This is a genomic window from Photobacterium sp. 1_MG-2023, assembly GCF_030547945.1.
Classification (GTDB): Bacteria; Pseudomonadota; Gammaproteobacteria; order Enterobacterales; family Vibrionaceae; genus Photobacterium.
In genome coordinates this window covers 1-57671 of record NZ_JAUORR010000014.1, presented here as the reverse complement: position 1 = coordinate 57671, position 57671 = coordinate 1, and the positions used below count along the sequence as shown (strand labels likewise).

53 protein-coding genes (1 of these 53 running past the window's edge) are annotated in these 57671 nt (G+C 49.0%); 18 read left to right on the top strand and 35 right to left on the bottom strand.

Annotated features, from left to right (window positions below; all coding sequences use genetic code 11):
• On the top strand, positions 1–487 hold the 3' portion of the coding sequence (locus Q4579_RS13505; RefSeq protein WP_303564962.1) for a lactate utilization protein. 167 nt of this gene lie to the left of the window's left edge; the window shows 487 of its 654 coding nt (coding positions 168–654); its start codon lies off the left edge, out of view; the stop codon is at positions 485–487.
• Between the two features lie 603 nt (positions 488–1090).
• The gene (locus tag Q4579_RS13500) at positions 1091–2050 is read left to right on the top strand and encodes a TDT family transporter (RefSeq protein ID WP_303564960.1); all 960 of its coding nucleotides are present in this window, start codon (positions 1091–1093) and stop codon (positions 2048–2050) included.
• 216 nt (positions 2051–2266) lie between these two features.
• Here Q4579_RS13500 and Q4579_RS13495 read toward each other — a convergent pair whose 3' ends face one another.
• The 9 genes from Q4579_RS13495 to Q4579_RS13455 form a co-directional block, all read right to left on the bottom strand.
• Positions 2267–2518, bottom strand: a complete 252-nt coding sequence (locus tag Q4579_RS13495; protein ID WP_303564959.1) for a hypothetical protein — start codon at positions 2516–2518, stop codon at positions 2267–2269.
• Positions 2519–2997: 479 nt separating this feature from the next.
• Positions 2998–3690 carry a carbonic anhydrase gene (locus Q4579_RS13490; RefSeq protein WP_303565046.1) on the bottom strand — a complete coding sequence of 231 codons (693 nt, stop codon included), beginning with the start codon at positions 3688–3690 and terminating at the stop codon, positions 2998–3000.
• Positions 3691–4360: 670 nt separating this feature from the next.
• Positions 4361–4960: a pentapeptide repeat-containing protein gene (locus Q4579_RS13485; protein ID WP_303564958.1), complete on the bottom strand. Its 600-nt coding sequence runs from the start codon at positions 4958–4960 to the stop codon at positions 4361–4363.
• 161 nt (positions 4961–5121) lie between these two features.
• On the bottom strand, positions 5122–5463 hold the full coding sequence (locus Q4579_RS13480) for a hypothetical protein (RefSeq protein ID WP_303564957.1): 342 nt from the start codon (positions 5461–5463) through the stop codon (positions 5122–5124).
• 166 nt (positions 5464–5629) lie between these two features.
• Positions 5630–6736 (bottom strand): ABC transporter ATP-binding protein, encoded by a 1107-nt coding sequence (locus tag Q4579_RS13475; protein ID WP_303564955.1) that lies wholly within the window; start codon positions 6734–6736, stop codon positions 5630–5632.
• 5 nt (positions 6737–6741) lie between these two features.
• Entirely contained in the window at positions 6742–7599 is an 858-nt protein-coding gene (locus tag Q4579_RS13470) for a carbohydrate ABC transporter permease (RefSeq protein ID WP_303564953.1), read from the bottom strand.
• On the bottom strand, positions 7596–8516 hold the full coding sequence (locus tag Q4579_RS13465; protein ID WP_303564952.1) for a carbohydrate ABC transporter permease: 921 nt from the start codon (positions 8514–8516) through the stop codon (positions 7596–7598). The genes Q4579_RS13470 and Q4579_RS13465 overlap by 4 nt, the downstream gene beginning before the upstream one ends.
• Positions 8517–8665: 149 nt before the next feature.
• Positions 8666–9946 carry an ABC transporter substrate-binding protein gene (locus tag Q4579_RS13460; RefSeq protein ID WP_303564951.1) on the bottom strand — a complete coding sequence of 427 codons (1281 nt, stop codon included), beginning with the start codon at positions 9944–9946 and terminating at the stop codon, positions 8666–8668.
• Positions 9947–10253: 307 nt separating this feature from the next.
• Positions 10254–10988, bottom strand: coding sequence for a response regulator (locus tag Q4579_RS13455; RefSeq protein WP_303564950.1), 735 nt, complete (start codon positions 10986–10988; stop codon positions 10254–10256).
• A gap of 296 nt (positions 10989–11284) precedes the next feature.
• On the opposite strand from Q4579_RS13455, the gene Q4579_RS13450 reads away from it, so the two are divergent.
• On the top strand, positions 11285–11809 hold the full coding sequence (locus Q4579_RS13450) for a GNAT family N-acetyltransferase (RefSeq protein ID WP_303564949.1): 525 nt from the start codon (positions 11285–11287) through the stop codon (positions 11807–11809).
• 230 nt (positions 11810–12039) lie between these two features.
• Here the strand turns inward: Q4579_RS13450 and Q4579_RS13445 are convergent, their stop codons facing one another.
• A complete protein-coding gene (locus Q4579_RS13445) occupies positions 12040–13029 on the bottom strand; it encodes an NADP-dependent oxidoreductase (protein ID WP_303564948.1) in 990 nt (329 codons plus the stop codon).
• Between the two features lie 104 nt (positions 13030–13133).
• Here Q4579_RS13445 and Q4579_RS13440 point away from each other — a divergent pair, with 104 nt between their 5' ends.
• Positions 13134–14051, top strand: coding sequence for a LysR family transcriptional regulator (locus Q4579_RS13440; RefSeq protein ID WP_303564946.1), 918 nt, complete (start codon positions 13134–13136; stop codon positions 14049–14051).
• Here Q4579_RS13440 and soxR read toward each other — a convergent pair.
• The gene (soxR, locus tag Q4579_RS13435) at positions 14031–14465 is read right to left on the bottom strand and encodes a redox-sensitive transcriptional activator SoxR (protein ID WP_211651191.1); all 435 of its coding nucleotides are present in this window, start codon (positions 14463–14465) and stop codon (positions 14031–14033) included. The genes Q4579_RS13440 and soxR overlap by 21 nt on opposite strands.
• A gap of 105 nt (positions 14466–14570) precedes the next feature.
• On the opposite strand from soxR, the gene Q4579_RS13430 reads away from it, so the two are divergent.
• Positions 14571–15761: an MFS transporter gene (locus Q4579_RS13430; RefSeq protein WP_303564940.1), complete on the top strand. Its 1191-nt coding sequence runs from the start codon at positions 14571–14573 to the stop codon at positions 15759–15761.
• Positions 15762–15807: 46 nt separating this feature from the next.
• Here the strand turns inward: Q4579_RS13430 and Q4579_RS13425 are convergent, their stop codons facing one another.
• Positions 15808–16719 (bottom strand): LysR family transcriptional regulator, encoded by a 912-nt coding sequence (locus Q4579_RS13425; protein ID WP_303564939.1) that lies wholly within the window; start codon positions 16717–16719, stop codon positions 15808–15810.
• Positions 16720–16841: 122 nt separating this feature from the next.
• Here Q4579_RS13425 and Q4579_RS13420 point away from each other — a divergent pair, with 122 nt between their 5' ends.
• The 4 genes from Q4579_RS13420 to Q4579_RS13405 all read left to right on the top strand — a co-directional run bounded on the left by Q4579_RS13420 (position 16842) and on the right by Q4579_RS13405 (position 20753).
• Positions 16842–17948, top strand: a complete 1107-nt coding sequence (locus Q4579_RS13420; protein ID WP_303564937.1) for an alkene reductase — start codon at positions 16842–16844, stop codon at positions 17946–17948.
• Between the two features lie 10 nt (positions 17949–17958).
• Positions 17959–18975, top strand: coding sequence for a zinc-binding alcohol dehydrogenase family protein (locus tag Q4579_RS13415; protein ID WP_303564936.1), 1017 nt, complete (start codon positions 17959–17961; stop codon positions 18973–18975).
• A 224-nt stretch (positions 18976–19199) separates the two neighbouring features.
• Entirely contained in the window at positions 19200–19949 is a 750-nt protein-coding gene (locus Q4579_RS13410) for a hypothetical protein (protein WP_303564935.1), read from the top strand.
• A 69-nt stretch (positions 19950–20018) separates the two neighbouring features.
• The gene (locus Q4579_RS13405; protein ID WP_303564934.1) at positions 20019–20753 is read left to right on the top strand and encodes a hypothetical protein; all 735 of its coding nucleotides are present in this window, start codon (positions 20019–20021) and stop codon (positions 20751–20753) included.
• A gap of 317 nt (positions 20754–21070) precedes the next feature.
• Here Q4579_RS13405 and Q4579_RS13400 read toward each other — a convergent pair whose 3' ends face one another.
• The 3 genes from Q4579_RS13400 to Q4579_RS13390 all read right to left on the bottom strand — a co-directional run bounded on the left by Q4579_RS13400 (position 21071) and on the right by Q4579_RS13390 (position 23412).
• Positions 21071–21271 carry a hypothetical protein gene (locus tag Q4579_RS13400; RefSeq protein ID WP_303564933.1) on the bottom strand — a complete coding sequence of 67 codons (201 nt, stop codon included), beginning with the start codon at positions 21269–21271 and terminating at the stop codon, positions 21071–21073.
• An 11-nt stretch (positions 21272–21282) separates the two neighbouring features.
• Positions 21283–22842: an ABC-F family ATP-binding cassette domain-containing protein gene (locus Q4579_RS13395; RefSeq protein ID WP_303564931.1), complete on the bottom strand. Its 1560-nt coding sequence runs from the start codon at positions 22840–22842 to the stop codon at positions 21283–21285.
• A 372-nt stretch (positions 22843–23214) separates the two neighbouring features.
• Positions 23215–23412 carry a hypothetical protein gene (locus Q4579_RS13390; protein WP_303565056.1) on the bottom strand — a complete coding sequence of 66 codons (198 nt, stop codon included), beginning with the start codon at positions 23410–23412 and terminating at the stop codon, positions 23215–23217.
• A gap of 91 nt (positions 23413–23503) precedes the next feature.
• Here Q4579_RS13390 and Q4579_RS13385 point away from each other — a divergent pair, with 91 nt between their 5' ends.
• From Q4579_RS13385 to Q4579_RS13345, 9 genes are all read left to right on the top strand, one after another.
• On the top strand, positions 23504–24490 hold the full coding sequence (locus Q4579_RS13385) for a hypothetical protein (protein ID WP_303564929.1): 987 nt from the start codon (positions 23504–23506) through the stop codon (positions 24488–24490).
• A complete protein-coding gene (locus Q4579_RS13380; protein WP_303564927.1) occupies positions 24487–24816 on the top strand; it encodes a hypothetical protein in 330 nt (109 codons plus the stop codon). The genes Q4579_RS13385 and Q4579_RS13380 overlap by 4 nt, the downstream gene beginning before the upstream one ends.
• A gap of 264 nt (positions 24817–25080) precedes the next feature.
• Complete coding sequence (locus Q4579_RS13375) at positions 25081–26280, top strand: type III PLP-dependent enzyme (RefSeq protein ID WP_368501989.1); 1200 nt, start codon at positions 25081–25083, stop codon at positions 26278–26280.
• A gap of 385 nt (positions 26281–26665) precedes the next feature.
• On the top strand, positions 26666–31786 hold the full coding sequence (locus Q4579_RS13370; protein ID WP_303564923.1) for a LysM peptidoglycan-binding domain-containing protein: 5121 nt from the start codon (positions 26666–26668) through the stop codon (positions 31784–31786).
• 31 nt (positions 31787–31817) lie between these two features.
• Positions 31818–32603, top strand: a complete 786-nt coding sequence (locus tag Q4579_RS13365) for a hypothetical protein (protein ID WP_303564921.1) — start codon at positions 31818–31820, stop codon at positions 32601–32603.
• 49 nt (positions 32604–32652) lie between these two features.
• Positions 32653–33474, top strand: a complete 822-nt coding sequence (locus Q4579_RS13360) for a hypothetical protein (protein ID WP_303564919.1) — start codon at positions 32653–32655, stop codon at positions 33472–33474.
• A 725-nt stretch (positions 33475–34199) separates the two neighbouring features.
• Entirely contained in the window at positions 34200–34985 is a 786-nt protein-coding gene (locus tag Q4579_RS13355) for a hypothetical protein (protein ID WP_303564918.1), read from the top strand.
• Positions 34986–35040: 55 nt separating this feature from the next.
• Positions 35041–35856, top strand: coding sequence for a hypothetical protein (locus tag Q4579_RS13350; RefSeq protein ID WP_303564916.1), 816 nt, complete (start codon positions 35041–35043; stop codon positions 35854–35856).
• A gap of 612 nt (positions 35857–36468) precedes the next feature.
• A complete protein-coding gene (locus Q4579_RS13345; RefSeq protein WP_303564914.1) occupies positions 36469–36759 on the top strand; it encodes a hypothetical protein in 291 nt (96 codons plus the stop codon).
• A 73-nt stretch (positions 36760–36832) separates the two neighbouring features.
• Here the strand turns inward: Q4579_RS13345 and Q4579_RS13340 are convergent, their stop codons facing one another.
• The 20 genes from Q4579_RS13340 to prpC form a co-directional block, all read right to left on the bottom strand.
• Positions 36833–39427, bottom strand: a complete 2595-nt coding sequence (locus Q4579_RS13340) for an alpha-amylase family glycosyl hydrolase (protein ID WP_303564911.1) — start codon at positions 39425–39427, stop codon at positions 36833–36835.
• Positions 39428–39780: 353 nt separating this feature from the next.
• Positions 39781–40170, bottom strand: coding sequence for a hypothetical protein (locus Q4579_RS13335; RefSeq protein ID WP_303564909.1), 390 nt, complete (start codon positions 40168–40170; stop codon positions 39781–39783).
• Complete coding sequence (gene yidD, locus Q4579_RS13330) at positions 40170–40394, bottom strand: membrane protein insertion efficiency factor YidD (protein ID WP_303564908.1); 225 nt, start codon at positions 40392–40394, stop codon at positions 40170–40172. Before yidD ends, Q4579_RS13335 begins: the two co-directional genes overlap by 1 nt.
• A 2-nt stretch (positions 40395–40396) precedes the next feature.
• On the bottom strand, positions 40397–40612 hold the full coding sequence (locus tag Q4579_RS13325; protein ID WP_303564906.1) for a DUF4177 domain-containing protein: 216 nt from the start codon (positions 40610–40612) through the stop codon (positions 40397–40399).
• A gap of 257 nt (positions 40613–40869) precedes the next feature.
• Positions 40870–41559, bottom strand: coding sequence for a hypothetical protein (locus Q4579_RS13320; protein WP_303564904.1), 690 nt, complete (start codon positions 41557–41559; stop codon positions 40870–40872).
• 332 nt (positions 41560–41891) lie between these two features.
• Complete coding sequence (locus Q4579_RS13315) at positions 41892–42500, bottom strand: YdeI/OmpD-associated family protein (protein ID WP_303564902.1); 609 nt, start codon at positions 42498–42500, stop codon at positions 41892–41894.
• A gap of 627 nt (positions 42501–43127) precedes the next feature.
• Positions 43128–43805: a hypothetical protein gene (locus Q4579_RS13310; protein WP_303564900.1), complete on the bottom strand. Its 678-nt coding sequence runs from the start codon at positions 43803–43805 to the stop codon at positions 43128–43130.
• 534 nt (positions 43806–44339) lie between these two features.
• Positions 44340–44627 (bottom strand): type II toxin-antitoxin system RelE/ParE family toxin, encoded by a 288-nt coding sequence (locus tag Q4579_RS13305; protein ID WP_303564898.1) that lies wholly within the window; start codon positions 44625–44627, stop codon positions 44340–44342.
• The gene (locus tag Q4579_RS13300) at positions 44624–44905 is read right to left on the bottom strand and encodes a type II toxin-antitoxin system Phd/YefM family antitoxin (RefSeq protein ID WP_303564897.1); all 282 of its coding nucleotides are present in this window, start codon (positions 44903–44905) and stop codon (positions 44624–44626) included. Before Q4579_RS13300 ends, Q4579_RS13305 begins: the two co-directional genes overlap by 4 nt.
• 53 nt (positions 44906–44958) lie before the next feature.
• Positions 44959–46410 (bottom strand): o-succinylbenzoate--CoA ligase, encoded by a 1452-nt coding sequence (gene menE / locus Q4579_RS13295; protein ID WP_303564896.1) that lies wholly within the window; start codon positions 46408–46410, stop codon positions 44959–44961.
• Positions 46407–47393, bottom strand: coding sequence for an o-succinylbenzoate synthase (gene menC / locus Q4579_RS13290; protein ID WP_303564894.1), 987 nt, complete (start codon positions 47391–47393; stop codon positions 46407–46409). The genes menE and menC overlap by 4 nt, the downstream gene beginning before the upstream one ends.
• Before the next feature lie 17 nt (positions 47394–47410).
• A complete protein-coding gene (gene menB / locus Q4579_RS13285) occupies positions 47411–48277 on the bottom strand; it encodes a 1,4-dihydroxy-2-naphthoyl-CoA synthase (RefSeq protein ID WP_303564892.1) in 867 nt (288 codons plus the stop codon).
• Complete coding sequence (menH, locus tag Q4579_RS13280; protein ID WP_303564891.1) at positions 48274–49086, bottom strand: 2-succinyl-6-hydroxy-2,4-cyclohexadiene-1-carboxylate synthase; 813 nt, start codon at positions 49084–49086, stop codon at positions 48274–48276. The genes menB and menH overlap by 4 nt, the downstream gene beginning before the upstream one ends.
• The gene (gene menD / locus Q4579_RS13275; RefSeq protein WP_303564890.1) at positions 49076–50797 is read right to left on the bottom strand and encodes a 2-succinyl-5-enolpyruvyl-6-hydroxy-3-cyclohexene-1-carboxylic-acid synthase; all 1722 of its coding nucleotides are present in this window, start codon (positions 50795–50797) and stop codon (positions 49076–49078) included. The genes menH and menD overlap by 11 nt, the downstream gene beginning before the upstream one ends.
• On the bottom strand, positions 50797–52101 hold the full coding sequence (locus tag Q4579_RS13270) for an isochorismate synthase MenF (protein ID WP_303564889.1): 1305 nt from the start codon (positions 52099–52101) through the stop codon (positions 50797–50799). Before Q4579_RS13270 ends, menD begins: the two co-directional genes overlap by 1 nt.
• Positions 52102–52301: 200 nt before the next feature.
• Positions 52302–52940, bottom strand: coding sequence for a LysE family translocator (locus Q4579_RS13265; protein ID WP_303564888.1), 639 nt, complete (start codon positions 52938–52940; stop codon positions 52302–52304).
• 2 nt (positions 52941–52942) lie between these two features.
• Positions 52943–53713, bottom strand: a complete 771-nt coding sequence (locus Q4579_RS13260) for a 2OG-Fe(II) oxygenase (protein WP_303564886.1) — start codon at positions 53711–53713, stop codon at positions 52943–52945.
• 3 nt (positions 53714–53716) lie between these two features.
• Positions 53717–54370 carry an alanyl-tRNA editing protein gene (locus tag Q4579_RS13255; protein ID WP_303564885.1) on the bottom strand — a complete coding sequence of 218 codons (654 nt, stop codon included), beginning with the start codon at positions 54368–54370 and terminating at the stop codon, positions 53717–53719.
• Between the two features lie 226 nt (positions 54371–54596).
• A complete protein-coding gene (locus tag Q4579_RS13250; protein ID WP_303564884.1) occupies positions 54597–56048 on the bottom strand; it encodes a bifunctional 2-methylcitrate dehydratase/aconitate hydratase in 1452 nt (483 codons plus the stop codon).
• Between the two features lie 91 nt (positions 56049–56139).
• Entirely contained in the window at positions 56140–57327 is a 1188-nt protein-coding gene (gene prpC / locus Q4579_RS13245; protein WP_303564883.1) for a 2-methylcitrate synthase, read from the bottom strand.
• Between the last annotated feature and the right edge of the window lie 344 nt (positions 57328–57671).

Genomic DNA, 57671 nt, shown 5'->3' with positions numbered 1-57671 from the left:
GTGTAAAACAGCAGACCTGCAATCACAGGTACGTGACATTGTCACAAGCATGGCAACCCCCCGGATCGCCACAGGCACACAGGGAAAATATCTGACGGAAATTCGTGAAGGCTGTCAATCGGCAGACGTTGTGCCGTTTACGCAGCCGATTGAGCGCTGGAAGGAGACTTTATTCTCTGAAATCGATGTGGGTATCACACATACCCATGCGGCTATCGCAGACACGGGGACGCTGGTTCTCTGGCCGGATTCGAATGAGCCCCGGACTTTGTCTCTGGTGCCACCTTGCCATATTGCACTGGTGAACGCGTCTGACATTGCCGACAACTTTGCCAGTTTGATACAAGCGCAAGACTGGCACCAAAGGCTGCCGACCAATGTGGTGCTGATTTCCGGTCCGTCAAAAACAGCCGATATTCAGCAAACGCTGGCGTATGGTGCCCATGGTCCCCGGCAACTGATCGTCATCGTGCTGACTGATCGGTAAAAACAGCGGCTTCATCATGCATTTCCAGCCAGGCAGGCAAAAGAAAAGCCGCACGTTGCGTGCGGCTTGTTTTCGTTATTGCCTCAGTCTACCTACTCAGCACACTGATGGCCTTTCTAACGGGGGCTTCGCCACTCATTACGTTGAGTATGCCGGACTCGATAATCGTCAATATTTTTCAATCGAGCTATATGCTTTCTTGGCGAAGAAGTATCAATTTTTGTGATGTTGCTTTCCAAATTGTAACACTAAGTTTTCACGGGCTTAGTGCCTTTGCGGTTGTGCCCTCTGAAGCCGGATACAACCTTGAAGCATGGAAACCAAGAAAGTCGAAGAACAGCTTAATCCTCCAGAAGCTAGAGCATGAAACTCTCTCACTTCGCACACTTCACTATTACTATGGTATCAAATCCTGTATTTCGCAACTTTGTCGGCCGATTCTTTAGCTAAAAAAGATGCTTCAGGTCACAAAAGAGAAGCCCGCGTTCAGCCCTCCGTCACTCCGGATTGCTTTGCGACGAGATTCACAAGTCAGAATCATTTTGCAATCATTTCGTGTAAGATCCGTTCTTTTGACTATCCAATCAGTTGTGAGGAAACAGAGTGACACTTGGCAGAGCATTTATTCAAGTCCCAACCGCCCAGGCAGCATTAGCGCTTGCCATCACGGGCACCGGTCTTGCCTGGTCATTGTTCTACCCCGAAGTCGGGGGCCATATTCGCGCCATTTGCGCTTGGGTGGGCGCCTGCCTGCTGATACCGGTGATCATGAAATACCTGTTCAATCCGAGTCTGTTTCTCTGCGACCTGCGGCATCCCTTATATGGCAGTCTGATGGCGCCGATTTCGATGACCATGCTGGTGCTCGCGGATTATCTGGCCGGTATCCATCAGGCCAGCGCGAAACTGATCTGGTATCCGGCCCTGGGCCTGCATTTCACCATGATGGTGCTCTTTTTCAAATTTCAGTTAAACCAGTTCCGACTGATTCACTTGTATCCGAGCTGGTTTCTCTACCCGGTTGGCGCAATCAGTGGCACGCTGGCGGGCTCTCAGCTGGGATATGCTGAGTTTTCAATTTTTATGACCAACGCCTGCGTTGCGATTTACTTTTTCATGCTGCCCGTTGTGTTATACCGCCTGTGCTTTGCCGGAAGACTGCCCCGTGTGGCAAGACCGACACTCACCATCATGGCCGCGCCGGTGAACCTGTCTCTGACAGCTTACCTGACCAACCTGACGCAACCCGATCCAATTCTGACGGGCGCACTGGCCGGTATCGCAATCACCATGACGATCTTTGTTTACCTGTGCTACATCGATATCCTCAAATACCGATTCCAGCCTTCGATGGCGGCCATCACATTCCCGTCGGTCATCAGTGCAGTGGCGATGTACCGGCTCACAGAGTGGCTGCCGGCTGATCATGTACTGGCCAAGTATCTGAACCTGACCGGCGTATTTGAAATCACGGTCGCAACCTTGCTGGTTCTGTGGGTGGGTACCAACTATGCCATCCATTACTGGAACTGCTACATTCGCGAGCCGCTTCAGGCCAAATAGTAAACATCAAGGCTCTTTCGGGCCTTTTTCATTGAATTCATCTTTAAACCGTTGCGGATTGCGTTGAACCTGCCGCCGCTTGATCGAGCCGCCCAGACAGCCCTAACCACGATTTTGTGCCAGAGCGAGGCTGAAAGCGTCCGACTCTGGAATGAAACCTGGCAGCCACAGTTCAATGGCTGCCAGTGCCTCTGGGCATCTGACCTGTGTTCTCTGTCAGTCTCTTGACGTCTGGATTGGCATCGTCAGCGCGTCAATCACGGCTAAAGTGGCACACTCATGTGGATTGAATTCATCCTCAAGATGATATTTCTCCAGCGCCTCCCGGGTGTTATTCGCCTTCATCCCCCGGAAATCAAGTTCAAAGCCTTGTTCAAACAATTGCTTTTCTTCTTCCCGAAACGTTGGCGCATTCACATCAACCAAAGTCACACACTCACCTTTGATATAAATATGATAAGTATTCATCCTTTTTCCTTTTTCATGATCATTTTTTCTATCCGGCATTCCAAACCAATCAATGGAGAGCACTGGATTCTCTACAAAGAGTGTACCGACGATATAAATTTTCCCCCGGAATTTTCTGAAGGATTCAGATTCCCCCGATGTAAGCATTAAAATATTTCGAATGGGTATATTGAATTTGCAGCAGAGACTTCATCGGTCCAACCTGTGTTGACTCAACCAATAAACGGGAGGGTTTTCCGTTGAAAGAGGAAATAAGATAAGTTTGCATCGTTTACTCAACTTTCCGTGACAGAGAATAAAATTAAAAAAGTGTCTGGGCTATTCACGAAAATATTAAGATCAGCAAGACTGTAATCTATACGAGATATTTTCAAAATAGAAATAAAATAAATAAATTTATTAATAATATTGCGATTCACTTCACGGTGGATTGAAAGTGCCCTGAGCATTCAGGGCACAAAGAAAAACATGGCTGCCATTTACGACGAAACAACGACCCGACCATTCAGGGGTTGAACTGGCCGGTTATTACTGTGACCCAATAATTTTTGGAAGGTTGCCACCTGCGCAGACGAAATAGTTTGCGGTTGTTTCATCACCATCCAGCGAACGCCCTCCGTACACGGTGGTGTAGTTAAAGAACCACTGAAGCGATAGTAATCCTGCTGCGCCGGCAGGATTTGGCTTGCATCCACAGGCTGCGACAATGCGACCGTTTCACCCACCGTGCGGGACAGCTGTGACCAGATCGTGGCGAGCATCTGATTTTCTGAGCCCTCCTGAAACATCACGGCAATCACAGCCAGATTGCCTTGTTCATCGGCATGTACGAAATGACCTTCCAGCGGGAAAGAGCGCCCATGAATTTGATTTTCACTCGGGGTGTGAAAGTGAAATTGTTTTAATTCAAATTGCTGCCCATCTAAAGTGATATAACTGCCCGGCGCATAATTCACCTGAACCGTATGGCCGTTATAAATCACGCTGGCTTTAGAGGACTGGTAATGCAGCGACAATGGGCTCAGTTTTCCTTCAACCGTCGCTGTTAAATCAATCGGCGACTGATTTTTCCCGGTGTCGCAAGTGCTGTAATCTCCGCTTAAGGCAGCCCAGTGTTCCGGCCCTTGATTTCCCTCATAACCCCATTCAGATTCTGAAGCGTGGGCAACCATCGCTCCCTGTAACCCAAAAACGATGCCAATCACTTGAATCAGTTGTTTCTTTTCCATACTGAACCTTTTGAATAAACCTCAAAGTAAAAAACAGCCTCACCCACAAACATTCACTGAATATTTGAAATAAGACTGAACAATCGATAAAACGAATTCATCCTAATCAGAGCCGCGCTATCAAATCATTCAATGAATTGTTAGTTTTTGTCCGACATCAAAGAAAAATATGTAACTATTTTTTTTCATCATCAATTTTTGCAAAACGCTGACAAACACCAATCGACATTGAATTCAAAAAGAATGATCAATCGACTTTGTATCAATTTTATTTTTGAGTTTTATTCAAGCCAGAATATTCTGAATCTTATCGTGCAGACAGATGTCACTCTCGCCCGCCGATCTGTTCGTCTAACATAAAGTCTCCTGGGTCGTCTCATCTCACAGTTCACTGTCCCTTTAGGGACATGTGCAGCGCCTCTTATGGAAGTGTGCGATCACCTGCATCGCTTTCGTCGCTGCCAGCAGGAACTGTATCACCAGTTTTGGCTTTATCAGAATCAAGAGCAACATAACCAACTGACAATGCCTGAAAAGGCCTCAGGGGAGACGTAGGTGACACCGACTGTCAAACGCTACCCCCCCACAACCCAGTGCAATTTCATGCCAGTCATCAATCCACCAGCTCGACGCCGAGGCTTTCGAGCAGGTTCAGGGCTTCGAAGCGGGAGAATTTCGCACCTTCAACCTGATTTTCCAGTAGATGAATATGGTACTGGGTCGATTCGGTGAGATCGGCACCACGCAGGTCGGTGCGCATAAAAAGGCTGTGGGTAAAATCACAGAAGGTCATTTTCGCTGCTTTGAAGTCGCCTTCTCTGAAGTCAACATCGTGCAGTTTACATTCGGTCAGTTCCAGTTCATTCAGCGTCAGTCCGAAAAAAGACGCATCATTCAGGATTGAGTTTCTGAATCGCAGCTCATGGTCCACATTAAACGATGGCCAGTGCGCCTGCGTCCAGTCGACCCCCACCAGTTTGGATTCAACAAAGGTGACATCAAAAAAGCGGGATTGCGGGATCCGGATTAAACTCAGGTTACAGCGATGAAAATAGCAGTTAATAAACTTACAGTACTTCAGGGTCGATTCAGAGAAATTACAGTCCGTGAATTCGCAATCTTCAAATTCAATCTCAGTCAACTCTGAAAAGGATAATGAAAGCTTTTCAAACGTTTCATCAAAATATTGCTGATAATCCTCAATTTCCCGCACAATACTGTCTCATTGAATGAACTGACAAGCCGCCAGTTTAGCACTTTTACGAATCCGGTACAGCGGAGCTTTCTCTGAGTCCCAAAAGCGAAAGTATCAAAAAAACCTGCCCTAAATCTATCTCGCAGCAGGCTTGATCAACTCAGGAATACCGGAAAACATTAACGGTAACTGATGGCATATAATCGGCAATATTTCCCTTCAGACCCTGACCAAAGTTCGTCAGCTAGCCCGTAAGCTTCGATAGAAGATTTTGCATGGTATGCCGCAATTGCCATCGACAAATTCGCTTCAAAACCAGGATCGGTTTTCCGCAGCCAGTATCCGTTTGGACAGGCAGTGGTTTCTGGTTCTGCCAGCGTAAAATACACATCTCCGCCACCATATTCAGAGTACGAGTGAAGTACCTTGATTGTTGAAACCCCTGAACCGACAAAGTTCATATTCACTGCATTTGCAGACATCGATACGAATCCTGCAAGTAAAACCAATAACAGTCTCATTTCATCTCCTTTTTTGACTCGTGTGTTTTCAAAGTCCGGGATTATAGCTGAATCAGATTGATTTCAATCAGTTATCTCGTCTGAAAGTGCAGGTCTCAATCGCATGTTCAAAAAAAGCCCACCCGACGAAACCGGGTGAGCTGGCCATTCCGATGAAGCGCCTCCGCTAGATCACGATGCGCTGCTCCGTGGTCGCATCGAAGAAGACCGCTTTTGAGAGATCGACAGACAATGGCAGCGTTTCCCCAGCTTTTGCCTCAAAATCCGGTGAGATACGGCACGCCACTTCCTGACCATTCAATGTCACCATGGCAATGGTGTCCGGCCCGGTCGGTTCGAGCACATCAATCGTCAGCGGCAGACGGGCCATGAGCTCGCTCTCAACCGCCTGCTCCGTGATGTTTTCCGGACGCAGACCAATCACGATCGATTGTCCGTCCCGCTCGCGCAGAGACGCCGGTAAGGGTAAAGCATGTGACTGCTCACCAACCCTGACGACTGCGACAGGCTGATTCTGCCCATCCAGATCAACCGTGGCATGAATGAAGTTCATGGATGGCGAGCCCATAAAACCGGCAACGAACATATTGCTGGGCTGGTTATAGATTTCTTTGGGCGACCCCAGTTGCTGCAGTTCACCGTCTTTCATCACCGCGATGCGATCAGCGAGCGTCATGGCTTCAATCTGATCATGAGTGACATAAACAATGGTGGTGCCCAATTGCTGATGCAGCCGTTTGATTTGTGTGCGCATTTCAACCCGCAGTTTGGCATCCAGATTCGACAGCGGTTCATCGAACAGATACAGCTTAGGCTGCCGAGCCAGCGCACGCCCCATCGCCACACGCTGACGCTGCCCACCGGACAACTGGGCGGGTTTGCGATCCAGCAGATGATCGATTTGCAGCATCGCTGCCACACGGTCCACTTCCTGCGCAATGTTAGCTTTTTCCATTTTGCGGATTTTCAGACCGAACGCGATATTGTCGCGGACTGTCATGTTCGGATAAAGCGCATACGACTGGAACACCATGGCGATGTCCCGATCTTTCGGGGCCACCTGTGCCACATCCACACCATCAATCAGAATCTCGCCGGCGGTGATATCTTCCAGACCCGCAATCGTGTTCATGAGTGTTGATTTACCACATCCGGAAGGTCCCACCAGGATCAGAAATTCTCCGGAGTCGATGCTGATATCAATTCCTTTCAGCGTCTCGATGTCAGCGTTGCGGTAGGTTTTACGAATATGTTTGAGAGCGAGTGTTGCCATGCTGATTATCCTTTCACTGATCCCGCGGTGAGACCGCGTACAAAATATTTCCCGGCCAACACATACACCAGCAGCGTTGGCAGTGCTGCAATAATGGCTGCGGCCATATCCACGTTATATTCCTTCACCCCGGTACTGGTGTTCACCAGATTATTCAGGGCCACAGTAATCGGCTGGGTTTCAGCCCCGGAATACACCACACCGAAGAGAAAATCGTTCCAGATGGCGGTGAACTGCCAGATCACGGTCACCATGATGATGGGCGTGGATAAAGGCAGCAGAATCCGGAAGAAAATCGTGAAAAATCCCGCGCCATCGAGTTTCGCGGCTTTGACCAGTTCATCCGGCACGCCCACATAAAAGTTTCGGAAAAACAACGTCGTAAATGCCAGACCGTAGATCACATGGACCGTCACCAGACCGGCTGTAGTATTGGCTAATCCCAGTTTCCCGAGCAGTGCCGCCATCGGCAGCAGAATCACCTGAAACGGAATAAAACAGCCAAAGAGCAGTAAGCTGAAAAATAACTGAGAACCGCGAAACTGCCATTTACTGATCACGTAACCGTTGAACGCCCCCAGCAAGGTTGAAATCGCAACCGCTGGAATCACCATCCGGAACGAGTTCCAGAAGTAACCTTTAATCCCATCACAGCTGACACCGGTACAGGCTTCAGACCAGGCCTTTTGCCACGCATAACCCACCCATTCCTGTGGCAGCGACATCAGGTTACCGCTTTTGATATCCGGCAAGGTTTTGAATGACGTGATCACCATGACAAAGAGCGGCATCAGGTACACCACACAAAAGAAGAGCAGTCCGCTGTAGATGGCCAGACGACCGAAGGTGAAATGCTGATTCATGACTGCTTCTCCCGCAATTCCGAGTAAAGATACGGCACCAGAATCGCCAGAACGCCTGCCAGCATCATCATGGCGCTGGCCGCACCAAGACCTAACTGACCCCGGGTAAATGAATGGGCATACATAAAGAGTGCCGGTAAGTCTGAGGAGTAACCCGGTCCCCCCGCTGTCAGCGCCGTCACCAGATCAAAACTCTTGATGGCAATATGCGAGGTGATAATCACTGCACTGAAAAAGACCGGGCGCAGGCAAGGCAGAATAATTTTCCAGTAAATGGCCGGCATGCTGGCACCATCCATCTGTGCCGCCTTGATGATAGAGGAATCAATGCCTCTTAATCCTGCCAGAAACATCGCCATCACAAAGCCGGAAGATTGCCAGACCGCAGCAATCACCACGGTATAAATCGCCATGTCCTGACTGACCAGCCAGTTAAACTGAAAGTCCGTAAATCCCCAGTCATGCATCAGTTTTTCAATCCCCAGACCGGGATTTAAAATCCATTTCCAGGCCGTCCCCGTCACAATGAAAGACAAGGCCATCGGATACAGATAAATCGTGCGGATCGCGCCTTCCTGACGAATGTTCTGATCGAGCAAAATCGCCAGCGCAACACCCAGCACAATCGCGATCAGCATAAACATGAGCCCGAAAATGCCCAGATTGGTGACAGAAGTCATCCACCGGTCATTGTCCAGCAATTTTTCATACTGCAGTAACCCTGCAAAGTTAAAACTTGGCAGAAAACGGGAATTCGTCAGCGACAAATAAAAAGTCCAGAGCATAAAGCCATATATGCAGACCACAGTCACCAGCATGGTTGGTGCCATGACGATCTTCGGCAGCCATCGCTGTAATCGGTCAGCCATGGTTGGACGGGTCGCTTTCTGCTTGAACAGCGACAAAGTGTGCTCCATAGTGCGTCCTTGAAATCAATTCAATTTCTTTCGGGTGATCTCTGGCCGCTGCAAGTCGCAGCACGATTGCTGAACGGTGAGATCCATGAAATGCGAATGAAGGTCTGTTGACCAGAAAACAGCGGGCCAGTCTCCGGCCCGCTCAAAGATTAAAGGGCAGCTTTCACCGCACGCGCCAGCTGTTGCGCGGCTTGTTTCGGATCAGCTGAGCGATCATTGAAGAAGTTCGTGACCACATCAAAAATCGCCCCCTGAACATAGCTGGTCGTTGCCAGACCGTGCGCCATACTCGGGACCAGATCGCCGGTTTTCGCAGAGGCTTTGAACGTGCTCATGGAATCCAGTGCACATTGGTCGAACTTGTCCATATTCATGTCCAGACGAACAGGAATAGACCCTTTGTTCAGGTTAAACACTTCCTGGAAATCTTTATCCAGAATGGTTTTCGCGAGATGTTTCTGCGCGACCTGGTTGTCCTGATTGCTCAGTTTGAAGAAGGCAAAACTGTCAATATTGAACGTAAACTGATTCGCTGTGCCCGGTGCCGGGGCGCAAATGTAGTCTTGACCCGGTGTTTTACCGGCAGCAGCAAACTCGCCTTTCGCCCAGTCGCCCATAATCTGCATCGCGGCTTCCCCATTGATCACCATATTGGTCGCAATGTTCCAGTCGCGGCCCGGAGAGTTCTCGTCGATGTAATTGTGTATCCGCTGGAAGGTTGCAAAGGTTTCAACCATCTTCGGGCCCGACAGTACCTTCATATCTAAATCGACAAAAGCTTTGTTGTAGTCTTCAGAACCCAGTACATCCAGCGCCACAGCTTCAAACAGGGTTGCGTCCTGCCATGGCTGCCCGCCGTGTGCCAGCGGAATCAAGCCCGCGGCTTTGATCTTATCTGCTGCAGCGAAGAATTCTTTCATATTCGTCGGCACTGAGGTGCCTGCTTTCTTGAATACGTCTGGGTTTGCCCACAGCCAGTTCACCCGGTGAACGTTCACCGGTACGGCGACATAGTCCCCGTCATATTTCATAACTTTGGTGACCACAGACGGCAGAATGTCATCCCAGTGACCCGCTTTTGCCACATCATCCAGCGAGGTCAGAAAACCCAGATCACCCCACTCCTGAATATCATGGCCTTTGATCTGTGCCGCAGAAGGCGGATTCCCGGAAACTGCGCGGGTTTTCAAAACCGTCATCGCACTTTCACCACCCCCTCCGGCAACGGCGAAATCTTTCCAGCTGTCGCCCTGGTTTTCGAGCATTTGCTTCAGCACAGCGGCCGATTTTGCTTCACCACCGGAAGTCCACCAGTGCAGGACTTCAACTTCACCGGCATGCGCCACAGACGTCGCAGCGGCAAACGTAATTGCAAGCAGTGATTTTTTAAACACAGATTGTTTCTGAGCAGAGGTACGTTGCTTTTTCATGTTGAACTTCTTCCTTGTTATCCATTTTTATCTGGCGTGTAGGGTGAATGTCGCCAGTGAAGAAGAGTCTACTGAAGCCAGGAAGCCGCACTGTAACAAAAGGCAACCCGAACGTAACACCCCAGTAACGCGCGAATTTTTTACCTGATAAAGCAACAAGATAGATTGTTAATAAAATGATCAGAAGTGTGAGATCAGTACGAGAGGCAGGACTCAAGCGAAAGAAAACAATCCGGCTTCATCCCGATTGAAAGATGCGAGACACCGGATTGCTTCATCGATTCCCAACTTGGCAGGCATGGCAAAGTCATTCATGCTCGTAGGACACAGGCGCCGTAAAAATATAGCCGTTTCCCCGCATGGTTTTGATGAATTTGGGCTGTTTGCCACTGTCGCCCAAACGTTGCCGTAACCGGCTGAGCTGAACATCGATGCCCCGTTCAAATGGCAGGGCTTCCCGGCCACGCGTCGCATTGGAAATCGTATCGCGATCCAGCACCTCGTTCGGACGGGACAAAAACAACATCAGCATGCTGAAATCCCCGCCGGTCAGTTCAAAATCTTCTTCTGTCTGCAGGTTAAACAACCGGTGAGACAAGGTTTCGAGCCGCCAGTGGCCGAACCGGATCGAACGGGGTAAAGTCGTCGGCTGCTGAATACCATCCTCAGCGACAGGCCTTGTCCGGCGCAGCAAGGCTTTAATCCTCGCGAGCAATTGGCGCGGACTGAAAGGCTTGGCGATGTAGTCATCTGCACCAATTTCCAGCCCGAGAATCTGATCCATCTCATCTGACGCTGCGGTCAGCATCATGATCGGTACTTCGGAAGATTTACGGACGAACTGACACAGCGTGAAACCGTCGTCCCCTGGCATCATCACATCCAGCAAAATCAGATCCGGCATCTGTTGTTCAAGCTGATTTTTCATCGTGATGCCGTCTTCTGCGGTCATCACGATATAACCCGCTTTCATCAGGTACTCTTGCAATAATTCGCGGATTTCAGCATCGTCATCCACAACAAGAATAGTTTTCATCGACATTCTGGCGCTCTCTTTCCTTGTACACGTCTTTATACCCAAAGCAGTTCAGTCACAAAAAAACGTCATTCAGGAATGATTTCCCCAAACCCGGCGGAAGCACCTGAACCTGCTTTACGTTTTATTTTTTGACAGTTTTATTCATTCAAGGCATGAGATCACGGTCATTGGGGTAAAAGTTTGAGGCGGGTAAGGTTTTCAGAGCCACGCGAGCACAGAAAAAGACGATTGACTTTGACTCATAAGCCATTCAGGCATAAGGTCTGAAAAAAAACAGAAATCACAAAAGAAGTACCGCTATGCTGACCATTCACAAAGCAACATTCGACGATCATCAAGCCATCGCCAGCCTGCATGTCCAGAACTGGCAAACCGTTTACCGGCATGATTTATCCGAACAATATCTCACGCAGGAGATTCATCAGGACCGTTTTCAGGTCTGGCTCGGGCGTCTCAGCCACCCTGAACAGAAACGACACATTCTCGTTGCGAAACAAAACGAGACGCTGTGCGGTTTTATCTGCATCGAATTAGATGCGCATCCTGAGCTGGGCACACTGGTCGATAACCTGCATGTGAGCCCGTCCGCCAAAGGACAGGGCATAGGGAAGCAGTTACTCCGGCAGGCGACTGAAGTGATTGCACAGCATGCCTCTCATCGCGGGCTCTATCTGGAAGTGCTGGCGTCGAATGTCCCGGCCATCGGGTTTTATCAGCGGGTGGGCGGTACAGAATTCTGTGCGCAAACCTGGCAGGCCCCAGACGGCACCATCGTTGATGAATTTGTCTACCACTGGGCAGATCTCGGACAACTGCAGCTCTGAATGCTAATACCAATCGCAGTAAATAACTGGTCATCCTAGCTTGCTAAAATGTTCGATAACTGCGTTAGATTTTTTGATTGTAGAATAACTACTTATCTAAAAAATCCGCCTTGTTCTCAAACATTTTCCCGGCGCTATTTCTGATCATTTACTTACTTTGATTGGTATAAAAAGCCGGGTCATGAACTGATCCAATCGTTCAAACCCCGGCTTTTTTCAATCATGCAGGCTTAAAGCTCAACAATCAGCTTGCCTTTGTTTTCCCCGGTAAACAGCAAGTTAATGCCGTCAATAGCGCTGTCCAGCCCGTGCAAGGTATGGGCACGATACTTCAGCTTGCCCTCCATCAGGAGTTCAGCCAGCTTCTGACCATATTCTGCAAAACGATGATAATGATCCGGCATGGTGAATCCCTGAATCATCAGACGCTTACGGACGATATTCATCCAGTTTGGCCCCGGCTGAGGCGTCGCGGTGTTGTAATCCGCAATCATGCCACAGACCGCCACACGACCATGGGCATTCATCCGGTGATAAATCGCTGCCTGTGCCGCACCTCCGGTGTTTTCAAAAAACAGGTCGATCCCCTTCGGCGTGGCTGCAGCCAATTGCGCAGCGAAGTTTTCGTCGTGATAGTTTAAAGCGGCATCAAAGCCCAGCGTTTCCGTTAGCCAGCGGCACTTTTCTTCACTGCCCGCCACACCGATAACAGTGACGCCTTCCAGTTTGGCCAACTGACCCACCATGGATCCCACAGAGCCTGCGGCACCTGTCACAACCAGTGTCTGACCCGCCTGAGGTTTCAGCACTTCATACAAACCGTGATAAGCCGTCACACCCGGCAGGGCGACAACAGAAAGCAAGGCTTCCTGAGGCACTGTGGTCGGGACTGGTGACAGGCCGCCGCGAGCAACGAAATACTCAGTCCAGCCCATCATCCCCATCACACGGGTACCCACCGGAAAATCCGGGTGTCTGGACTCAACCACATCCCCAATACCACTGGAGCGCATCACCTCGCCCAGCTCAACCGGCGGAATATAACTGTCTTTGTCGGCACTCATCCAGCCACGCATCGCCGGATCCAGTGACATATGTGTCTGCTTTACCAGAAACTCGCCATCCGCCAGTAAAGGCATTGGCTGAGAGACTTTTTCAAAGACATCCGGCGTGATCCGAATTTCTGGTCGTTTTTTTAATAAAATCGCGTTGTAGCTCATGTTGTTGTTCCTCCCGGTTTCTTCAGGCACACTTTATCTCTTGCTGAGAATGAAAATAAGACAGCCAAATCAGAAATCACTTTTGCTGAAAATGGGAAAATGAGATGGACAAACTGAAAGCGATGGAGGTGTTTGTCGCCACCATTCAGTGTGGCAGCATTTCCGGCGCTGCCAAGCAACTCAAACTGCCGGTGTCCAGTGCTTCACGCCAGTTAAGCTGGCTGGAGTCTGCGCTGGGCTCTGAGCTGATCAAGCGAAGTACGCGCGCCATTCATCTCACGGAAGTCGGGCAGGCGTATCTGGCGCAATGTCAGCAAGCCATTGAGCAGATCCGACAGGCAGAGGAACTGGTTCAGACCTATCAGCATACGCCGTCCGGCGTGCTGAAGATCAGTTGTATGAGTCATTACTTTGACAATCAGGTGCTGCCGCATCTGAGTGAATTCGAAGCCTTATACCCGGAAATCAGTCTGGATATCGATGTCTCAGACACAGTCAATGATCTCAGCAAGGCTGAAATCGACATCGCGATCCGGGGCGGTTACATGCCGGACGACCGGATACATGCGAAATGGCTGTGCGACAATACGCCGCATCTGTGTGCGAGCCAGACCTACCTTCAACGATTTGGCCGGCCGGAAAACCATCAGGCCCTCCAACAGCATCAGCTGGCATTTTATCGCGGGCCGAATCAGATTCTGCGCTGGGGGATTGTTCAGCAGGGGCAGTGGCGCCCCTTGAATCTGAAACCGCATACGGTGACCAATTCCGGCCGCTATATCCGGGAATTGATGCTGGCTGGCAAAGTCATGGCACTGCTTCCCGACTGGGCATCGAAAGCTGATCGGGACAGGGGTGAGATTGTGAAAATTGACTGGCCGCAGCCGGTTTGCCTGTCGACAGAAAAGCTGGGGCTTTTTCTGCTGTATTACAAACCCAGGTATCAGGTCCCTAAAATTAAAGCCGCCGTCGATTTTTTCTCTCAGCGACTTTTTTCCGGATCAGACTTGCCCGTCCAGTAACACGGCGCCAGTTCCCTCTGATGCCAGCGCATCGTCCGGGTTTCGAAGCTGGCATTTCTTCAGCGACAGACAGCCGCAGCCGATGCAATTGCCCAGTGAATCGCGCATCTGCTGCAGCTTCTGAATCCGCTCATCCAGTTGCTCCCGCCAGGCACTCGCCATTTCCTGCCATTCCTCCTGCGTCGGGGCGTGATCTAAAGGCAAATGAGACAGCGCCACCCCGATATCCTCCAGCGAAAACCCGAGCTGCTGCGCGGTTTTGATCACCGCAATGCGCCGAAGGACACTGCGATCATACCGGCGCTGATTCCCCGGATTGCGCCAGCTCTGAATCAGCCCCTTTTCTTCGTAAAAATGTAGCGTCGACACTCTCACGTTAGAGCGCTGTGCCACTTGCCCGACCGACATCTCCATCCCTGTTTCCTTCTGCCTGAAAATCTTCACGATTGCGCTTGACCTCAAGTTTACTTGAGGTTTTATGCTCTGCACAACACCAATAAAAAGAACAGGGAAATCATCATGTCACGTTCCACACCTTATCTGGCAGGCCGCTTTTTTGATGGCATCTCTTCCGGTATGTTCATGCTGGCTCTGCCCTGGATCATGCTCAGTCAGGGAGATATGGGCGTTTTTGTCGCGGCATTGTCGCTGCTGTGTACGCTGCTTTCATTTTTCACAACCCCCTTTTCCGCCACATTCATCGACCGGCATTCCCGTAAATCAATTCTGATCACCATTCAGCTTATTCAGGCTTCAACGGCACTGGCCGTGCTGATCGCGTTTCAGCTGGAAAAAGACACCCTCTGGTTACTGGCGCTGGCGCAAATCATTTTCTGGCTGACTAATGATATCGCCTGGAGTACCAATAACGCGTTCACTCAGGAAAATTACGACAAGTCAGAATACGCCAGAATCACGGGTCAGCAGGAAGTCGTGATGCAGCTGACCACGCTGGGGGCCGGTGCAGCGGGCATTGTGTTGCTGACCACCTGGTCGATGATTGAATTTTCATTGCTGGCAACGCTGGCATCCGCAATCGCTGCATTCAGTTATTTTTGTACGCCTTACCGGCGTCAGCTGAAACCACAAAAGTCGCAGCCTTTCTTCTCCCAGTTAGGGGCAAGTCGTGCGATTTTCGCCCGTCGGCCCGCTTTCTTTATGTTTCTTGCACTATCGTGCCTGACGTATCCCATGCTGTCTTATCTGGCCAAGCTGGTTCCGGTTTATTTTTCAGAACAGCAGATCAGCGGCAGCTGGTTTGCCTCTTGGTCGCTGAGTTACGGCGTTGGTGCATTGATCACAGGCTTGCTGATCACCCGTTTGCTGGCCCGCTTCAGTCACGAAAAAGCCATGATCAGCGCCGTGCTCATCATGGGGTGCTTGCTGCTGATCATGTCGTTCTGGCTGATCCCGGAAGTCCTTGTGGCCCTGACCGTGGTTCTGGGTTTCTTCAATGCATTCAACCGGATTGCCCGCACCAATAAAATGAATCACGAGGTGAGTGTGCATGAACGGGGACGCATCGAAGGCGGACTCAAGCTCTTTTCGGTCCTGAGTCAGGGGCTGGGTTTTACGTTGATTGCTGTACTCAGCGGCCTGAATCTGACCGCATTCGGTTTCACCATCATGGGCATCATCATTCTGCTGGCCGGATTCACCATGCAGTTTCTTTACCGGCGTCAGGCACATGTTCATCTGGCCACGGCCTGATTGCCACGCGTGACACCCCTTCCCCAGCAGTGTCGGGGAAGTTTTTTTACAAGGTTTCCATCCACTCCAGCAGAAACGTGGTGAATGCCTGAACCGGGCGGGGCTGGAATTTCCGGCCGGGATAGACCAGATGGATCCCGACCGATCCCGCATCGCTGCGATTCAGCCCAATCACCTGATCGTCGAATAACAACATCAAGCGACCATCAAGCACATCCTGGCGCACATCCCACCAGGATTTCATGGCAATGCCGCAGCCGTCGACGGCCCATTGCCGAATCATCGCGCCGTCCGTACTGGTCATCGCGGCACGCACCCGGACGGCCGACTGTCCTGACTCTGTCGTGAAATACCATTCATCCATCGCCAGACCGCCCCACTCCATCACTAAGCAACGATGCTTTGCCAGTTCAGCCGGAGTGTCTGGCGTACCGGCTTTTTCAAGATAGGCCGGAGACGAACATAACACGCGACGATTTTGCACCAGTGGCCGGGCCACCAGCGTGCTGTCCGGTAAATTCCCCAGCCGGATAGCCAGATCAATCCCTTCATCAACCAGCTTGAGGTTACCGTCAGTCAGATTCAGGTGCGGCATCACATCCGGATGTTCACGGGCAAATGCTGCCAATGCCGGCGCAACATACTGACGGCCAAAGTCCGACGGAGCCGTCACCCGCAATGTACCGGATAATGCCGCTTCCTGTTGACTCAGCGTGGCCTCAGCAACAGCCACTTCATCCAGCACGCGTAAACAGCCCTGGTAGAATCGCTGTCCGGCATCGGTGAGGCTCACCTGCCGGGTATTCCGGTTCAGTAACCGGGTTTGATAACGCTGTTCAATCTGATTCATCCGGGCCGTCATACTGGCCGGAGACAGCCCGAGCTTTCGTCCGGCGGCTGCCAGCCCGCCAGATTTAGCGACTTGCACAAACAACGCCATATCATCGATTTTTGACATATCCACAGACACCTGAATTCAGAAATAGTGAAAAGTATTTTTGTATTTATACCCATTATCAATTTTTTCTGAAAGTTTAGACTGTCATGTATCCCATCTTTTTTGATTCACGGAGCATTCAGATGACACACGAACCACTGTTTACCCCATACCCACTCGGTGACATCACACTCAGCAACCGCATTGTCATGGCACCCATGACACGCTCCCGCACCAGCCAACCGGGGAATATCCCAAACGACATGATGGCTGAATATTACGCGCAGCGAGCCAGCGCGGGACTGATCATTTCTGAAGCCACGCAGATCTCTGCACAGGGTCAGGGTTATTCATTCACACCCGGTATTCACTCGGCTGAACAGATTCAGGGCTGGCGCAGTGTCACACAGGCAGTGCATGCGCAAGGCGGCAAAATGTTTCTGCAGTTGTGGCATGTGGGGCGGATGTCTCATGCCTCATTCCATCCGGACGGACTGCCCGTGGCACCTTCGGCTATTGCACCGGATGCACAGGTGTGGGTGGTCGGCGGCGATGGCAAAGGCCGCATGGAAGACTGTCCGGTCCCCAGAGCACTGACAACAAATGAAATTCAATCGGTGATCGCCGACTATCGGCAGGCTGCAATCCATGCGATCGATGCCGGATTTGACGGTGTAGAGATCCACGGTGCGAACGGCTATCTGATCGATCAGTTTTTACGTCAGACCTCCAATCAGCGCACGGACGAATACGGCGGCTCGCTGGAAAATCGTATCCGGTTCGCAACCGAAGTTGTCAATGCCGTCAGCGATGCCATCGGCGCCAAACGTGTTGGGATTCGTCTTGCACCGTTCATTACCCAACGCGGCATGAACGATCCTCAGGCCACAGATGCCATTCTGCTGGCAGCCCGGTATTTTGAGCAGACCGGAATCGCCTATGTTCATCTGGCCGAGGCCGACTGGGATGATGCGCCTGAAGTCACCCCTGAATTCCGGCAGGCACTGCGTGAGACCTTCAGCGGCAGCATCATGGTGGCGGGCAACTATACAGCTGAAAAAGCACACGACCTGATGCAGGCCGGGCTGGTGGATCTGGTCGCCTTTGGCCGAAGTTTTCTGGCCAATCCTGACTTACCGTTTCGGATGAAACACCAGCTCCCGCTCAATGAAATCACCGATCCCGCTACACTCTTTGGCGGCAATGAAACCGGCTACACCGATTATGCTTATGATCAATCACAAATCTGAGGACCCTTTGATGAAAGCTGTTGCGCTGACGCACTATTTACCGATTTCCAATCCGGACAGTCTGATCGATGTTGAACTGCCTGCCCCTTCTGTCTCCGGTCACGATATTCTGGTCCGGGTAGAAGCCATTTCGGTCAATCCCGTAGACACCAAAGTCCGGGCACCGAAAGATAAAATCGAGCCTCAACCCCGCATTCTGGGCTGGGATGCCGCAGGAACGGTCGTCTCTATCGGTGAGCAGGTCACCCAATTTCAGCCGGGGGACGAAGTCTATTACGCAGGTGACATTACCCGCCCCGGCACAAACAGTGAATATCATGTGGTGGATGCGCGCATCGTCGGCAAAAAGCCACAATCCCTCACCATGGCAGAAGCGGCTGCGCTCCCACTAACTGGGATCACCGCCTGGGAAGGGCTGTTTGACCGTTTAGGGATCAAGCCGGAAGGCGATCAGCGCCAGCAAAGGCTGCTGATTATCGGCGGTGCAGGCGGTGTCGGTTCGATGGCCATTCAACTGGCCAGTCAGATCCAGGGGCTGACTGTGATTGCGACTGCATCACGCCCCGAAACGGCACAATGGTGCCGGGATTTAGGTGCTGCGCAGGTGATCAGTCACCGTGAGAACATGGCTGAACAGCTCGCAGAGCTGGGGGTGACCTCTGTCGATTACATCTTCTGTCTCAACGACACCGCCGGACACTGGCAAACCATGGCGCAAATTATCAAGCCCCAGGGCATGATTTGCAGCATCGTGGAAAGTGATCAGCCGCTGGACTTGGAACCCCTGAAAAGTAAAAGTGCCGGTTTCGTGTGGGAGTTCATGTTTACCCGCGCCATGTACCAAACCGAAGATATGGCGGCTCAGGGCAAACTGCTGGATCAACTCGGCGAATGGGTCGATCTGGACAAAATTCAGACCACCTTGCGGGAGCACCTCACGCCAATCAACGCAGAAAACCTTCGTCAGGCCCATGCCATTGTTGAGCAGGGCAATATGATTGGTAAAGTCGTTCTCTCCGGCTGGTAACAACGCACGATATTTCATCGCCCGACACAACCCCTGCATGGCCCCGGTGATGCAGGGGCTTCTCGCTTCTATCCTGCCCTCGCTGGTTGTTTTCATCTGCAAGCTCAACACGGCGGCATACGAAAACCAATGCATTCTAAATTTAATTCATCCACCGACAGGTCCGCCCTCAATGGGTAATCAAAAAATTAAAATGATTCAATGTCTTTGTCTAGGGACTTGTGGTGAACCATAAAAAAACATTCCTTCTTTTCGCATCGATCACACTCGCTTTGATCGCTGAAACCGCCATTGCAGGACCCGGCGGTTTTTGGTCGTCCGGCTCCTCTGGTTCTCTGTCGTTTTCTTATTCATCCCGCGATCGAGGTGGGGACGCAAGTTTGAGCGTTGTGATCAACTTGTTTTTGTATGGCGCGTTGCCATTTTTCGTCCTGAGCATTCTTTGTTTCAGGAGAGATAAAAAGAAAAGGAAGAAAGAAACTGATGCAGTACTCAGCCAGCTCAGCGCCATTGACAGCAAGTATGAATGGGAGCAACTGAGAGAGTATTTCAAGGGTTTCATTGACGAAACCTATCAGGATTGGCAAGCCATGGATACCCGAGCACTCGCCTTGAAAATGACTCATGGTTATTTTCGCAGCCAGGAAAGGAAATATCTGTCCGGTTGGAAAAGCAAAGGGCTCACGAATATTTGTGATGTTGAAAAAATCCACTACATCTTGCCCTATAGTGCTCACCTTCAACCTCGTCGTGAGCCACTCAATGCCGTTACATTCACAATCAGTGTCTATGCCAGCATCAAAGATTACTTAGTGAATCACAGCACCGGTGAAATTATCCGAGGCAATCAAAACACGCAAAATCAATCAAGCTATTGGACGTTTAAACTGGAAAACGGTGTATGGAAAATCGCTGAAATCGTCTACAAAAGTGAAGATATTAAACTCATCAAAATCAGGAAGGCAGGCTCCTGATCTCACGTCCCCCGCAATATGATCATTCAATATTTCAATCATTCCATGTCTTAGATAAGGAACTTTTCGGTGAATAATAAAAAATTAATCCTTCTTTTCGCATCCATCACACTCGCTTTGATCGCTGAAACCGCCATTGCCGGACCCGGCGGTTTTTCCTCATCCAGCTCCTCTAGTTCTGGTTATCGCCCGTTTTCCTCTTCTGGCGGGGGCGGAGGTCTTCTCGGTTTTTTCTTATTCTTCCTGCTGCCTTTCTTCGTCATTATTGGGATAGCTTCCCACTTTGATTCCAAGAAAAAAATGCAAGAAATGAATGAGGTCCTCGGCCAAATCATTCCGCTTGACAGCAAGTATGAATGGGAAAATCTGCAAGTATTCTTTCAGGACCTGATACGCGAGACTTATCAGGATTGGCAAGCGTTAGATACGGATGCATTAGCCACTAAAATGACTCATGCCTATTTTCAAGAACAAAATCAAAAATATCTGAAAGAATGGAAAAATAAAGGTCTGACAAATATCTGCGATGTGAAAGAAATTAAGTTTATGATGCCTTATGGTGCACATTTCAATCACCGCAAGGGGAAACTCAATGGTGTCACACTCAGTATACAAGTCACGACAAAATTAGCCGATTATTTAGTGAACAATGAGACAGACGAGATTATTCAAGGGGATAAATACACCAAGTCTCAGGATACCTACTGGACATTCCAACTCGAAAATGGTGAATGGAAAATCGCCGAAATCGCCTACAAAAAAGAAGAGATTCAGCTCATCAAAAAACTGAAATCATCTTCTTGATCGCGTGTGATATCGCAATGCGGCCCATGAAACATATCAACGATTTGTTGTCTTGAGTGTTGCTGAAAATGCCTATCGTGCGGATGAAATCCAGTTCTTCCATACGCTGAAAAAGGTCAAGTAACGGGTTCCGCCCTGCACGCGAGCAGGGCGGGTATTTCTCATCGGATTACGATGTCGTTTTGACTGGTTTGCGCACCATTATCGCCACACCAAACAATACGACGGCCAGGACAAAGCCTCTGCGAAGAACGCACCAAAAGCCGGGCTTGAAATCATACCCAGTGTCAGCCCGGACTGAACCCAGGCGATTTGCTTCATTGCATTTTCACCGGATGCATCCGCCGCCAGTGCAAAAGCAATTGGCAGCATGCCAGTGCAAGACTGTAGGCCGTGATAAACAAGGTGACCCGTTCAGGTGCAACCCCTAAATCCTGTCCGATCGGGACCAGAATCGGTCCCAGCATCAGTTCATCAGCACCCACCAAGAAAGCAATGAAAAACAGCAAAATTTTCATTTTATGATGCCTTAAACTAATTCTGAGTCAGCAACTGGCATCATCTTCTGGATGTTGATCACCTTGTCTGGCCATCCGGCGACAAAGTCCCGTTCATGAGACACCAGAATCAAAGTGCCGGTGTAATCCATCAATGCCTGTTTCAGTGCCGCCTTCACTCTGGCATCCAGATGTGTCGTGGGTTCATCAAGCACCAGCAGATTCGTGGGCTGCAAGGCCAGACGGCACAGCTTCACCTTGGTCTGCTCCCCACCGCTGAGCGAATGAATCGGCTGCAGTGCCAGTTTCCCGGACAGGCCGAATCGTGCCAGATGCTGGCGGGCGGCCTTATCATCGAGACCATGACAGGCAGATTTCACCAGATTGACCGGCGTCGCCTGGGGATCGTACCAATGCAGTTCCTGCTCGAAATACCCCAGCTTCACGCCCTGCGCCAGTTCAATGTCTCCGGCTATCGGTGCCAGCTCACTCACCAGGGTTTTCAGCAGCGTGGATTTACCGATCCCATTGAAACCGGCGATCACAACTTTCTCTCCCCGCGCAATGTTGAAATCCATCTTCGGGAGCAGAGGCCTGGTGTAACCAATTTCCAGATCCGTGGCCGCCAGCACCTGCTGAGCGCTGTGCGAAGCTGTCCGGAAACTGATCGACACCGTTTTTTCCTGCTCGGGTGCGCTCAGTCGCTCCATTCGGGCCAACTGCTTTTTCCGGCCATTGGCAATACTCGCATTCACTCCGGCGCCATTTTTAGCGATAAACTGTTCCAGCTTGTCGATGTGCTTTTTCTGTGCCAGATACTGCTTTGCATGCGCCGCGTCATCACTGGCTTTCTGTGCCATAGCTTTCTCGACGTTCCCTTTGTACTTGCGTATCTGCTGATGATCGATGTCGCATATGCCTGTCGCGATTCGGTTCAGAAAAGCTCGGTCATGCGACACCACCATCAATGCACCTTCAAAGCTGTTCAGATACTCTGCCAGCCAGTCCACATGCACGGTATCAAGATAGTTCGTCGGCTCATCCAGCAACAATACATCCGGTGCAATTAACAGCAGCGATGCCAGCATCACTTTGTGCCGCTGCCCGCCACTCAGACTGCCCAAGCGGGTTTCCATGCCAAACTGGACGATGCCTAGCCCGTCTGCAATCGCATCGATCCGGTTGTCGATGAGATAAAAAGCCTGACTTTCCAGCGTCGCCTGAATCTCGGCAGCACGGGCCAGAAAACTGTCCCGCGAACATTGTTCAGGGGAGGCGTAAATCGCCATCATCTCCGCTTCAAGGGCATATAAATTGGCAAATGCCGTCTGCAGATAATCCCGCACAGTCATCGCCGCGTTCATTTCCGCATGCTGATCAAGATAGCCAATCCGGATCGCGGGCTGCCAGATGATATCGCCCTCATCCGGTAACAAATCGGACTGCAGCAGTTTCAGCAGGGTACTTTTGCCCACACCATTCTTGCCGGTCACCCCGATATGTTCACCGTGAAAGAGTGTAAAGCCGGCATTCTGATAAAGCGTTTTATCACCAATGTGGTACGTCAGATTTTGAATTGTAAGTAAACTCATGGTGTTACATCCATAAAAAAACGGGGGCGGTATTTTGATACCGGCCCCCGTCGCAAGCATTTTGCTTCAAGACATGCTGTTTCTGAATCACAGAAACAAAAAAGGCCGACGATGAAGGTCATCGTCGGCCCACTCTCTACTTGCTTCAGATACGGGATGCCCCCCTGACAGGTTCAGGCATACAACACAGTATCTGATGAAGATTCAAAAGAGTTTCAGCTCCGAGCAACACTTCACCGTGTTAATGCGCGGAGCTCACTCGTCTGACAAAATTCTTGTATAGGATGTAAAGCATGGTAGAGCAGTCCAAATTCGTGGTTCGGTGGCAAAATACCCAAAATTGATCCGGGCGTCAACTGCCCGGCCCACCGCTTATCCAAACAATACCGCCAAAAGTACGATCACAACGGCTAATCCGAGAATCGCTTTCGCCAGCAGACCCAGGCTTTTACTGCCGCCGTTTGGTGCCTGGTTACAGCATCCCATCATTGTTGCTCCCTGTATCCGAATCCCCTCGCATGCTAAACCTTCCCCCCAATGGAAGGTAAAGAAAAATGTTAACCGCTGCACAATTTTCTCAGATCACTGAATCCCCCACGAGCATACTCAATGGATTGCAATTATGGTGAAGACATCTTGTTTTTTGTCACCGGGATTTCACATGTCTGTCAAAATTGCTGCCGCCTCCCTTTCTCTGCTACTTCTCATGGGCTGCAGTCAGCATGTAAGCAATGATCTCGGTGTGTATGCGCAAGCCAGCAATCAACTGACCACGCAACTGGGTGAGATGATGCAGGAAAATAAAGCCTTACAGACACAGCGGGCAACCCGCACATTAGCACTGGAACTTGAAAATCCAACGACCCTGCTCACCTCCGACCGCCTGACCCGACAAGCCAAAACCTACGCCGATATCAATCAGCAGCAACTGACTCTGTTTCGACTCAACAATTCGCTGAAAGAATACAGTCAGGCGCTGGGCGAGCTGGCTGATGCGCGCTATCGCGCAGACATTGATTATGCCGCAGCCCGCCTGAGCGGTGCGATGATCCGTGCCAATCATCAGTATGAGAAATTAACGGAAAAACCACTCTTTGACACCGATGAAGATACTTTTTTTGTCCTTTCATCTGCCATTGCCGGTATTGGTTCCACTGTGGCCGAATCTCAGCGACGAAAGGCCCTGAAAGCCATCATCCTGAGTTCAGACCCAGCGGTGAGCGCCATCTGCGATGCCATCAGCCAGCGTCTGGCATCCGGTCGGTTCTATGCATCCCTTTTATCTGAGCGCCGGGATAACCTCAGCACGGATATCCGCCAGTTTAATCTGATGAAAACGCAGGGAAAGCTCAGCCGGCAAGACATCATCAGCCAGATTGAAATACTCACACAGCGCTCGGTAAACATTGCCGCCACTGAACTCATTTTTCAGCAACTGGGTGCCGCAACACAAACCCTGAAAGACAAGCATCACGAAATCGCTAATCTGGTCGCGAACGATGAATTCAGTGGCAAAGCGTTTATCAGAATTGCAGGGGAACTCAGAGACACCGGACGCCATTACGCTTCGCTCAACGATCTCCTGAGCAGTTGTGAAACCGGCTTTGAACTTAAAGATGACCAATTAATCTGTAAGGACGACGCATGAAACAAACACCACTGGGCAACTATCTCGTTGAAGCAATTGATGAGCTGAGAAAAGTCAAAGAAATCACCCTTGATTTTGAACAGGCCCTGCACTTACAGCAAAGCATAGACACCCTGTTGGATCAGCTCAGTCAAGCAATGGAACCAACGCAGACGCCAACCACAGAAGCCAGCCAGGATGCCTTATCACAGCTGTCCCTGCTCAGCCAGCAGGCTCGCCAGGCCAGACAGGATCCGCAGCAGGTTGCCCAGATCATCTACACGACAGCGAAAGTTATCCGGGTGGTTGAAAAGGTGCTGAAAGGCGCCAGCACTGTGCTGCGCTGATACATTCAGACCATGAGGAAATCTTATCCTGAGTGCAAAAAAATTTTGCTTTATAGACCCGAATTTTTTATTGCACCAATGCGGTGTTGACCTTAATATCGCGCCGCTTCTTGATGATAGCCAATCCGAGTACATCACAGCTTTGTGGCAAGGCGATAGAGCAACTATCCAAGAGTGACTTTGACTGCGCAACCGCGCTTTTTTTGACGCTCCACGTTTCATGACATCACCGTGAAACGTGCTTTGATTGATGGATGGCTTAAAATGGCTCATGCGCCTTCTGTTCTGGACTTTCAGTCTTTTGCGACACAAGCGATCTCTGCTGAAGAGATTCAATTTATCGAATCTTCCGTGGCCCAGTTTGGCGCACCGCTGCTCATGCTGGACTGCGATGTGGTCCGCCAGCAATACCGTGCTTTAAACCAGGCACTGCCGAATGTCACCCTGCACTTTGCGCTCAAGCCGCTGCCTCATCCGGCAGTGGTCAGAACACTGCTGGAAGAAGGCGCCAGTTTCGATCTGGCGACCAGCGGAGAAGTGGATCTGGTGGCACAGGCAGGTGTCCCTGCCGAACGCACGATTCATACGCACCCGATCAAGCGTGATGCCGACATCCGCGATGCGCTGGCTTATGGCTGTCGTGTGTTTGTGGTCGACAACCTGAACGAGCTGGCCAAGTTCAAGCCGTATCAGGACGAAGTGGAATTGCTGGTTCGCCTGAGTTTCCGCAACTCAGAAGCTTTTGCCGACCTGTCGAAAAAATTCGGCTGCTCACCGGCACAGGCACTGACGATCATTGAAACGGCGAAAGCATGGAATATCCGGGTCAAAGGTCTGTCATTCCATGTGGGTTCGCAAACCATGCATCCGCAAAAATACGTGGATGCGATCCGAACCTGTCATGAAGTGATGCAGGCCGTGGTCGCCCGTGGTCTGCCAGCCCTGAGTACACTGGATATTGGTGGCGGTTTCCCGGTGTCTTACACCACACAAGTGATGCCGATTGATGCTTTTTGCGAGCCGATTCATCAGGCTTTGAGCGAACTGCCTGAAACGGTTCAGATCATTGCTGAACCGGGTCGCTTCATTGTGGCGCAGGCAGTCACCAGCGTTGCGTCCGTTATGGGCATGGCCGAGCGTGAAGGCCAAATGTGGTACTACCTGGACGACGGTATCTACGGTTCGTTCAGTGGCCTGATGTTTGATGATGCAAAGTATCCGCTGGTGACACTGAAACAGGATGGTGAATATCTGCCAAGCGTTCTGTCCGGGCCAACCTGCGACAGCATCGACGTGATTGCAGAAAATATCATGCTGCCGAAGCTGGAAAATGGCGATCTGGTCGTTGGCCGGATGATGGGCGCTTACACCAGCGCCACAGCCACTGATTTTAACTTCTTCAAGCGTGCTCAGACCGTGGTACTGAACGAGCTGGCACAAGACAGCGAACGCCTGATTGGTTAATCAAGCGTCACAAACCTAAGTCACTGAACACAGCATCGGGAACCAGACAAGGGTTCCCGTTTTTTTAACTCTGGTTCACACCCTCCCGTATTTCCAATCGATGAGTGACTTCACCTCACTTCACAAATCACTGTGCTTCTATTGAAAGCGCTTCACGGCTTCATCTCTGATTTGACTTTGTCGTACCGGGTTGATTGTCGCTTCTTTTCAATCACAAACGGTTGCATCTTGTGCAGCCGTATGTCTGAGCATGAACTGCGACCTAATTTCAGAAAATAAGATAATCTGACAGGATGAACCGACGAATCGCCTATAAATTCAGTCAGATTTCAACCATGGCTTCAGGGTAAAATAGTGTTTATTTTCAAAGGATTCAGGTGGTACCGTGAGCGATTCTTCAGAACGTCAATATTTTCCGAAAGCACATTACGCTTCACTTATCGATAACGCATATGATGCAAAATCAAAAGATGTCGGCAAAGTCAAAGAAACCGAGGAAACACCGCCTGAATATGAATATGTGATTGAACTTGGATGCAAAGCTGAAGTTTGCCGGAATCTGAAGCTTCCTCATTTTTTCTTGCTTGGCAGAACCGAACAGGAACAAAGGATCTCGAATTTTAAAGTTGTTGATCAAGGTGATACGACGCTGCTGGTGGCTGAATTACAGCATCAGGAGAGCCGGAAGTTACATGTCGTTACTGAAGGAAAATCGATGTCCGTGACTGTGGATGCCGTGACAGTCGAGCCCAAAGATACCCGGAAAGCCCGCGAAGCTTTTATCCCTGTTTATGTTGGCCTGGAAGCCGGTTATCGGCTGGGGTTACCGACACAGGGATACTATTACCATTTCATGGATCACAAGTTGCTGAACGAATATAAAATTTGTGAAACAGAGAAAATGTGGGCTTACACCATAACCGAGTCAACGGCTGACAAACTGTCTGACCAGCCGCGTTCAAACCAGATATTTAAAACTATCTTGTTACCCTGGCGCATGAATGACCAAGTCTGTAAGACACAGCACCTTTTCCACAGTGCAACCAAACTGAGTGAAGAAACGTTCAAAAAGATTGATGCGGCATGGCTTGATACCCATGCTTCAAAGGTGGATCTGGATGCAATCCTTTCAGCTCAGAATGAAGGGAAAGTCCAGCCATTTGAACCTCAGCCGGAAGAAAAAATCCATGTCGTTCGACAAGGAGAGACCCTATCTGAGATCGCTGAAGCATACGAGCTGACACAGGCCGAATTGCTGGAGATGAACCCTGAATACAAGATTGGGGACCGTAAAGACAAAATGATCCCGGGCGATGAAGTGATTGTATCTCTGTCTGAAGGGGACGATCCCTCCCAGCAACAAAAACGCAGACAATATTACAGGGTGCAAACCGGTGATACCTTAGCCAGTATTGCGCAGAAGCATGGTTTGTCTGTCGCCGCGCTGAAAGATTTAAACCCTTTCTATAAGTATGGCGAGCGTGAGCATAAAATTTATCCGGGTGATAAGTTCATCATCCAAGAAACGCTTGTTGCAGCAAATACCATGCATACGGTCAAAGCGAAAGACAATGAGTATGGGCGGGAAACCTGGGGAGATATCGCAGACTTATATGGTTTCTCAGCAAAAGAACTTTGTGAAATGAATGCGGGTTATCTCGGTAATGAAAGTTCCCTCCGCGTGGGGGATAAACTGAATTTATCTTTCCCGGAATTGATCAAAGATTTGCAAAAACGTAATACCTTACCAGCCAAGCCGATTCGGGAAGTCAACCTGACCGATAATATGATTTACCGCTTTCGTAGCACTCTGTTGCAGCATCAGTTAGCGCCGCTCAGCACCTTTGCTCTGTTATCAAATTCAGTCATTTTGAATCTAAAGAGCCTAATTGATGCCCCCCAGCAAACCTATAAGCTATGTTTGGCCCGTTATGCGTTAGACGAAGTTGCTCCTGATACTCGCACACTGGCAGAAAAATCAGAAGCTGGGTTTGAAGAGAAAGTGCTGGCGGGATTAAATCCGTTGAATCAAGACTTAGTCAAAAAATACAACCTCAAACCAAGCCGGTTTGAAGGCCAGACTGTGCACACACTGACTCTGCGGCAGATTCGGGAAGGTTATGTATATGTCTATTATGAGCCGTTGGGCCAAGGCATGGAAAAAGATTACCCGCATGCATCCATGTTGTTCGAATATAAAAAGTCAGGTGAAAATTTTGAACGGGACGGGGCGATAACGCCTTACCTACCGGGACATTTTTTGATCGGCAAAGCGTACATTGTATTCTCTGAACGTCAGTGGACAGAACGGCAGCGAAGCATGTTCTCAGACGATCCCGACTTCCGTCATCAGGCAACCCAAATATCCGGTGGTGTATACGATTTCATGCGACTTCTGGGGAAACCACCCAGTGAGCAGACCGTTTTTGACGATTTACCGCAATTAATCGCCGATATGGATGCTGGCGACGCAAATCAGGATGACCGTTTTGCCAGTACGATCATGCCGACAAAGCAACATGTTGACGAAAAAGGAAATCCCCAACCCTTCATGCCGGTGGTGAGTAACGATGTATTGTTCAACACCATTGATGAAGAAAACCCGCAATTTGCAGATATTCTTGCTCTGGAAGATCCCATTGCGATGGTTGAAGATTCGTTCGTAGTGACAGTTGATTACTTGGCTGACTGGGTTGATTGGCAGGAAGAAAATCAGGATAAATTTAATGTGACGAAAGCTGTAACAGGTTTCTGTAATTTGCAATTAGATGAAAGTGATCCGTTAGGGCAGGAACTGGCCAAGGACCCCGTGAAGTATGCTAAGGCCATGTCTAAGATCTCGTTCCACGCAGATAGCATTTATCTTCCGGAAGATGTTAATGGTATTGATAAATTCTCAAGATGGTCTGCTTTTTACTTGTTAAAAGATGATCTACAAAAAGTCGGTGTTCGAAATAAATTTGAATCTGTGAACTATTATGAGAAACAGTTTAATCAAAAGATACATTGGAGAAACTGCGTAAAACTCCGAGAGTCCAATGAATTCAACATCTCGTGTACTTTAGCTGATGTGTACTTTAAGAACAGATTGAATTTTTCAAGTGATTTTTCGTTATCCATATTAGATTTGATAGGAAATGATCCATACATATTGTTTTTTAACCTTGACGAAAAAGAACATGCAGAGATTTTCTATGAAAAAGTAAACACATGGCTGAATTATTTATTAGCTTCATTAAGTGATAGTGGTAGACTAAAACTTGATGATCAATTAGAAAAAGACAAACCAATTACTAATTTAATTGGTACATCGGCTTTCTTGGGGGACCCAAAGTTTAAGTCTTTCATTTATAATGTGACAACGCTAGCCACAGAACATTATCCGAATGAGGCGTTTAACACTTTAATTAGTCAGGCTATTTCTGAGGAAAGGCTAAGCGATTGGTTAGATATTGCAAATGAGTGGTCTATCCAATCGAGTAGTGCTGATATATCTGCAAATATAAATACGCTAACTAAGTTTTTTGAATTGTTAGATACTGATGAATTAGATAACTTCAAATTTTATCACGACACAATCAGACCAAAATATCAAAACTTTCTAAATGCAAGACTTAACAGCGGTTTGGATAAAGCTGCTGATAAACTATTAGATATGGTGCCTACCTGGATGATAAGGTTTTCAGTGAATAAAGTAATAAAAAGCTGGAAAAATAAAGTGGAACTTAAGTTAGAGTCATTGACACCTGCAACAGTTAGTCTCCATGCTTCAGGCTATGGTGTAACTTTACCTGAAACAAGCTTAAATAAAATCACTGAGACATCTGAAAAACTATCATATTATTATCATCGAATTGATGAATTAAATGAGTCTTATAGAAAGGCCACAAGTGCTGCAAGTAGAACTAAATATTTTATTGAAAAGTCATTCTATGAAATAAAAGCAAAACCTTTATCATTCAAATTGCTTTTTTCTTTTAAATTTACTGATTCGGATATACAAAAGATTTTCAAATCCAGATTCATCCAGCCTATTTTAGATAACAACAATCTCATTGTTTCAAACAATATACCTCGGTTATTGGTTTCTACGATAGTTTTATTTAACGTGTATGCATTGCATGAAGATTACAATAAGATACTTAGAAAGGATCAAATTTCAGAGAAAGATCGCTTGACTTTAATCTATCGACCAATGTGGCTAGCGGAGTCATTGTTAAGAGTTTATTATGGATACCTTAAAAATAATATCGGTTCTTTATCATTAAATACAGGTGAAAGTATCATATCGAATAATAGTCGATCGATACATAAAACATTATTGGCTAGTCGTAAATCAGGAGATTTAAAACTAGCTAGTTCTCTTGCGAAATATTTATTAGTTGGGGTGCTAACTGAGTTTACTTTAATTGTGGCAGGTGCAATTGAATCTTATCAGATTTTCAAATATGACATTTCAGAGTCAAGTGGTCGAAAAAGAAATGCCAATATTGTGAAATTGCTAGGGACATCACTGATGACAACATCTGGTTCTATTGGACTATTTTCTCTATTTTTTAGAATATTCACAATTCCGATTATCGCCATTCCTGGTTTCGCTGCAGGTATCATTGGTGGTATTATCTATGGGTTTGCAACCATGTATCTTAATCTATTAAAAGAGGATGACATAAGTATTTGGTTGACTAAGTCAACATGGGGCATAAGAGACTCTTTAGATAATGAGAAAATTTTGAAAGAGGATCAGGCATGGGAAGAGACAATTGACGGTTATCAAAAGTGTCTTGAAGCATTGAGCCAGATCAAAAATCGCCCGAAAGTATTTTCACAACCGACTGTGGTACACAATGGTAAGCTGATTGAAGAGCAGGTGGATGGATATTGGTTGTTCATCGAATTGCCGAAGGCATTGCAAAATGAAAAGATTCGAGTCGATCTCATGAGCTACCCTGATGCGACAGAATTAAAGGTTCCTGATACGGATTATCAGTTTTTTCATATCGATGAAATAGGTACAATAAATAATCGTTCATGGTATGGCGAATGGATTGATGGCTATGTACCATATGTAACTAATGTCAAGGAAAAATCTGAGTCTAAGGTTTCGATACCATCCTCTAAAAATGAAGAGTTTAGTGTTGCATCTTGGGGAAAAAACTCTGATTCTATCTTATTAAAGCTTTGGGTAGCGAGAAAATGGATGCCATCTGGTGTGATAGGATATCGACGTTGTCCGGCTCTTCTGTTTGTATGGTACGAGACAGATCTTGATTTAAACACGGGCAAACCGAAAGATAAAGCAAAGCCACATGCTTATAAGCTGGACCTATCATTACAGGATAATGATTCACTTCAGAAATCTTTTATTTCTGGTACACTGATGTATGAAAGTGACATGAAAGATTCTCTCGCTTACAAGAAGATGATGTCTCTTGCACGTGAATTAACTTCTCCAAAACTCTTAAATGTTGGACATAAAATTAATGAACTCGAAAACTTCCAATAAGAAAATATATGAAAATATTCGAGAAGAGATCATGAGTGATCAAGCTCTTCTGGATGATTCATCACGCCTTGTCGTTTTTATGGAACGATATGTGAGTCTGATGAAGGATGAATCAGCTATTCTCGAATGGGAGAAAGATGTTTGGGCGAAAGGGTTAAGATTGATGTTGTTGGTAATGTCATTGATGTTATTTTCAATGACAATAGTAGTCTATTTAGAATATGATGATGGTGGCCTAATATTTGGAACTTTATCTTTTTTTGTAATGTTACTCATTGGGTTGTTATCGTGTTATCCAGACAGGCATCAGTACAAAATCACAGAAACAGGCATCTATTTTCGGGGATATCGAAGAGGGAAGCGTTTTCGACAAAGTGCATTTAAGTTTATGATGATTGTCTGTATTCCGCTTGTGTTATTTGCTCTAATTTTTGGTGGGCCAATGATTTTTGCGGGTGCTGGTGCCGGCATGCTCGGTATCTTTGCGCTTCCTGCCATGATGAAAGAAAGAAAACCAAAAGAAATGGCAATACCCTGGGAGGCAATATTTATTTTCTGTAATTATACTGAAAAAAGTCTGATGAAAGAGGACAAAGTGATTATTCCTCAATATCAAATTAAGCTGAGATGCAATGGTGAACTGGCTAATCGAGTTGAAGACATTATCAGAGAAAAGATGCGACCAGATTGTATTTATACAGAAGATTATTTTTCAGAAATAGACTCTGATGATTTCAAATTTGCTAAGGAAAAGTTAATGGATGAATTACCTTTTGTTTGGGCGGCTCATCCTGAAAATGTCAATGATTTTATTTGAAGTGATTCGTGGATCATAGAAAAGTGAATGTTTTCGATAGATAAAGACCATGAATATGAATACTAAAAACCATCAACAGTACCAAAAAATTCGTGACTCGATTATCGATGATATAAAATTTACAACAGATGCTGAACGTTTAGCTGAATTTATGAATTCATACTGTAATATCATCAAGAAAGAGAAACCATTAATCGCTTGGGAGAAAAACCGGTGGGAAAAAGGGTTACGAGGCGGTTGTCTATTTTTCTTTCTCGTTGCTATTTCGATTTCTTCTGCGATTGAATTCTTGGGAGATGAGTATTTAAAAGGAACCGGGCTAGTCATCGGTGCGGTTATGTTATCTATACTTTTTATTTCAATGTTATTATCTTTTTATCCCGAGAGATATCAACACCGAATCACAACATCTGGTATTTATGTACGCTCTTACCGTAGAGGTAAATCAATTCGTCAGGGGACGCTCAGATTTTTTCTTCTGCTCGCAATTCCGACCGTGATCGGACTATTCTTGATCATGGGTCCAATGGTTTTTGCAGGTGCGGGTGCAGGCGCTTTGGGTGTATTCTCAATGGCGAGGGTATTCAGAGAAAAAGATCCTGAGGAAATGGCTTTGCCATGGGAAGCGATATTCTTCATTAGAGTGATTAACGAGGAAGGTTTTTTTTCGAAAGAAAAAGGGTTTAGAATACAGTTCAGGTTTGATCTGGTCTGTGATGATTCAAATTTTGATGAAGTGAAAGAACTCTTAGATTCTCATAGGTTAGAACAAATGATTTATGTTCAAGATACACTTTCAGAGATGCGAACTGAAAAGTTTGAGAAACTATTGGAACATGGAAAAAGAGAGATTCCATTTTTAGTGAAGTGAATTTTTCATGTTATTTAACTTAGCGCACTCCTTTGGAGTGCGTTAAATTGATCAGTTGTCTGAAAGCTGTAAATATATGGACGACATATTTGTTCAAATCATCTCTGCAGGAATTTCCAATCGATACGTGACTTCGCCTCAATTCACAGATAATCGTTCCTCAACTGAAATCTCTTCATGGCTTCATATTTGATTTAACTTTGCCGCACCGGTTCAAATTCACTGAATTTACTCAACACGCCGTATTGAAAATGAACCGAAACGGAAAAACTCACTCAATTTGCATTGAAATGGTCACGTGATTTTTCTGTCTGGAGATTCAACCTATCTGGAAACGAAGTCACAGATATGCATCAGATCCATTTTAAAAAATATGCTGCGAATGGATAGCATTATACAATTTACGAAAAATCTGAATGATCTCTGCTCAACCCAAAAAACATGGCGTGCTACAGTGGACTTCAATAAAAACGATTCGAGGATTGATGCACTGAGTGGAAATAAAGGATTTACATTGCGGATAAGAAAAAAGAGTCTGTTTCGGAAATCTTTTATTTCTCGTTTACTGAAGTATGAAAATAACATGAAATATTCTCTCGCTTACCAGAAGATGATCAATCTTGCACGTAAATTAACTTCTCCAAAACTCTTCAATGTTGGATATAAAATTAATGAACTCGAAAACTTCCAATAAGGTAACATATGAAAATATTCGAGAAGAGGTCATGCGTGATCAAGCTCTTCCGGATGATTCATCACGCCTTGTCGTTTTTATGGAACGATATGTGAGTCTGATGAAGGATGAATCAGCTATTCTCGAATGGGAGAAAGATGTTTGGGTGAAAGGGCTTAGACTGATATTGCTGATTATGTTTGTCTTTCTTTTTTCAATAACAGTATTTGTTTACCTAGATAATAATAATGGGGGTATCATCATTGGGTCAATATTTTTATCTTCAATGTTACTCATTGGGTTATTGTCGTGTTATCCAGACAGACATCAATACAAAATCACAGAAACTGGGATCTATTTTCGGGGATATCGAAGGGGGAGGCGTTTTCGACAAAGTGCATTTAAGTTTATGATGATTGTCTGTATTCCGCTTGTGTTATTTTCTCTGATTTGGGGCGGGCCCATGATATTTGCGGGTGCTGGTGCCGGCATGCTCGGTATCTTCGCGCTTCCTGCCATGATGAAAGAAAGAAAACCAAAAGAAATGGCAATACCCTGGGAGGCAATTTTTATTTTCTGTAATTATACTGAAAAAAGTCTGACGAAAGAGGACAAAGTGATTATTCCTCAATATCAAATTAAGCTGAGATGCAATGGTGAACTGGCTAATCGAGTTGAAGACATTATCAGAGAAAAGATGCGACCAGATTGTATTTATACTGAAGATTATTTTTCAGAAATAGAATCTGATGATTTCAAATTTGCTAAAGAAAAGTTAATGGATGAATTACCTTTTGTTTGGGCGGCTCATCCTAAAAATGTCAATGATTTTATTTGAAGTGATTCGTGGATCATGGAAAAGTGAATGTTTGCGATAGATAAAGACCATGAACATGAATAATAAAAACCATCAACAGTACCAAAAAATTCGTGACTCGATTATCGATGATATAAATTTTACAACAGATGCTGAACGTTTAGCTGAATTTATGAATTCATACTGTAATATCATCAAAAAAGAGAAAACATTAATCGTGTGGGAGAAAAATCGGTGGGATAAGGGTTTACGAGGATTTTTTATACTTTTTTTCCTTTTCTCAATGTCGATTTCTTCTGCGATCTATTTTTTGGGGAATGAATACCAAAGAGATGCGGGGTTGACAATGGCTATAGGATTGACATCTATTCAGGCATTTTTAATGTTGTTAGGCTGTTACCCTGAAAAATATCAACACCGAATCACAACATCTGGTATTTATGTGCGTTCTTACCGTAGAGGTAAAGCAATTCGTCAGGGAACACTCAGAGTTTTTCTTCTGCTCGCAATTCCGACCGTGATCGGGCTATTCTTGATCATGGGTCCGATGGTTTTTGCAGGTGCGGGTGCAGGCGCTTTGGGTGTTTTCTCAATGGCGAGTTTATTCAGGGAAAAAGAGCCTGTAGAAAAAGCGTTGCCTTGGGAGTCAATCTTTGTCGTAAAAGTAATTGATGATAAGAGCTTTTTCTCATCGGAAAAAGGGTTTGATATACATTTTAGATTTGATCTAATTTGTGATAATTCAAACTTCGATGATGTAAAGAAAGTATTAGATAATTGCATGTCAGATAAAATGATTTATATCAATGATTACTTGCTTGATACGCGTACAGATGAGTATAAACAGCTGATTAGTTATGTAAGATCGGAAATACCATTTTTAGTGAAGTGATTTTTTCATATTATTTAACTTAGCGCACTCATTTAGAGTGCGTTAAATTGAACAGTTGTCTGAAATCTTTAAATATATGGACGTCATATTTCTTCAAATCATCTCTGCAGGAATTTCCAATCGATACGTGACTTCGCCTCAATTCACAGATAATCGTTCCTCAATTGAAAGCTCTTCACGGATTCATACCTGATTTAATTATGCCACACCTGGTTCAAATTCACTGAATTTACTCAACACGCTGTATTGAATTGAGCCAAAATAGAAAACTCACTCAATTTTCATTGAGATGGTCACGTGACTTTTCTGTCTGGAATTTCAACCTATCTGGAAACGAAGTCACAGATATGCATCAGATCCATTTTAAAAAATATGATGCGAATAGATCCCATTTTACAATTCACTGTAAGCGTATCATTTCAAAAGAAACCCGGGGGTCGATGGAAAATTTCATAGGCTTAAAGGTTCATGCTTACAATGGAATGAGACACGAATTTATGCATGTATTGAAAATCAGAGAAATTCTTACTGATCAGGCAGGCGTCTGATTCAGAATATATGGATTAAAGAAGAAAAAAATATTCTAAAACCACTAAAATTAAAGAAAATACCATGATAAAAATCATATCAGCAATAGCCATCATCCTAACGACAATGTCCCTTTGGATTGGTGTACTTGAAGATCCTGAGTTTTTCACTTACGCGCCGTTTATCAAAGCCAGGCCTTGTCCTAAAATTATTTTTCACTCGCCAATCGGTATGCAAGATCTTAACGATGGCAACCTCACTGAAGAGGAAAGATATGAAGAATTCATGTTCAAACAATACTTTGGGGTCAATGGTATTCAAGAAAATGGCTTTGGGTTATCACTGTGTCAGCTGTCTCCTCCAGTGAATGAGTGACCTTCGATACCACAAAATCCCCGACTGCTCGGGGATTCTGTGTTTTTGATTGCCAAGGCCTGTCACATTCAACTTATCGCGTCTGGGTGAACACCGTGACGGCCGTCCCTTCCACCAGAACCTGACCGCTTAACCCGGTTTGGTTGCGCGCACCGGTGGCATCTGCCGCCAGTGTCCAGGTGCCTGAAGGCAAGCTGATCGTCTGGTTGTTTCCACTGTTGTAGACCACAAACAGGTCATGGGTGTCTTTCGGATCTGTGATATACCCCGTGACGACCTGGCCGCCAAATGCATCTGGCCTTGAAACAGACAGGTAATTCGCAATGTCCTGATTCGATGTCATCCGCAACCCGGCATGATGACGGCGCAGTGCAATCAAATCTTTAAAGTAATTGAAGGTTGCTGCGTGTTCCGCACGGCGGTGCCAGCGGATTTTGTTGAAGCTGTCCGGGGCATTGTAGGTGTTGTGCGTGCCACCGTGCGCGCCATAATTCCAGGCTTCGGGGACATTCATTTGCTCGTTGTCGGTTTTTGTCCTCAGAAATTCATCCCCGGCATGGATAAAAGGAATGCCCTGGCTTGTCAGCACCATGCCCATCCCGAAGTTCAGCACACGTTTCGCCTCATCCAGATTCGCAGGCGGCGTCAGTGCCAGCACCTGATGTGAGCTGTTCTGAACCACATTACCTGAAAGGCTCAGAAAAACCTTATCCCACAAACCAAAGTTATCGTGTGCCGAGATGTAGTTAATACTCTGCTCTGGATCCGCGGCAAAATTCCGGAACCAGGTCCCGTTGCGGCTGTCCTCTGGATCATACGCCGATCCACGCAGGCCATCGTAAACAGACCAGCCCGCATCTGCGCTGCCCAGATTGTTGAACATGTAACCCGTCCGGGTATCGTCATTTGATCCTTTCAATGCTTCGCGGTAAGCGCCGTTGAAGACACCAACATGTTCCTCAACCAACTGATGTGTGGTGCCATAGCGCACGCGTTGCGCTTCCTTCGGATCGCTGGCATATCCGTTCCAGGGTTCACCGTATAAAAGCAAATTGCGATCAGGAAATTGCAGATTCAGCGCCCGTCCCCACTGTACAACTTCCTGTTGAGAGAAAATTCCTATCAGATCAAAGCGAAAACCGTCAACACCATATTCGTCGACCCAGTACGCCAGCGAATCCTGAATCATCCGGCTGACCATGGGCTGGTCGGCATCAATTGAATTTCCGGTGCCGGACAGATCGGTCGGGGTGTAATAACGACCGCTGATCGATTCAAACATCTCTTTGGCGTACGTGTGGTTATACACCACGTCCATGATGACCCGAATCCCCGCTTTATGGAATTCATTGACCATGGTCTTAAACTCTCGGGCACGCGCCTCATAATCAGTTGGTGACTGAGAATAGCGCTCTTCCGGAACATTATAATTTCGCGGATCATAGCCCCAGTTGTAGCAGGGATCGCTGTCGGGCAGTCCGTCGCAGGTTGCAAAATCATACACAGGCAACAGCTGAACGTGAGTAACCCCCAGATCAACAAGATGATCAAGACCGGTTTTCAGCCCGTTGTAACGAGTGCCCGTTTCCACCAGCCCCATAAACTTACCGCGCTTACCCGAACTCACACCAGCACTGTCATCCAGCGTAAAATCACGGACATGCACCTCATAAATCACGGCATCTTCCCGGTTCACCAGCGCCGGACGCGCGGCCCAGCCACCAATCGGTTCAGTACGGGACATATCCATGACAATATTCACCGCTCTGTCGTCACCGGTGCCGGGTTCAGCCATTTTCCCGTAAGGATCCCGGACCGGGATACCATTGATTCTGAAAGTGTACTCGGCCAGATGTAAATCGCCCGGCACAACCGCCTGATAAACATCGGTGTACCCATTGAAGTCGCTGACTTTCGTCAACGGGTATACCGTACCGTTCACGGTCACCGTGACATCACGGGTTTCCGGTGACCAGATCGAAAACGTGGTTTGTTCCGGCTGATAACTCGCGCCAAGCATCATGGGTTCATCGCAATCCGACGTACAGGGATTGACCGGTGTCATCGAATACGCCAGCGTCTGATCATTGACTGTGACAAGATATTCACCTTGGATTGGGGTAAAAATGTCTTCCCCCGATGCATCCAGCACACCATCACGCTGATCATCGCCATAGTTTTGCGACCAGTCCCCGGTGAGATCAAACTTAAATCGCTGATTGGTCTGTCCGTCAAAATCCATCAGCAGCGACCACGTATGATGGTCAACCAGAGTCATGGCTGTTGGATCCCAGGCATTTGGCGTGCCCCGAAAATAAAGCTGCGGGAAGGTCTGTGCGTAAGACGGGCTTTCACAGTCGGCAACCGGCGTGGTCTGAATCGTCTGGCTGTCGGTGTAAAAGTCGATGCGATAACTTTGATTGCCAGCCACCGTAAAATCGGCCACCGGATAACTTTCTGCCCAGTCGCCATAGTGGTCAATTTTAAAACGCGGTCCGCCTGTGGCGTCTCCCTGCTGGAATTGCTGGCACGTCTGAACATGGTTTGTATCGATTGGTGTCATCGACGAAGCGTGCCACTGATTCGGCGTGCCTCTGAAGTGCCAGTCGGCAAGCACCGGCGCACTGAGCAGCGACGTGCCGACGGCGAGTATCGGTAAGGTTTTCATTTCAATTTCCTTTTGACCGTCCTTTACAGGCAATATTTATTCCCGAAGGATCACGTTATTGTTGTTCATTTCTCATACACCTGATGAAGCCTCAGCTTGCATTCAGGTGAAATGTAAATAGCACAAAAAATAACGAGGAAAATTCTGCTGACGGTAAAATGGAAATGAATTGTGAGGCAATTAACTCATTGTATGGCAAGAATAAATTGAAGTGTGATCCTGTTATCTCAGCCCCTGACTACGCCCCTTGATCTTCGCCCTGTACGCTGTTTCGACGCATTTGATCCGCCACTTTCAGGGCACACAAACCGAAAAAGAATCTGGCAACTGAATCACATCAACGACGTGCTCACTCAACTTCGGCGAACCTGATTAAAGATCTCACAGGACATTTGATAGTTGTATTGCCTTGCGATTTTCTGGGAGAAAAACAATTGCGGCAACTCATAAGCAACGAGCAGGATCAGAAGATAGATGGCACTGGAATGCCCCAGGAAAAATCCAGTGACACTGACAATAAGAATCGTCAACTCAATGAGGAAAAGCGCATACTTACCAAGGTAACAATGATGAAATCCGCCCAGAAAAAACCAGTTCAAAGCGGCATAAGTATCCGGATCTTTCAATTTTTGAGACTGAATTTGATAAAACGCTTTTTTTTGTTCATCTGGTAAGGCGTTGACTTGCTGCCTGAACAGTTCTTCTTTTTTCTCTAGTTCTTCTAAGGGTTCGAATAACCGCATCAAGGCACCTCGTCGTCTATTTTTTCTACTAAGTCCGGTTGATTACATCGTCTGATTCTCGATAATCCCAGCCGCCAGCCTTTTACCGCACCATACTTCTGAATACATTGTTTCGTATATTCGGAGCACGTCGGCTCGAAATTGCACTCGATGTTGAAAAGTTTTTTTGATCCACCACTCGCCTGGTAGCGATGGATCAGATGAAGCGAAATAAACTTCAGCAAGGTTAGCGGCCAAGCGTAATAATCACGGCTTCACGTTTCCAAAACAGCATGAAGCGTTTCTGCTCGACAACCTGAAACACAACCTGCCATCCATCTTGTGCATATTTGTTCAATTCTGCTTCCATTTTCTGTACAGGCAAACCGCTCGCTCCTAAAAGGATTGTGCCGCAACCCCCTTCGACAATATGAGCAACTTTATATTCGGTAAATCTTGTCATTTTTTAACCAACTCATTCAATAAAAACAGCATGCTATAACATCCATAATTTCGCATCAAGGCTAAGAATGGATCGTATGCCACATAAAATAGGTTGTTCTCTGTCTGTGTAATTGCAACAAACAAATCACCCCCACGTAATCATTTAAAAGCCATCACCAATATCCGAAACGCAGATCACATGACTCATAATGACCTCAGAACGAACATGAATCGTCATAGCCTGGTCACTTGTCAGGTACGGGATGTTTTCATCATTCAATCATATTCTACAACGAGCATGACTTTCTTTGACTCAGGTTGATAAAACACCATAAACGTACCTGACAGCTCTAAATAAGGCGTATCACTGAAGTAACCCAAGAAAATGAATTCTTGCTCCGTTTCCTCATCAAAATAGGTGATCTCCCGAGAACTCATGGACTCAAATTCAGGATCATCTCGATCACTCGTTACATCATGATAATGATCTAATTCCGGATTATCGCCCATTTCATCATATAAAATAGCGTCCCAGTTTTGACCTAATGGCGGCTGACCTCCGATGACAAACAGGGGTGCCTTTCTTCCATACGCCTCCAAATATTGATGCTGAGTGAAAAATTCCCGTGATTGCTGGTAGCGATCAATATAATCTTCGCCCTCATCTAATTTTGAATCATTTGCAAATTCATCATCTAATCGCCATCCATCAGATTCGCTCACAAAAGAATAGGTGATTGCACCGTAGTCCCCATCCGGGATTCCTTGCAAATTAGGCACAGCAATGAATATTTTTTCATTTGAATGACGATCAAATTGCTGATACGACAAAACGCCAATTGGTATGAATTGTTCGCGATCAAATACAGCCATCTCATTAGAAGGGAATGCAATGTAACCGTCTTCATCCTGAAATATTTCTCTTTCCGCCACTTTGACTGGCGTGTCTTTAATAATAAATGCCATCCAACGCTATACCTTTATTTTGATTATCAATACATCAATCACGGGAGTGAACATCAGCATTTTCAAACGATAATTCATTCCGTGTCATTCACCCACTGAATACAGCGAAACTTGAAATAACCCTGTATTTCAACTCTTTCCTGAATGATCATTAATGCGTCTGAATCGTTCTGCATATTAAATGCTGAACCAATCACAGAATAACTCAGCCCCAAAATACCGATGCCCAGAATACTTCTGGCCAGAACTTAACGATGAACGGCAGGCACATGAACCACTTGATCAACGCTTGTTGCGAGGCATCGGTCAAAGTCGGTATTTGGAGCAAAACATCACGATGTCTCGTTTGATACTTTTGGCGCCTTCAGTGATTTGCTGTAAAAACCCGAATTATCAAAACAGCAAACCCGACGCTTCCCTTCCGCCAACATATTGCATGCATCCGAAACCCTTTTCGCACGGGTTTTGGCTTGTTTTGCAGACTCAACCCAATGCACCCAATCCAGCCTTGCGATGGTGGTTGTCTGCTGCCAGGTTTCAAGCGCGGTCGATTGTCGATGTATCGCTTCTGATAAGTCATCAGGCACTTTCGGTTCCGGCTCCTCGTCCACCGGGATCAACTGAACGCTGTACTCTTCATCCAAGGTTAGATGACCAGACGCCAGGTCTGTGTGACTTAATTTCGCCCAGTGGCTTAAATTGCCATCCGGCTCTAACGTGACCCGAAAATCATAGCCTTCAATCATCAAATCAACCGTTGTTCTGCCCCGTCGCGGAAGCTGCTCACTCACTGCTTTTGGAATCAGGATAAACCCCTCAAAATCAGGTGCAGGTTTGAACGGCTTAAGCAGCTTGGCCATAAACTCTGATCGTTCAATGGTGGACATAACAGTGACCTTTATTTCAATAACGATAGGATCAGGTGAAAATGAGTCTGTCATACATTAACTCAGCGGAAACGACACAAGTTTAGTTCCTGATTCCATACTTTCAAATCACGTATTTCACCTGAATTTCCATGAGTACGCCTGTGTATGATTGCCGGAACGTCCCTATGCTTTAATCAACGGTACAGAAACGCTCAGTACCCCTGTCAAAGAGTCAGATGCATTCTTTTTTGAACTTTAATACCAATCAAAGTAAGTCAATGATCAGAAGTAGCGCCGGAAAAATGTTTGAGAACAAGGCGGATTTTTTAGATAAGTAGTTATTCTACAATCAAAAAATCTAACGCAGTTATCGAACATTTTAGCAAGCTAGGATGACCAGTTATTTACTGCGATTGGTATAACCCACAGAGAAAGATCGCCATTGAATTAAATAACTGGGATAGCATCACGAGAATGAAAGGATTTTATATCGTCATGCCAATGACCTGCCCTTCACCTTGCAGAACAACCAACATTATTTCCAATATGATGAGGAATACAGGATGTCTATCATTAACGATGGGACAACAATTTCTGGTGTAGATGAGCGAGTCTTAGGGATAGCAGTTTTTATGGTAAAAAATACGAAATGAAACCATAAAAACTGCGAAGTTCAACTAACTTCACTGTACGAACCCGTTAACGATTGATCATTTCTAAAAAATGATCCATATCTCTTGCTTTCAGCACATTCACTTCACCGTCGATTCCTTCAGGCCCAGGATCGCCACTCGCTCCCCTTGGCCCAGATCTTCCTGCGCCTCTTTTCCATAGACCGCACCTCTTTCCAGCGCCTCCTCGCCCACCATCACCGCCATCACCACCATCACCTCCCGGCCCTCCTTGAGTGATAATTTCTAAATATTGCAAAGGAAGTGAACTTGCATCAATACCAAGAATTACATTGCCACCTCGTCCCCCTGCACCTCCCTGAGCCCCTTTCCCTCCAGGACCGCCATTCGTTGCTCCAGAACCTGTACAAGTTGCATTTCCGCCATTCCTCCCTCTCGAACCTTTCGCACCCGTTTCTCCTTTTTCACCAGTCGTATCTACAGTCAACCCTTTGATTTCAGTTTTTCCTAAATAAATAACAAGATTCACACCATCGTCACCGGCCCCATTGCCTCGCCCTTCAAAACGTGTATTCTCTTCTACCCTTGACTCTTCGCAAAAAAGACTAAACTCCTGAAGCTGCCCATCGATCAATATTCTCGATCCTGCCTTCATGATCAGGCTTCTCACGAAGACAACAGTTGCACCGGCTTGCGGCGACCAATCTCCCTGAATGATGAGTTCATCTGTTCTGATTTCTGACATGACTATCCTCTCATATTGTTGGTTCATTGAATGTGCTTGCGAATGACTTGAGTTCCTCAACAGACTTCACCGTACTGAGGAATTCCACTGACGAAACAACCGAAAGTCTCCATGTCCTCATCTGATAAAAGCATGGATTGAGCCAAACACAGATTCAGTATCCACCGTGAGAATATTCAAAACAACTTATTGACACTCAAAACAATATCTCGATCAAAAGCCCTCTGCATTCACCAAATAAAGCTAAACAGGGTATTAACCGATCCAACTGTGGCATCGAAAAGCGAAGCAATGATTGATAAGTCATGCCGATTCAACAAGAAAAAACTGGAGTATTCGATTTGGAAGAGAATAACAACTCAATTCATCAGGCTTTGCCACACAGAATCTTTCGGATTCCAGACGGGCCGGAAAAGACCTTATGGCACTCAGAGGTCATTGAATCTTATGTGATATGCTGCCTGCCATCATCGAAACAGAAGTCTGTCGTGCTGCTTATGGTTGGGCAATAGCTGAGGCAGTTAGGACATCGTTTTAAACGTCATTCTCAGACAAAATTTGACGACAATGACGAACGGTTAGCACGCGTACCTCATGACTGATGCTGTAAATAATGCGGTAATGACCAAAAATAATTTCGCGATAGTTTGTCTGGGGTATTTCAGGAACAAAACGCCCCATTTCCGGCATTCTTCCCAGTAACTCAGTTTTGTCGAAAACTTCGTTGACCCAATTTTCCGCCGCGGATGGATTATCCAAAGCAATGAACTCAGCTACGTCACCAAGCTTCTGAAGCGCTAAAGGAGACCAAACGACTTTCATTTCTTAATGCGATCGAGCACTTGAGCACGCGCTCCTTCATTCGAAACACCGAGACCAGAAGCTAATTGAGCTTCCGCTGCACGCATTTCTTCAAGGATTTCGATTTTTTCTTGCATTGCTTCGTACTCTGCAACATCAAGAACAACAGCGACACCCTTGCCTCGTTGCGTAATGACCAATGGACGACGAGTCTCATTAACTTGTTTGATGAACGAAGTGACCCCTGCTCGAAACTCAGATAACGGCTGAATATCTTGATCGAAATGAATACGACTCATATTGAACACCATGTTGTACAGAATAATGTACAAAATAATAGTTCAACTGACCGTCAAGCACAAGGTGTTGTTGCTGTGTTTCGCCGCAACATCAGCCAATCCTTCATCGCCTTTCGTGACACTTTCATCCCCGTTTGCGGCAATTGGGGCATCCGATAAAACGTATCCGGAAATTTGAAGCGCTCGAGGCGATTTGCCAGCCAAGGTGTCAGATTCAAGGCCGTTAATTCTTCAGACGTGTCGATGAGCGCCACCGGACGGGCACCGTAAACCTCACAAGCCACGGGGATCACCATACTCTGGCGGATTGCCGGATGACGGTTCAAAACGCCTTCGATTTCCTCGCAGTGAATGTTCTCCCCGCCGGAGATAAACTGATTATCGGCACGCCCCAGTATCCGGAGTTCTCCGTCAATCCACTGTCCCAAGTCCCGGGTATCAAACCACCCCTGTGCATCCACCAGCGGGGTGATTTTCCCCTGATGAAAGTAGCCGCTCGCAAGGGTGTCCCCCCCAATCAAAATCCGGTTGTTTATGAGCTGAACCTGCCGATTGGGCAATACACGCCCGGCAGTGGCGATGCCGTCAATTTGCTTCGCCGTTACTGTCGATGCGGCTTCTGTCATGCCATAACCCAACCAGGTCTGAATTCCTTGCTGGGCCGCCTGCTGGCATAACGCCACGGGCACATCGCTGCCCCCCAGCAGGACCTGGCTGAGCGACAGCGGCGGCTGCCGTTCAAGCAGACGCTTGAGCTGGGTGACGACCAGTGAAGCGTGAGTCACGTCCTGAATATCCTGAGCCAGCGCACCACGCCCCACTTTCAGGCAGGCCCCGACACTGAGCCAGCGATACACAATGGCCAGTCCGGACACATGATACAGCGGCAAACTGAGCAGCCAGCAATCCGAAGGCTGGAACGAAAACACCGCCAGCAAACCACGGGCCGACGCCAGATGCTGAGCCTGCGTATGCGCGACTGCTTTGGGCACACCTTCGGATCCGGAGGTGAAAAGAATCGAAGCCAGCCGCTCCGACCGACAGGCTGTTTCTGGGACTGCCTCTTTGCGTGGCGCTGAACTGAACGCTGCATCCAGATCCAACAACGTAATGTCAGCACGCATCGGCAGTCCGTCTGCTTTATTCGCAGAATCGCTCGGATCGTCTGGCTGAACAGGGCCGAACCAAACCCAGTGCGGCTGACCCGGCCGGTACAATACCGCCAGCTTTTCAGAGAGCCGGATGGCAGGCTGCGGCATCACAAATGCCGTCGTGACGCCCAGTTGCAGGCAGGCCAGATGCAGAAAAACCAGTGCCGGTGAATTTTTCCCGATCACCGTCACCACATCGCCGGACGCAACCCCCTGTGCTGACAGATGGGCGGCAAGCGCATCAACCTTCTTTGCCAACGTGCGCCAGTTGTATGATTCATCCGCAGTGCGCAGCGCAAGATGTTCCGGCCGGACTGCCGCCCAGTGTCGCCAGAGAGAGTCAGACGTCATCATTCCCAGATTCCCACTAATGTTTGCGCCGAAAGTTGCTGAACAGGCAGCGGACTGCCCGGCCACGGACATTCAAGCTGCGACTGAAAGCAGTGCAGCGTATCCAGCCCCGGTACAGCGTCCGGCAACAGCCAGTGCGAGAGGCGAGCGATCTGCGTCAGGCCAATGCTGGATTCAAGGCTTGAACTGAGCACGGCCTGCATTCCTGATTGGCGAGCCGCCTGAATCAGCAACAGACAACGCTGTACCGAACCGATCAGCGTGGGTTTCACGACAATTGCAGCCGCTTTACCCAGCTGTTCAAACTGAAAATCCGGCTGGCTGACCGCGGCCTGCAACGTTTCATCCCAGGCCAGCGGCAAGTGACTTTCTGCTGCAAAATTCAGACTGTCTTGCGGTTGCTGACAAGGCTCTTCAATAAAAGCAATGCGTGAATACACATCCGGTCTCAGATGCGCAGAAAACACGCGCGCCTGCGACAGCGTCCAGGCGCGGTTGGCATCCAGACGCAGCACCAGCGCCGGATGTGCCGTCAGCAGTCGATTGATCTGCTCTGATTCCTGAGCCGGGTCCCCGCGTCCGACTTTGACTTTCGCGATCCGGTGCGTTGATGGCAGCGTCACCGCAGCGTCACAGCGCAATAACGGTGCCGGGGTAAATGCACCGGCGGCAGGCAAGCGCCGCGTAAGTTCCATCTCAGCCATCGACAATCCGAACGCCACCGACGGAAACAATGTCGCTGTCTCCATCATTCGCTCCGAGCCATGAACCCAGTCCGACAACGCAAGCGCAGCCTGAGCGCCCGCCTGAGCCAGAGATTCCGCACTCCATCCAGACAACGGCGCGATTTCTCCGAGGCCACTGCCCGCCCCCTCGTGCAGCTCGGCAATGTAACCCCGCCGCTCAGTCACACGCCTGCCCCGGAGCACCACACCGCTGTCCATGGATAATCGATATGCGTAGAGTCTGGCCGATCGCTGTGTCATACGTTCATCCAGCCGGACTACGGATTGCGTTTGAACTTGTTGAAATCAGGGCGGCGCTTCTCGTTGAACGCATTCCGTCCTTCCTGCCCTTCTTCGGTCATGTAGAACATCATGGTGGCATTGCCCGCCAGTTCCTGCAGACCAGCCTGACCGTCGCAGTCAGCGTTCAGTGCGGCTTTCAGGCAGCGCAGCGCCATCGGACTGTGCTGGAGCACTTCCCGGCACCACCGCACGGTTTCCCTTTCGAGCTCTGCCAGTGGGACAACGGTGTTCACCAGCCCCATGTCCAGGGCTTCCTGAGCATCATAGAAGCGGCACAAAAACCAGATTTCACGGGCCTTTTTCTGACCCACGATGCGAGCCATGTAAGATGCCCCCCAGCCACCGTCGAATGAGCCGACTTTCGGGCCGGTCTGACCGAATTTCGCATTCTCAGCCGCAATGGTGAGATCGCACATCATGTGCAGCACATGCCCGCCCCCGACAGCCCAACCTGCCACCGCCGCGATCACGGGTTTGGGGCAGGTACGGATCTGGCGCTGAAAGTCGAGCACATTGAGATGGTGCATGCCGGATTCGTCCTGATAACCGCCGTAATCCCCCCGGATTTTCTGATCACCGCCTGAACAAAATGCCGCTTCACCCAGTCCGGTCAGAATGATCACGCCCACGTCGGCGTCGTATCTCGCATCGGCGAGCGCCTGCATCATTTCCCGAACCGTCTGAGGCCGGAAGGCGTTATGCACCTGTGGCCGGGCAATGGTGATCCGGGCAATCCCGTCGGATGATTTGTGGTATTCAATATCCGAAAATTGCTGGCCACCGTGAAGCCACTCAATCGGCGCATAAAGTTCGTCTTCGGTTCGTCCCACAGTGATGGTCATAAGCGCTCCGCTGTCATTGAATCTGATATATTCTGAAGCCCGGCGAGCTGCGCGACTGTACGAGCAAACGCTGCTGGCCGGGCCTGATGTGTGTTGTGCCCTGCACCGGCAATCTGGGTGACGGGAAAAGCCGTCTCAAAGGCCAGCCGGGAAAATTTTCTATCCCGCGCCCCGCAGATGTAATGCACGGGAACGGGCTGAATGTGTAAGGCTTGCCGCAACGGTTCCTGACGCGCCAGCGAGGTCGCGAGCAGCATCCGGGCCACAGCTGCACCGTCGTTCTGTCGCCGGATATCAGCCATGTGCTGTCTTTGGGTAGGATCGAGTGAGGCAAAAACCGGCTGCTGATACCAGTCCTGTAACACATCGCTCAAAGGCTCCCGGCGAAAGCGCCGTGCCCAGCGCGCATCATGACGCCAGCGCTGTTGTTTCTCCGACGCTGATGCCAGCCCGACATGTCCGCCTTCAATCACCAGTTGCTGAATCGGTAAGGGTCCAAACAGACCCGCCGCCAGACCATGCATGGCAATCCGTCCGCCGAGCGAATAGCCCACCAGCACCAGTGGTTGCCCGGGGGGCAAGCGCGCGGAGAGCGTGTCAGCCACTTGCGTCGCGGCCTGATCCAAGGAATCGCAGTCCACCGCAACACTCTGCCCGTGGCCGGGCAAATCCAGTGCAATACAGCGAAAATCCGAAAGGGAACGGACACAGGTTCGCCAGTCCTCTCCGCTCCCCAGCAGGCCATGCAGAAAAACCAGCACCGGCCGGGTTGTCCCCTCATGCACTGACAGGGTTCGGCTAAACAGCATACAACCGCTCCTTCAGCGCGCGAAGATGGGCCGCCGCCTCGCCTGCAGGCGTCTTCACCTCAAGCAGTAATGCGCCTTGTCCGGTTTGGAAGTGCTCGCTGACTTTGGATTGATAATCCGGCAAAGTAACCGGGTTGTGATACGCCACACCGAACTGGCTTGCAGCATGTGCAAAGGCAAGGCCATGCGGCATCTGATACAGGTGCTGACGCGCTGCGTCCGGCACTGGCAGCAGATCAAAGATCGCCCCGCCGTCATTATTCGTGACCACAATCACCACAGGTGCCGTGCATTGGCGCATGAGGGCCAGCGAATTCAGATCATGCAGCAATGCCGTATCTCCCAGCATCAGCAGCAATGGCTGTCCGGTCGCCCGCTGAACGCCCGCAGCAGTGGCGACCAGCCCATCGATGCCGGAGGCACCGCGATTAGTGTAAACCGAACGCCCTTCCAGCCGGGTGAACCCATCCGCCAGCCGCACAATCAGGCTGTTTCCCAGAAACAACCCCGCTTGCTGGCCGCGCTGGCTTAAATCGATTGCCAGTGCGATTTCGCTCAGCGCCGACGTGTTTGTCAGATAGTCATCCATCAACATCTCTACCCGCTGACAGCCGCTTTTCAGCCCTTCGGCCCATTCCCGTCTGTGGGATGCAGGTTCAGGAAGCAGGCTCATGGCAGATTCTGCCCAGTTTGCAATGCCGGACACCCAGTGTCGCTGCGGCAGATGAGCCGGATTCTGACGACGGGATTCTGCCGTGACCAGCCAGTGCTCGCACCGGCCATGGCTGATGTGCTCTGCAAGCCACTGATTCAAGCGTTTGGACACCAGCCGTGCGCCAAACTGGAGGACAAACTCGCAGTCATTGAGCGATGCGGCCAGCGTGAGATCTTGCAGCCAGAGATCAAAATGGGCCCATTGACTGCTGATCCCGGATTGCGGATCACACAGCAAAGGGCAGCCGAGTTTTTCGGCCAGTACCGCCACAGCCTGCGCCTCCGTTGCCGTCAGATCCCCCGCGATGATCAGCACATTCTTTTCTGCGAGCTGAGGCAGATCCGGCGGTAATACCACAGTCCCATCAGGCATCCACGTCTGGCTGTATGGCGTGGTCCGTTGCCGCCACTGAGACAGCACCGGACGGGTCAAAGCAGACTCATCCGGCGATTCATCCAGATAAAGCGGTTCCGGAAACGGACAGTTGAAATGAATCGCACCGCCATCTCGCAACTGGGCTGCCATCAGCGTATCCACCGAGGTCAGAAGCCAATTCAGCGATACCGACGCAGACGGGCTGGGTAAATCCAGCGATGCCGTGACATGGCCGGAAAAAATACCGGATTGAACGATCGCCTGATTCGCGCCGCAGTCAATCAGTTCTGCAGGACGATCTGCGGTCAGCAGTACCAGCTTTTCACCCGTCAGCCCGGCTTCCACCACAGCCGGCAGCAGATTCGCCACTGCCGTGCCTGACGTCACCACCACTGCCACCGGCTGGCCACTGGCTTTTGCGATCCCCAGCGCCAGAAATCCGAGGCCACGTTCATCGAAATGAGGATGCAGTCGGATTTTCGGATTGGCATCGGCCTCCAGCGTCAGAGGTGTCGACCGGGAACCCGGTGCCACGCACAAGTGTGCCACGCCGTGTCGGGTCAGCTCTTCCAGCAAGGTTCTGGCCCAGATCCGGTTCAGTTGCGCCTGTTCGCTGACCATCAGGCCACCTCCAGCTCATTCAGAACCCGTGCCGGATCATCCAGCAGGGACATCAGGGTCGACAGTTTCTGATTCAGCTCCTGCCACTCACTGGCTGCATCCGAGCCCGGCACAATGCCCGCCCCGGCAAAAAACTTCAGGTGCTCACCCGTCACTTCGGCGCTGCGGATCGCAACACAGAACTCAGCTTTCTGGTGGCTGAAATATCCCAGAGAACCGGCATACCAGCCCCGGTCAAACGGCTCATGTTGCTGAAGAAAAGCCAGCGCAGACGAACGAGGCCATCCGGCAACCGCAGCCGTGGCGTGCAGGGCTTCAAGCACTGCCGCCCCATTCACTCCCGGTTTCAGCCGAGCCTGAATTGGCCGTTTCAGATGCTGAACCTGCCGTAACCGGATCAAACTGGCAGCTGTCTCAACAGTCAGGTGCGCTGCCAAAGGCGTCAGGCGCGCGAGAATGTCATCCACCACATACTGATTTTCCTGACGGTTCTTCCCATCAAAACTCAGCCATTGGGCCAGCTTCTGATCCTGCGCCGGATTCCGGCCCCGGCCGATTGTTCCGGCCAAAGCCTCGGTCTGCACCTGACAGCCTTCCTGTAAGTACAGGCGCTCCGGCGTCGCACCGATAAAGGCGTGCTGCGCATTCAGGGCAAACAGAAAATGAAAACTGCCGACATTCGCCTGGCCACTGGCTTTAAGTAACTGAGTTGCCAGAACAGGTTGGCTGACCCGGACGGTTGTCTGCCTGGCCAGCACTACTTTCCCAACCTGACCCGACGCCACGTCGGACAGTACTTCGGTGACTAATTGGTGCCAGTGCGACGGGTTCGGCGTATGGCGAACTGAACGCAGATGGGTGTCAATGGCGGGTAATCCGGGCGCTTCAGCCACCAGCCGAGAGAGCGCCTCCAGCGCCGCTGCTTTCCCGGCATTCAGATTGACCGACAAAGACCATTGCTGCCCTTGCCGGATCAGCTCAATCTCCGGCAAAAAGAAATAGGAAGACCGGGCAGCATCCCCGCTGTCGTCAAATGCCTTGCATCCCCAGACCCGCTGAGTTTCCGACAACTGGCTCTCTGCAGACACAAGATCGGTGAAAACCGCCTGCTGCCCGAGCACCACAACCTCTTCGAGCCCGTCTCGGGACTGCCAGTATAATTTGGGGAATAACGGCTGCGCCTCCAGCCAATCCGGTACAGATGCCTCGGGCAGACCGGCGAACGGCAGGGTCAGTCTGAGCGTCCCCTCGGGGGCATGCTGAATCTGTTCTGTCAGTGCAGAAATCACCTGATGAATTCGCAAGTTCTCTCCCTCTTCACGCACGGAAAGTTTTGCTTCAGCGCATGGGCTGAAGACAGATGAAACCAGTCTATGTGCATGGCAGGCAAAGGATCCTGCCCCAGATCAATCTTGCGTGCAGATACCGGGCGTTCGGATATAAAAAGAGCGGCCACTGAGGGGCCGCTCGGAGTATTTGATTGACTTTGAAGCCAAAGAATCGACTAAACAAAGGCCAGTCGTGCGGCAAAGGCCAGCAGGACAACCCCTAATGTTCGCTCAATGATGTGCATCTGATGATGGAACCAGTTTCTTGCCTTCGGCGCAGAGAAAACCAGACTGACCAGCATGAACCAAACGGCATTGACGGAACACATCCAGATCCCGTAGAAAGCCTGTACCGCCAGCGGTGTATCCACGCCGACAACATTTGTCATCACGGCCAGGAAAAACAGGGTCGCTTTCGGATTGGTCGCATTGGTTAAAAAGCCAATTCCAAAGGCACGTCGCAGAGATTGTTGTTCCGTCTCCGATGCGTTTTCTCCGTTCACCGCCATCTGGCCCTTCGCAGGTTTGCTGCGGCACAGTTGGACACCCAGATACACCAGATAACAGGCACCGAGAAGCTTCGCCACCAGCAGCAGGGTTTCAGAGGTATGCATTAAGGCGCTCACCCCTAACAGGGTATAAAGCACATGAACGGATAAGCCCGTGCCGATCCCCAGCGCCGTTATCACCCCATGCAGACGCCCAAATTTCAGACTTTGCCGAACGGTCACCACGAAGTCTGGGCCCGGGGCAACAACGGCCATGAAATGGATCAGGGCCAGAGATAAAAACTCCGGCCAGTATGCTTGAATCATCACTAACTCCAAAAGGTTAAAGGATGCTGCTGGCCCCGGTATCCGACAAAGCAGGACAGGCTCAGACGCTGTCCCTGAATGCCCGGTGTCACCGAATGCATTTTTCTTGAATTGAACAGCAACAAATCACCGGGTTCCGGTGCAATTTCAACGGCGGGTGCGCCGAGAATATCGGGCTCAATCCCATAACTGTCTTGTCTGAGTGCATCAAACTCTTCCGGCCCCAGCTCATTCTGCCAGACCTGTAAATGTCCGCCCTGTTCAGGCATGGTCAGATAAACATTACAGGCAAACTGTGCCGAGAGGCTATGTGCCCGGAAGCTGTCCGGCGCATCTTTTGCAAAAATATCATGATGGGCTAAAAAGCGGATATTCTCATCAACCACCCGCGATAACCCCACCGACATTTTCTTGCCGTATAAGGTTTCCAGTTGCGCGCCAGCCGGCCAGATCTCGTCCAGACTGCAGCGCAAGACATCCAGCGGTGAAGCATAAGGCTTACAGCGCTGGCGCAGCTCATGAATGTTGGACTGCGCCTGAGCAAAATACCGTTCAAGCAGGGTGGGGTCCCGTTCCGCTTCATAAAAAGCCATGCCGATCCGGCCAATACTCGGCGCATTGATATACGCATCATAACCGGCGGTCAGGATTCTGTCGCCCAGAGACAGTGCGTGTTCCCTGTCGATAAAATCCTTCACCCGGATCACCAGACAGTCCTGATTGGCTAACTTTGAAATGGCAGTTGCATCCATGCTTTCAAGATCAAGTAACACGATTCATTCCTTGGATTCGATGTCATATTTCACGACGAGTTTGTTCTTTTTCAGTTTCACCGCAGCAGAAACCTGTCCACTCACTTCAGCCAGCGAAGCCAGATGCGTGCCACCACAAGGCCAGGGCGCCAGCTCACCAAAACCAACCCAGCGTAACCCTTTGTCATCCACATGAACCTGCGCAGCCAACTGCGCCTGAATCAGCGTTGCCAGGGCATCTTCAATCTCATCGGCAGTGAGGTCACGATTGCTGGCTTCCGGCATAAATTCGATCCGGCATTCTCCCGGCCAGTGATGTGCTTTCACGGGTTTCCACCCGTGTCGCTGACCAATGTTGCCAATCACATGCCCGATACTATGCAGCATGGCATGCTGGTGCCTCACCGCCGGATCCACTTGTAAAGACACGGGACCTGCTGCAATCGGGGCGTCCAGCCAATGCAAAATCACCCCGTTCACGTCCTTCACTTGCAAGACACGGGCAGAAACACCGTTGTCACTTTGCAGAACACCGATATCACTGGGTTGTCCACCGCCTTGCGGATGAAACAAGGTGGCGTCGAGTTCAACAAAATGCCCTGATTCATCTGCTTCACAACGAAGGACTTGCGCACTTCCTGAGAGTTCAGATGTCTCCATATACAAGCGTTTGGTCATTGATAATTCCTTTATCACTTTCATTCAGCGAATGATGCTAATACAAAACTCAATGCATTTAAATGCATCACGAATTCAAAATTCTTTTGCGTTTCACGCATAAATGACGCAGCGCTTTTCTCAAGCCAGCTGAAATGAAAAACATCCGGGCTCAGATTCAGCCGCTGCCCCAAAGAAAAAAACCGGCGCCAAGACGCCGGTTCTGAAGAAGCCATTCAATCGCCAATCAGTTGATGGTGAACAGCGCCATGAAATCATGGACCGGCGTTGCTTCCAGTGCCGCCTGATCACTGCACAGATCGACAATTTGGTCACTGATGCCCTGCGGGAATCGGGTGAGCAGGTTCCGTCTGAATTTTCGCTCCAGAACCGGGATCCCTTCCTCACGGCGTCGGCGATGACCAATGGGATAGTCCACGGCCACTTTGTCGGTACTGGTGCCATCACTGAAGAAAATCTGAATCGCATTGGCGATGGAACGTTTATCCGACTCCAGATATTCCGCGCTGTAACGCGGGTCTTCCATGATTTCCATCTTGCTGCGAAGCTGGTCGATGCGTTTGTCACCGCGATGGAAGTCATCTTCATAGTGTTCGGCAACCAGATCACCATAAATCAGCGGCACCGCGATCATATATTGCAGGCAGTGATCCCGGTCTGCCGGGTTGGCGAGATCACCGGACTTAGAAATAATCCGAATGGCAGACTCATGGGTTGTCACTTCGATCCGTTCAATCTCGTCCAGACGATCTTTGACCTGCTCATGCAACGTGACCGCACATTCAACCGCAGTCTGGGCATGGAATTCTGCCGGGAAAGAAATTTTGAACAGGACATTTTCCATCACATAGCTGCCAAAATCCTGATTCAGCTTAAACGGCTGACCATTGAACAGTACATCGTAATAGCCCCATTTGGGCGCCGTGAGCACAGAAGGCAATCCCATTTCACCTTTCATGGTGATCATTGCCAGTCGCACTGCACGGGAGGTGGCATCGCCCGCAGCCCAGGATTTCCGGGAACCGGCATTCGGTGCATGGCGATAGGTGCGCAGCGCACAACCGTCCACCCAGGCCTGAGAAACGGCATCAATAATCTGATCGCGGTTTCCGCCCAGCATCTTAGTCACCACAGCCGTCGATGCCACACGCACCAGCAACACATGATCCAGACCTACGCGGTTATAGCTGTTTTCCAGCGCCAGAACGCCCTGAATTTCATGGGCTTTGATCATCGCCGTCAGCACATCCCGCATGGTCAGCGGTGCTTTGCCCTCAGCGACAGCAACACGGCTGAGGTAATCCGCTGTCGCCAGGATCCCACCCAGATTATCGGACGGATGGCCCCATTCCGCGGCCAGCCAGGTGTCGTTAAAATCCAGCCAGCGGATCAGACAGCCGATATTGAATGCAGCCGTGACTGGATCCAGCTCGTGAGAGGTCCCCGGCACGCGCGCCCCATGACGCACCGTGGTGCCCGGTACCGTCGGGCCAAGATGCTTGGTGCATTCCGGAAATCTCAAAGCAAGCAGGCCACAGCCCAGCGTGTCCATCAGACAATTGCGCGCGGTATTGTAGGCTTCAGAAGAGGCAATCTCGGTGTTTGCAACATAGTCGGCAATCTTCACCAGCAATGCATCAGGCTGCGGGCGTTCGTTCAGTTCAACGTTCAGGCTCATTCATCTTTCCTTTTACTTCAGAGTCGTGATTGTTTCCGCCCCTTCTTTTTGAAGGGGCGAGAATCTTTGGGATGAAAACAGGGAAGACCGATCAACGACGCTGTTCAATCGGCAACCAGTCCTGATGATCCGGCCCGATATAATCAGCGCTCGGACGGATGATGCGGTTATTGTCGCGCTGCTCATACACATGTGCTGCCCAGCCCGTCACCCGGCTTATGACAAAAATCGGGGTAAATAGTTGGGTCGGAATGCCCATAAAATGGTAAGCCGAGGCATGAAAGAAATCCGCATTGGCAAACAAGCCTTTCTCACGCTTCATCACAGCTTCGACCCGCTCAGAAACAGCGTACAACCGGGTGTCCCCAACATCCTGAGACAATTTGCTGGACCAGGCTTTGATGAGCGCATTGCGGGGATCGGATTCCCGGTAAATCGCATGCCCGAATCCCATGATTTTGTCTTTGTTTGCCAGCATTTTCAGAATATTGGCTTCTGCTTCGTCTGGTGTTTTCCAGTGCTCAATCATCGCCATCGCAGCTTCATTCGCCCCGCCGTGCAGCGGCCCGCGGAGGCTGCCAATGGCGGCGGTGATGCAGGAATGCAGATCAGACAGAGTCGAGGCACAGACGCGCGCCGTAAAGGTCGATGCATTGAATTCATGTTCTGCGTACAGAATCAGCGAGCAGTGCATCACCTGTTTGTGAAGTTCAGAGGGGGCTTTGCCCGTCAGCATTTCCAGAAAATAACCGCCGGTACAGTCCTGAGTCTGGCTGGCTGTCTCAATCCGGATGCCGTCATGACTGTAGCGATACCAGTAACAGATGATCGCGGGCAACATGGCCAGCAGGGTATCGGTTTTATCGGCTTGCTGGCTGAAGTCAGTTTCCTGATCCAGATTCCCCAGCACAGAACAACCGGTTCGCATCACATCCATCGGATGCGCGCCGGCCGGGATCGTTTCCAGCACGGTTTTCAGTGCATCCGGTAATCCGCGTTTTGCTTTCAGAGTTGCTTTGTACTGATCCAGTTCAGACTGAGTGGGCAGTTTGCCTTTCAGCAGCAGATAAGCCACTTCTTCAAACTGTGCGTGATGTGCCAGATCGGTGATGTCGTATCCCCGGTAGGTCAGGCCCGTTCCCGTTTTACCCACGGTGCACAGTGCCGTGCTTCCCGCACTCTGACCACGCAGACCTGCGCCCCCCAGGGGTTGATTGCGTGAATGATCCTTGTCTGCCGCCTGTTGATTGTCCGCTTGCACTGAATGGGTCGCAGTCATTCCGGGCTCCTTTCTTCACGTTATGTCACGTTATTGAATTGAGGCGATCACTTCTTCCACCTGCTCATTTTCTGTTGCATGAAATCGTTTTTGTTTCTCCCCCTTGATAAGGGGAAGGGATATTTGTGCTCACCATAAACTCAGTATTGTCCCTCCCCCTTTTCAAGGGGGAGGTTAGGAGGGGGTTACCGGGCACAGTTTCTGAATCTGTGCACAACCCTACGAACCCCACCCTAGCCCTCCCCTTGCCAAGGGGAGGGGATATTAGTGCTCACCATAAACTCAGTATTGTCCCTCCCCCTTTTCAAGGGGGAGGTTAGGAGGGGGTTACCGGGCACAGTTTC

Coding starts and splice junctions, on each gene's coding strand:
- Q4579_RS13345 (WP_303564914.1), top strand. CDS start 36,469: ATGATAAAAATCATATCAGCAATAGCCATCATCCTAACGACAATGTCC.
- Q4579_RS13300 (WP_303564897.1), bottom strand. CDS start 44,905: ATGAGTCGTATTCATTTCGATCAAGATATTCAGCCGTTATCTGAGTTT.
- Q4579_RS13375 (WP_368501989.1), top strand. CDS start 25,081: ATGGCTCATGCGCCTTCTGTTCTGGACTTTCAGTCTTTTGCGACACAA.
- Q4579_RS13255 (WP_303564885.1), bottom strand. CDS start 54,370: ATGACCAAACGCTTGTATATGGAGACATCTGAACTCTCAGGAAGTGCG.
- prpC (WP_303564883.1), bottom strand. CDS start 57,327: ATGACTGCGACCCATTCAGTGCAAGCGGACAATCAACAGGCGGCAGAC.
- Q4579_RS13480 (WP_303564957.1), bottom strand. CDS start 5,463: ATGAGACTGTTATTGGTTTTACTTGCAGGATTCGTATCGATGTCTGCA.
- Q4579_RS13315 (WP_303564902.1), bottom strand. CDS start 42,500: ATGACAGACTCATTTTCACCTGATCCTATCGTTATTGAAATAAAGGTC.
- Q4579_RS13350 (WP_303564916.1), top strand. CDS start 35,041: ATGAATAATAAAAACCATCAACAGTACCAAAAAATTCGTGACTCGATT.
- Q4579_RS13490 (WP_303565046.1), bottom strand. CDS start 3,690: ATGGTTGCCCACGCTTCAGAATCTGAATGGGGTTATGAGGGAAATCAA.
- menB (WP_303564892.1), bottom strand. CDS start 48,277: ATGACCATCACTGTGGGACGAACCGAAGACGAACTTTATGCGCCGATT.
- menC (WP_303564894.1), bottom strand. CDS start 47,393: ATGACACAGCGATCGGCCAGACTCTACGCATATCGATTATCCATGGAC.
- Q4579_RS13420 (WP_303564937.1), top strand. CDS start 16,842: ATGACACACGAACCACTGTTTACCCCATACCCACTCGGTGACATCACA.
- Q4579_RS13440 (WP_303564946.1), top strand. CDS start 13,134: ATGGACAAACTGAAAGCGATGGAGGTGTTTGTCGCCACCATTCAGTGT.
- Q4579_RS13325 (WP_303564906.1), bottom strand. CDS start 40,612: ATGACAAGATTTACCGAATATAAAGTTGCTCATATTGTCGAAGGGGGT.
- Q4579_RS13320 (WP_303564904.1), bottom strand. CDS start 41,559: ATGGCATTTATTATTAAAGACACGCCAGTCAAAGTGGCGGAAAGAGAA.
- Q4579_RS13455 (WP_303564950.1), bottom strand. CDS start 10,988: ATGTCGATGAAAACTATTCTTGTTGTGGATGACGATGCTGAAATCCGC.
- Q4579_RS13465 (WP_303564952.1), bottom strand. CDS start 8,516: ATGGAGCACACTTTGTCGCTGTTCAAGCAGAAAGCGACCCGTCCAACC.
- Q4579_RS13250 (WP_303564884.1), bottom strand. CDS start 56,048: ATGAGCCTGAACGTTGAACTGAACGAACGCCCGCAGCCTGATGCATTG.
- menE (WP_303564896.1), bottom strand. CDS start 46,410: ATGATGACGTCTGACTCTCTCTGGCGACACTGGGCGGCAGTCCGGCCG.
- Q4579_RS13265 (WP_303564888.1), bottom strand. CDS start 52,940: ATGATTCAAGCATACTGGCCGGAGTTTTTATCTCTGGCCCTGATCCAT.
- Q4579_RS13415 (WP_303564936.1), top strand. CDS start 17,959: ATGAAAGCTGTTGCGCTGACGCACTATTTACCGATTTCCAATCCGGAC.
- menD (WP_303564890.1), bottom strand. CDS start 50,797: ATGGTCAGCGAACAGGCGCAACTGAACCGGATCTGGGCCAGAACCTTG.
- menH (WP_303564891.1), bottom strand. CDS start 49,086: ATGCTGTTTAGCCGAACCCTGTCAGTGCATGAGGGGACAACCCGGCCG.
- Q4579_RS13305 (WP_303564898.1), bottom strand. CDS start 44,627: ATGAAAGTCGTTTGGTCTCCTTTAGCGCTTCAGAAGCTTGGTGACGTA.
- Q4579_RS13380 (WP_303564927.1), top strand. CDS start 24,487: ATGAAACAAACACCACTGGGCAACTATCTCGTTGAAGCAATTGATGAG.
- Q4579_RS13475 (WP_303564955.1), bottom strand. CDS start 6,736: ATGGCAACACTCGCTCTCAAACATATTCGTAAAACCTACCGCAACGCT.
- Q4579_RS13470 (WP_303564953.1), bottom strand. CDS start 7,599: ATGAATCAGCATTTCACCTTCGGTCGTCTGGCCATCTACAGCGGACTG.
- Q4579_RS13460 (WP_303564951.1), bottom strand. CDS start 9,946: ATGAAAAAGCAACGTACCTCTGCTCAGAAACAATCTGTGTTTAAAAAA.
- Q4579_RS13495 (WP_303564959.1), bottom strand. CDS start 2,518: ATGAATACTTATCATATTTATATCAAAGGTGAGTGTGTGACTTTGGTT.
- Q4579_RS13355 (WP_303564918.1), top strand. CDS start 34,200: ATGCGTGATCAAGCTCTTCCGGATGATTCATCACGCCTTGTCGTTTTT.
- Q4579_RS13360 (WP_303564919.1), top strand. CDS start 32,653: ATGAATATGAATACTAAAAACCATCAACAGTACCAAAAAATTCGTGAC.
- Q4579_RS13310 (WP_303564900.1), bottom strand. CDS start 43,805: ATGTCAGAAATCAGAACAGATGAACTCATCATTCAGGGAGATTGGTCG.
- Q4579_RS13395 (WP_303564931.1), bottom strand. CDS start 22,842: ATGAGTTTACTTACAATTCAAAATCTGACGTACCACATTGGTGATAAA.
- Q4579_RS13335 (WP_303564909.1), bottom strand. CDS start 40,170: ATGCGGTTATTCGAACCCTTAGAAGAACTAGAGAAAAAAGAAGAACTG.
- Q4579_RS13340 (WP_303564911.1), bottom strand. CDS start 39,427: ATGAAAACCTTACCGATACTCGCCGTCGGCACGTCGCTGCTCAGTGCG.
- Q4579_RS13425 (WP_303564939.1), bottom strand. CDS start 16,719: ATGTCAAAAATCGATGATATGGCGTTGTTTGTGCAAGTCGCTAAATCT.
- soxR (WP_211651191.1), bottom strand. CDS start 14,465: ATGGAGATGTCGGTCGGGCAAGTGGCACAGCGCTCTAACGTGAGAGTG.
- Q4579_RS13430 (WP_303564940.1), top strand. CDS start 14,571: ATGTCACGTTCCACACCTTATCTGGCAGGCCGCTTTTTTGATGGCATC.
- Q4579_RS13445 (WP_303564948.1), bottom strand. CDS start 13,029: ATGAGCTACAACGCGATTTTATTAAAAAAACGACCAGAAATTCGGATC.
- Q4579_RS13365 (WP_303564921.1), top strand. CDS start 31,818: ATGAGTGATCAAGCTCTTCTGGATGATTCATCACGCCTTGTCGTTTTT.
- Q4579_RS13385 (WP_303564929.1), top strand. CDS start 23,504: ATGTCTGTCAAAATTGCTGCCGCCTCCCTTTCTCTGCTACTTCTCATG.
- Q4579_RS13450 (WP_303564949.1), top strand. CDS start 11,285: ATGCTGACCATTCACAAAGCAACATTCGACGATCATCAAGCCATCGCC.
- Q4579_RS13400 (WP_303564933.1), bottom strand. CDS start 21,271: ATGAAAATTTTGCTGTTTTTCATTGCTTTCTTGGTGGGTGCTGATGAA.